At 42.9% G+C, this 57,671-nt stretch carries 53 protein-coding genes (1 of these 53 running past the window's edge); 21 read left to right on the top strand and 32 right to left on the bottom strand.

Annotated features, from left to right (window positions below; translation table 11 throughout):
• From ABIN22_RS21960 to ABIN22_RS21925, 8 genes are all read right to left on the bottom strand, one after another.
• Nucleotides 1-2,498, bottom strand: the 5' end (the start) of a protein-coding gene (locus ABIN22_RS21960; RefSeq protein ID WP_346911247.1) for an Ig-like domain-containing protein. 6,058 nt of this gene lie to the left of the window's left edge; only the first 2,498 of its 8,556 coding nucleotides appear in the window; its start codon is at nucleotides 2,496-2,498; its stop codon lies beyond the left edge, outside the window.
• Complete coding sequence (locus tag ABIN22_RS21955; protein ID WP_346911245.1) at nucleotides 2,495-2,944, bottom strand: hypothetical protein; 450 nt, start codon at nucleotides 2,942-2,944, stop codon at nucleotides 2,495-2,497. The genes ABIN22_RS21960 and ABIN22_RS21955 overlap by 4 nt, the downstream gene beginning before the upstream one ends.
• Nucleotides 2,945-2,947: 3 nt before the next feature.
• Complete coding sequence (locus ABIN22_RS21950; protein WP_346911243.1) at nucleotides 2,948-3,490, bottom strand: hypothetical protein; 543 nt, start codon at nucleotides 3,488-3,490, stop codon at nucleotides 2,948-2,950.
• A complete protein-coding gene (locus ABIN22_RS21945) occupies nucleotides 3,465-5,222 on the bottom strand; it encodes a serine/threonine-protein kinase (RefSeq protein WP_109732763.1) in 1,758 nt (585 codons plus the stop codon). Before ABIN22_RS21945 ends, ABIN22_RS21950 begins: the two co-directional genes overlap by 26 nt.
• 11 nt (nucleotides 5,223-5,233) lie before the next feature.
• On the bottom strand, nucleotides 5,234-6,016 hold the full coding sequence (locus ABIN22_RS21940) for a PP2C family protein-serine/threonine phosphatase (protein ID WP_118622172.1): 783 nt from the start codon (nucleotides 6,014-6,016) through the stop codon (nucleotides 5,234-5,236).
• Nucleotides 6,017-6,082: 66 nt separating this feature from the next.
• Nucleotides 6,083-7,783, bottom strand: coding sequence for a trypsin-like peptidase domain-containing protein (locus tag ABIN22_RS21935; RefSeq protein WP_243099453.1), 1,701 nt, complete (start codon nucleotides 7,781-7,783; stop codon nucleotides 6,083-6,085).
• Between the two features lie 173 nt (nucleotides 7,784-7,956).
• Complete coding sequence (locus ABIN22_RS21930) at nucleotides 7,957-9,210, bottom strand: Mbeg1-like protein (RefSeq protein ID WP_346911240.1); 1,254 nt, start codon at nucleotides 9,208-9,210, stop codon at nucleotides 7,957-7,959.
• A complete protein-coding gene (locus tag ABIN22_RS21925; RefSeq protein WP_346911238.1) occupies nucleotides 9,207-9,929 on the bottom strand; it encodes a hypothetical protein in 723 nt (240 codons plus the stop codon). The genes ABIN22_RS21930 and ABIN22_RS21925 overlap by 4 nt, the downstream gene beginning before the upstream one ends.
• 661 nt (nucleotides 9,930-10,590) lie before the next feature.
• On the opposite strand from ABIN22_RS21925, the gene ABIN22_RS21920 reads away from it, so the two are divergent.
• The 6 genes from ABIN22_RS21920 (at nucleotide 10,591) to ABIN22_RS21895 (ending at nucleotide 15,590) form a co-directional block, all read left to right on the top strand.
• Complete coding sequence (locus ABIN22_RS21920; RefSeq protein WP_346911236.1) at nucleotides 10,591-11,475, top strand: Rpn family recombination-promoting nuclease/putative transposase; 885 nt, start codon at nucleotides 10,591-10,593, stop codon at nucleotides 11,473-11,475.
• Between the two features lie 491 nt (nucleotides 11,476-11,966).
• Nucleotides 11,967-12,863: an Rpn family recombination-promoting nuclease/putative transposase gene (locus ABIN22_RS21915; RefSeq protein ID WP_346911234.1), complete on the top strand. Its 897-nt coding sequence runs from the start codon at nucleotides 11,967-11,969 to the stop codon at nucleotides 12,861-12,863.
• A gap of 277 nt (nucleotides 12,864-13,140) precedes the next feature.
• The gene (locus tag ABIN22_RS21910; RefSeq protein ID WP_346911232.1) at nucleotides 13,141-13,665 is read left to right on the top strand and encodes a histidine phosphatase family protein; all 525 of its coding nucleotides are present in this window, start codon (nucleotides 13,141-13,143) and stop codon (nucleotides 13,663-13,665) included.
• A gap of 16 nt (nucleotides 13,666-13,681) precedes the next feature.
• Entirely contained in the window at nucleotides 13,682-14,029 is a 348-nt protein-coding gene (locus tag ABIN22_RS21905; protein WP_346911230.1) for a hypothetical protein, read from the top strand.
• Complete coding sequence (locus ABIN22_RS21900; RefSeq protein WP_346911228.1) at nucleotides 14,026-14,919, top strand: GNAT family N-acetyltransferase; 894 nt, start codon at nucleotides 14,026-14,028, stop codon at nucleotides 14,917-14,919. The genes ABIN22_RS21905 and ABIN22_RS21900 overlap by 4 nt, the downstream gene beginning before the upstream one ends.
• Before the next feature lie 20 nt (nucleotides 14,920-14,939).
• Nucleotides 14,940-15,590 (top strand): uridine kinase family protein, encoded by a 651-nt coding sequence (locus tag ABIN22_RS21895; RefSeq protein ID WP_346911226.1) that lies wholly within the window; start codon nucleotides 14,940-14,942, stop codon nucleotides 15,588-15,590.
• Here the strand turns inward: ABIN22_RS21895 and ABIN22_RS21890 are convergent.
• Nucleotides 15,556-17,007: a GntR family transcriptional regulator gene (locus ABIN22_RS21890; protein ID WP_346911224.1), complete on the bottom strand. Its 1,452-nt coding sequence runs from the start codon at nucleotides 17,005-17,007 to the stop codon at nucleotides 15,556-15,558. The genes ABIN22_RS21895 and ABIN22_RS21890 overlap by 35 nt on opposite strands.
• 214 nt (nucleotides 17,008-17,221) lie before the next feature.
• Here ABIN22_RS21890 and ABIN22_RS21885 point away from each other — a divergent pair, with 214 nt between their 5' ends.
• Nucleotides 17,222-18,898 carry a methyl-accepting chemotaxis protein gene (locus ABIN22_RS21885; RefSeq protein ID WP_346911222.1) on the top strand — a complete coding sequence of 559 codons (1,677 nt, stop codon included), beginning with the start codon at nucleotides 17,222-17,224 and terminating at the stop codon, nucleotides 18,896-18,898.
• A gap of 147 nt (nucleotides 18,899-19,045) precedes the next feature.
• On the opposite strand, the gene ABIN22_RS21880 is transcribed toward ABIN22_RS21885, so the two are convergent.
• A complete protein-coding gene (locus ABIN22_RS21880; protein WP_346911220.1) occupies nucleotides 19,046-20,494 on the bottom strand; it encodes a sensor domain-containing diguanylate cyclase in 1,449 nt (482 codons plus the stop codon).
• 255 nt (nucleotides 20,495-20,749) lie between these two features.
• Between ABIN22_RS21880 and ABIN22_RS21875 the strand changes: the two genes are divergently transcribed.
• From ABIN22_RS21875 to ABIN22_RS21860, 4 genes are read left to right on the top strand one after another with little or no spacing between them, the layout of a single operon-like run.
• On the top strand, nucleotides 20,750-21,226 hold the full coding sequence (locus tag ABIN22_RS21875; protein ID WP_346911218.1) for a GNAT family N-acetyltransferase: 477 nt from the start codon (nucleotides 20,750-20,752) through the stop codon (nucleotides 21,224-21,226).
• Nucleotides 21,216-21,566 carry a DUF2200 domain-containing protein gene (locus ABIN22_RS21870; protein WP_109733856.1) on the top strand — a complete coding sequence of 117 codons (351 nt, stop codon included), beginning with the start codon at nucleotides 21,216-21,218 and terminating at the stop codon, nucleotides 21,564-21,566. Before ABIN22_RS21875 ends, ABIN22_RS21870 begins: the two co-directional genes overlap by 11 nt.
• A gap of 32 nt (nucleotides 21,567-21,598) precedes the next feature.
• The gene (locus ABIN22_RS21865) at nucleotides 21,599-22,126 is read left to right on the top strand and encodes a GNAT family N-acetyltransferase (protein ID WP_346911216.1); all 528 of its coding nucleotides are present in this window, start codon (nucleotides 21,599-21,601) and stop codon (nucleotides 22,124-22,126) included.
• Nucleotides 22,126-22,578: a GNAT family N-acetyltransferase gene (locus tag ABIN22_RS21860; RefSeq protein WP_346911214.1), complete on the top strand. Its 453-nt coding sequence runs from the start codon at nucleotides 22,126-22,128 to the stop codon at nucleotides 22,576-22,578. Before ABIN22_RS21865 ends, ABIN22_RS21860 begins: the two co-directional genes overlap by 1 nt.
• 121 nt (nucleotides 22,579-22,699) lie before the next feature.
• Here the strand turns inward: ABIN22_RS21860 and ABIN22_RS21855 are convergent, their stop codons facing one another.
• The 3 genes from ABIN22_RS21855 to ABIN22_RS21845 all read right to left on the bottom strand — a co-directional run bounded on the left by ABIN22_RS21855 (nucleotide 22,700) and on the right by ABIN22_RS21845 (nucleotide 25,599).
• Nucleotides 22,700-23,392: a hypothetical protein gene (locus ABIN22_RS21855; RefSeq protein ID WP_346911212.1), complete on the bottom strand. Its 693-nt coding sequence runs from the start codon at nucleotides 23,390-23,392 to the stop codon at nucleotides 22,700-22,702.
• A gap of 1 nt (nucleotide 23,393) precedes the next feature.
• Entirely contained in the window at nucleotides 23,394-24,116 is a 723-nt protein-coding gene (locus ABIN22_RS21850) for a DUF5058 family protein (RefSeq protein WP_346911210.1), read from the bottom strand.
• 61 nt (nucleotides 24,117-24,177) lie between these two features.
• A complete protein-coding gene (locus tag ABIN22_RS21845) occupies nucleotides 24,178-25,599 on the bottom strand; it encodes a M20 family metallopeptidase (protein ID WP_346911208.1) in 1,422 nt (473 codons plus the stop codon).
• Nucleotides 25,600-25,839: 240 nt separating this feature from the next.
• On the opposite strand from ABIN22_RS21845, the gene ABIN22_RS21840 reads away from it, so the two are divergent.
• Nucleotides 25,840-26,754: a LysR family transcriptional regulator gene (locus ABIN22_RS21840; protein WP_181368868.1), complete on the top strand. Its 915-nt coding sequence runs from the start codon at nucleotides 25,840-25,842 to the stop codon at nucleotides 26,752-26,754.
• Nucleotides 26,755-26,811: 57 nt separating this feature from the next.
• On the opposite strand, the gene ABIN22_RS21835 is transcribed toward ABIN22_RS21840, so the two are convergent.
• From ABIN22_RS21835 to ABIN22_RS21815, 5 genes are all read right to left on the bottom strand, one after another.
• The gene (locus ABIN22_RS21835; RefSeq protein ID WP_118621964.1) at nucleotides 26,812-27,900 is read right to left on the bottom strand and encodes a sugar kinase; all 1,089 of its coding nucleotides are present in this window, start codon (nucleotides 27,898-27,900) and stop codon (nucleotides 26,812-26,814) included.
• 37 nt (nucleotides 27,901-27,937) lie between these two features.
• Nucleotides 27,938-29,683, bottom strand: coding sequence for a dihydroxy-acid dehydratase (gene ilvD / locus ABIN22_RS21830; RefSeq protein ID WP_346911205.1), 1,746 nt, complete (start codon nucleotides 29,681-29,683; stop codon nucleotides 27,938-27,940).
• Nucleotides 29,684-29,753: 70 nt separating this feature from the next.
• Nucleotides 29,754-31,127, bottom strand: coding sequence for a GntP family permease (locus ABIN22_RS21825; RefSeq protein WP_118621968.1), 1,374 nt, complete (start codon nucleotides 31,125-31,127; stop codon nucleotides 29,754-29,756).
• 287 nt (nucleotides 31,128-31,414) lie between these two features.
• Nucleotides 31,415-32,116, bottom strand: coding sequence for a FadR/GntR family transcriptional regulator (locus tag ABIN22_RS21820; RefSeq protein ID WP_346911203.1), 702 nt, complete (start codon nucleotides 32,114-32,116; stop codon nucleotides 31,415-31,417).
• Nucleotides 32,117-32,146: 30 nt separating this feature from the next.
• A complete protein-coding gene (locus ABIN22_RS21815) occupies nucleotides 32,147-32,926 on the bottom strand; it encodes a Uma2 family endonuclease (protein WP_118621972.1) in 780 nt (259 codons plus the stop codon).
• A 232-nt stretch (nucleotides 32,927-33,158) separates the two neighbouring features.
• On the opposite strand from ABIN22_RS21815, the gene ABIN22_RS21810 reads away from it, so the two are divergent.
• The 6 genes from ABIN22_RS21810 (at nucleotide 33,159) to ABIN22_RS21785 (ending at nucleotide 38,944) form a co-directional block, all read left to right on the top strand.
• On the top strand, nucleotides 33,159-33,332 hold the full coding sequence (locus ABIN22_RS21810; RefSeq protein WP_181368869.1) for a hypothetical protein: 174 nt from the start codon (nucleotides 33,159-33,161) through the stop codon (nucleotides 33,330-33,332).
• Between the two features lie 20 nt (nucleotides 33,333-33,352).
• Nucleotides 33,353-34,990: a peptide ABC transporter substrate-binding protein gene (locus ABIN22_RS21805; RefSeq protein ID WP_109733868.1), complete on the top strand. Its 1,638-nt coding sequence runs from the start codon at nucleotides 33,353-33,355 to the stop codon at nucleotides 34,988-34,990.
• Between the two features lie 78 nt (nucleotides 34,991-35,068).
• A complete protein-coding gene (locus ABIN22_RS21800) occupies nucleotides 35,069-35,989 on the top strand; it encodes an ABC transporter permease (RefSeq protein WP_109733869.1) in 921 nt (306 codons plus the stop codon).
• A 9-nt stretch (nucleotides 35,990-35,998) separates the two neighbouring features.
• Complete coding sequence (locus tag ABIN22_RS21795) at nucleotides 35,999-36,922, top strand: ABC transporter permease (RefSeq protein WP_109733870.1); 924 nt, start codon at nucleotides 35,999-36,001, stop codon at nucleotides 36,920-36,922.
• 14 nt (nucleotides 36,923-36,936) lie between these two features.
• Nucleotides 36,937-37,989 (top strand): ABC transporter ATP-binding protein, encoded by a 1,053-nt coding sequence (locus ABIN22_RS21790; RefSeq protein ID WP_109733871.1) that lies wholly within the window; start codon nucleotides 36,937-36,939, stop codon nucleotides 37,987-37,989.
• Nucleotides 37,982-38,944, top strand: coding sequence for an ABC transporter ATP-binding protein (locus tag ABIN22_RS21785; protein ID WP_109733872.1), 963 nt, complete (start codon nucleotides 37,982-37,984; stop codon nucleotides 38,942-38,944). The genes ABIN22_RS21790 and ABIN22_RS21785 overlap by 8 nt, the downstream gene beginning before the upstream one ends.
• A 64-nt stretch (nucleotides 38,945-39,008) precedes the next feature.
• Here ABIN22_RS21785 and ABIN22_RS21780 read toward each other — a convergent pair whose 3' ends face one another.
• The 4 genes from ABIN22_RS21780 to ABIN22_RS21765 form a co-directional block, all read right to left on the bottom strand.
• Nucleotides 39,009-40,079 carry a M24 family metallopeptidase gene (locus ABIN22_RS21780; RefSeq protein ID WP_346911199.1) on the bottom strand — a complete coding sequence of 357 codons (1,071 nt, stop codon included), beginning with the start codon at nucleotides 40,077-40,079 and terminating at the stop codon, nucleotides 39,009-39,011.
• A gap of 29 nt (nucleotides 40,080-40,108) precedes the next feature.
• Nucleotides 40,109-41,356, bottom strand: a complete 1,248-nt coding sequence (locus ABIN22_RS21775) for an aminopeptidase P N-terminal domain-containing protein (protein ID WP_118621976.1) — start codon at nucleotides 41,354-41,356, stop codon at nucleotides 40,109-40,111.
• 31 nt (nucleotides 41,357-41,387) lie between these two features.
• Nucleotides 41,388-43,703 (bottom strand): beta-L-arabinofuranosidase domain-containing protein, encoded by a 2,316-nt coding sequence (locus ABIN22_RS21770; RefSeq protein ID WP_346911197.1) that lies wholly within the window; start codon nucleotides 43,701-43,703, stop codon nucleotides 41,388-41,390.
• Between the two features lie 133 nt (nucleotides 43,704-43,836).
• Entirely contained in the window at nucleotides 43,837-44,448 is a 612-nt protein-coding gene (locus tag ABIN22_RS21765) for a nucleoside recognition domain-containing protein (protein ID WP_109733876.1), read from the bottom strand.
• Nucleotides 44,449-44,545: 97 nt separating this feature from the next.
• On the opposite strand from ABIN22_RS21765, the gene ABIN22_RS21760 reads away from it, so the two are divergent.
• Entirely contained in the window at nucleotides 44,546-45,622 is a 1,077-nt protein-coding gene (locus tag ABIN22_RS21760) for a GGDEF domain-containing protein (RefSeq protein WP_346911194.1), read from the top strand.
• Here ABIN22_RS21760 and ABIN22_RS21755 read toward each other — a convergent pair.
• Nucleotides 45,619-47,370: a DUF885 domain-containing protein gene (locus tag ABIN22_RS21755; protein WP_109733878.1), complete on the bottom strand. Its 1,752-nt coding sequence runs from the start codon at nucleotides 47,368-47,370 to the stop codon at nucleotides 45,619-45,621. The genes ABIN22_RS21760 and ABIN22_RS21755 overlap by 4 nt on opposite strands.
• 147 nt (nucleotides 47,371-47,517) lie before the next feature.
• On the opposite strand from ABIN22_RS21755, the gene ABIN22_RS21750 reads away from it, so the two are divergent.
• Nucleotides 47,518-48,054, top strand: coding sequence for a spore maturation protein (locus ABIN22_RS21750; RefSeq protein WP_109733898.1), 537 nt, complete (start codon nucleotides 47,518-47,520; stop codon nucleotides 48,052-48,054).
• A gap of 128 nt (nucleotides 48,055-48,182) precedes the next feature.
• Nucleotides 48,183-48,839 carry an ABC transporter ATP-binding protein gene (locus ABIN22_RS21745; protein ID WP_346911259.1) on the top strand — a complete coding sequence of 219 codons (657 nt, stop codon included), beginning with the start codon at nucleotides 48,183-48,185 and terminating at the stop codon, nucleotides 48,837-48,839.
• 661 nt (nucleotides 48,840-49,500) lie between these two features.
• Here the strand turns inward: ABIN22_RS21745 and rsmI are convergent.
• The 9 genes from rsmI to ABIN22_RS21700 all read right to left on the bottom strand — a co-directional run.
• Nucleotides 49,501-50,349 (bottom strand): 16S rRNA (cytidine(1402)-2'-O)-methyltransferase, encoded by an 849-nt coding sequence (rsmI, locus tag ABIN22_RS21740; protein WP_346911192.1) that lies wholly within the window; start codon nucleotides 50,347-50,349, stop codon nucleotides 49,501-49,503.
• Nucleotides 50,350-50,398: 49 nt separating this feature from the next.
• Nucleotides 50,399-51,112: a tRNA1(Val) (adenine(37)-N6)-methyltransferase gene (locus ABIN22_RS21735; RefSeq protein WP_109733881.1), complete on the bottom strand. Its 714-nt coding sequence runs from the start codon at nucleotides 51,110-51,112 to the stop codon at nucleotides 50,399-50,401.
• The gene (locus tag ABIN22_RS21730) at nucleotides 51,102-52,007 is read right to left on the bottom strand and encodes a PSP1 domain-containing protein (protein WP_109733882.1); all 906 of its coding nucleotides are present in this window, start codon (nucleotides 52,005-52,007) and stop codon (nucleotides 51,102-51,104) included. Before ABIN22_RS21730 ends, ABIN22_RS21735 begins: the two co-directional genes overlap by 11 nt.
• A 4-nt stretch (nucleotides 52,008-52,011) precedes the next feature.
• Entirely contained in the window at nucleotides 52,012-53,007 is a 996-nt protein-coding gene (holB, locus tag ABIN22_RS21725; protein ID WP_346911189.1) for a DNA polymerase III subunit delta', read from the bottom strand.
• A gap of 175 nt (nucleotides 53,008-53,182) precedes the next feature.
• A complete protein-coding gene (locus ABIN22_RS21720; protein ID WP_346911187.1) occupies nucleotides 53,183-54,145 on the bottom strand; it encodes a LysM peptidoglycan-binding domain-containing protein in 963 nt (320 codons plus the stop codon).
• 41 nt (nucleotides 54,146-54,186) lie between these two features.
• A complete protein-coding gene (locus tag ABIN22_RS21715) occupies nucleotides 54,187-54,411 on the bottom strand; it encodes a holin (RefSeq protein WP_118621988.1) in 225 nt (74 codons plus the stop codon).
• Nucleotides 54,389-54,715 (bottom strand): hypothetical protein, encoded by a 327-nt coding sequence (locus tag ABIN22_RS21710; RefSeq protein WP_346911185.1) that lies wholly within the window; start codon nucleotides 54,713-54,715, stop codon nucleotides 54,389-54,391. The genes ABIN22_RS21715 and ABIN22_RS21710 overlap by 23 nt, the downstream gene beginning before the upstream one ends.
• A 38-nt stretch (nucleotides 54,716-54,753) precedes the next feature.
• Complete coding sequence (locus ABIN22_RS21705; protein ID WP_346911183.1) at nucleotides 54,754-56,685, bottom strand: DUF859 family phage minor structural protein; 1,932 nt, start codon at nucleotides 56,683-56,685, stop codon at nucleotides 54,754-54,756.
• Nucleotides 56,686-56,688: 3 nt separating this feature from the next.
• A partial coding sequence (locus ABIN22_RS21700; RefSeq protein ID WP_346911181.1) for a hypothetical protein occupies nucleotides 56,689-57,671 on the bottom strand: 983 nt, incomplete at its 5' end.

Here is a 57,671-nt window from a genome sequence, read left to right as displayed (position 1 = left end):
ACTTTATCGACAGCTTTTACTAAAACAATATAATATCCTGCCTGACTTGCCGGTACCTCGATTTTTAAACCTGTCATACCCTGCCATACTGTTTCGGATGCTGCCGCATTATGAACCTTTTCGATTACATTATCCCCAGATTGGATTTCCAGAAGAGAATATGCATATTCCTGCACGCCGCTTCCTGCTCCATCAGAGACTGTTATGTTTTCTGTATGGGCGCTATTTGTAAAGTTTGTAAATACGGTTTCCCCCTCAAGTACAGAACTGAGTCCCGCCGTTCCCAGATTCTTAAACTCCACTGTCGGGATTTGATTATCAATTTTTACTGCACCTTCTGGTATCTTGTTATTTTGATCTTTTTCCTTACCGGATGTCGTTCTTGTATTTAACTGGTCCTGTAAAGATAAATAAATTTCATTTTGTGCATCTGTTATGGTTCCTTCTGCAACACTGTCCGGTTTTATCTTCAGTATATGGTTTGGAACTTCTGTTCCTGAATTCTTAATATGTATCTTGTTATAAAAAGTTGGATCTGTTATCTTAAATGCAGCTTTTCCTGAAGCACTGATCCAAATGACTCCACCCGCCTCAAACACATGATCGCTGTTGTCAGCATCCAGTTCCAGCCGGTTCCAAAGTTGTTCATCACTTACGGTCTCTTGCGTAATTCTGAGGGGTGCACTATACGTTTCTATGTTGGCGCTGTCAATCGATACCTCATAATTTCCTGCCTGAGCTTTTGTTACTTCTGGCTGGATTGCACTGTCGTAATCTTTTACATAGAAAGAGGTTCCATTCAATACAATCTTCGCATAATCTGTCAGGGTCAGCGTATCACCTTCAAGCAGACCTTGTTCAGTATTGTCTGTAATCTGTCCATTCTTACCGGCCAGTTCTATGCTAATAGCGTGTTCCTTTTCCGCCTTCTCAACCGCCGCTTTAATCTCATCCAAAGTGCTGCCATAAGGAACTTCTACGTATTTATCATCCTGTTGTCCAATTTTAATAAATACCGGTCTTCTTTTGATTTCTACCTGATTTCCGTTCTCAAGAGAAACCTCTTTCTCTGACTTATCAAGGGTTAATGTATAGTTTCCATAAGCCTCGGATGTAATCTCTGTAATTGTACACTCGTTGTACTTGCCTGCGTCAGCCTTTGTCTGGTCTTTCCCAAGTACCACATCTGCTGTCGCTTTAATTACAAGTTCTTCTCCTGCAAGTATCTCATTCTTTTCGTTACTTGTCAGTTTTCCTGTAAGGTCCGGTATTTGAGCTGTCCCATCGTATACTTTATCTGAAGACTGCCATACAAAATCTGACAGTGTAACCGTTCCCAAATCTTTAGGCTTTACCGTGATTTTACATGTTGCTGTGGATGCGGCATATTGACTGCTCGCTTCAACAGATACAGTAATTACAGTCTCTCCGGCACCTTTTATCTCCACCTCGCCTGTAGTTCCATCTACTGCAGCAACCTGAGCTTCGCTGGATTCATAGGTAATCACATTTCTATCTTTCAATGAATCCTGAACCACAGCTACATTAACGTCACTGTCGCCGTAAGTCACTTCTATTTTGGATTTTTCAAGTTGTACCGGATAATCTTTCAGATAATTTCCCGCAGTATTAACATCATTTTCCACATAGAAGCTGGCCTCTGATCCTGAATAGTGTGCGCAAAATGTCTGATTTCCGATAAATTCTCCCGCGTTGACTATAATAGATGCTTTTCCTTCTGTAATCTCTTCTGAACCTATTTCATTTGACGTATCAATGGAGTCCTTATAGAAGGTTACAGTACCGTCTGCATCTACCGGCAACTCGGCCTCTAATTTAACAGACGGAACTCCTATCCCACTATCCGGTGATGCAGTAAGCGTCATCGCTGGTATCTCACACACGGTAATCTTCTTTGTCCCCGACACTTCGTTTCCCGATACAGTGATTTCTGCTTCTCCCTTTGAGATTCCTTTAACCACACCTGTTGACTCGTCTACTTCTGCAATTGCAGGTTTCGATGATGACCATGTGTAGATAACATTCTCTACTCGGTTACTAACATCCAACTTACGTATCTCATCTTTTACAATTTTTACGTCATCGGATGGACTAATTTGAATCGGTTCCATAGGTGACAAAATAATCTCTACTTCATCACCCTCTACCGTTTTACGTTCCCCGGGATTATATTTCCCTTTTGTAGCTTTAAATTGATATTCAGCAGTATCATCAAGACCTGTGAAGACTACTTTTCCATCACTATCTGTCGTTTCCGTCTGAGAAACTTTTTCTGAATCACCGACATAAATCTCTACCTGTACATCCGGTAAAAACTTTGACGACTTGGCATCTTTGACTATGAACGTAATATCTGTAGTTCCGTTACCTTCCGCACTCGCTACCAATGTTACATTCGGCAGCACGCTGGTAAGAGGTAACAAAAGCGCCAGCAAAAACGCACAAATCCTTTCTCTTAGTTTACTTTTTCCCTTCATTTCCTGCTGTCTCCCTTTCCTTTTTTATTTTCTATCAGTATCGCTGTAAATATCTTCCCGTTTAAAAGAAAATGTGAATACAGACTTAAGACCAGCAGAAATACGAACATTACTGCTGCTATCTGGTTTGCACTGTTTGTGCACACCAGAAATATGGTCGCTGCAAGTGAAATTATAAATACAATATCTGCTATGACTGCCGGTTTATTGCTGAAAAACTTCAGCACATTTGGTTTACGGAATGTTCTCCTGAAAAAGATGATATAGCTGATCACTCCTCCCAGAATCCCCAGCCAAAACAGCACACCGGCTGCATATCCCAGCGGATTCATATTCCCTTCTGAATCAAAGGCTACAAGCACCATCCATACAGAAGCCGCTGAGATCAGGAATTGTATGTATACGAGCATAAATGCCTTCTTTCTGTTTCTTTTCCTTCTCCTCATTCTTTACAAAACCTCCTCCGTATGTACCCACATGGTTTCTTTTATGATTTTGAACGGCCCCGGCAATGTAACCTCCGGCTCTGCCGCCTGCTTCTGTAAATTCTGTGACAGCACAGTCGTTTCTTCTGACTGGTACAGAAGCGTGGTCTCCTGAGATCCGTCCCCTCCCAGAGGTTCCGTAATCTGCCCTGGCTGTGCTCCCGCATGAACTGACTCCTGATGCACCCCAGTGCTGCCTTGCACCCTTGCTTCTGCCTGTACATTCAGATTCGGGGCAGTCACCGGATAGCTTATTCTCTCTTCAGGACTCAATGACGACGGTGTGTGCGAAACCATGTCCTGTCTGAGTTTTCCTGTCTTTGCATTGATCTCTTCCATCTTTTGAATGGTCTTTTTTGCCCCGCGTCCCGTCTTCATGTCTATGATTCCACGGATATTGAACCTGAAAAACAGGACACATGATACTGCGAAAAAAATGCAGGCAAGGATCAGACATACAGTAAACCCGGTATGGTAAATATTAATCATTTTCTCCAGTTCCTGCATCCTTTGTCCCTCCTGTTTTACTATTTATATCCGTCCCCCGGTCTGTGTACGCAATGTTCACCTGTGTTCTTGCCCAGTCAATATTTCCCAGTATTTTTTCCTTCAGATTTTCGATATCTGTCCGGTCACTTTCATTCAGAACGATAATATCTGTCTCCAGTCTGGACTGTGTTTTGTCCAACTGTGCTGTAAGTTCCTCGCTGGTAACACCCGCGGCCTTAAAGCTCAATGGATTCTGCCCGATCTGATAAACCACTTCGTTGTACATAACAAGGGCAGTCTTCACATTATCCATTTCAACAAGGTTCCCGCTGACAAGCTCCGTTAAATCTTTCCAGTAATCTTTATAAGTCGTTGTACTGTCCCCGGCTTTGTTGCTGCTGTGCAGATTGGCATAGTACCCTGCAATCCTTCCGAGCCTTTTTGCACGCTCAACCTTATTACTATCGAGTGTATCGCTGGCTGAAGCGATATCAAACCATGCCTGAGACATCTGCTGGTTTCCGCTTCCCTCATAATAGTAATAATAGGCAAGGCCCATCTGGAAGGCAAAATCGTCATACGCTTCCTTATCCGCTTCCAGATAACTTTCACATGTCCGGTTTCCGCTTCCTTTATACCCAAGGATTTCTGTCATTTTTGCGGCCTCATCCTGTGTAAAATTATCGTCGTCCAGAAATGCTTTGTTCAGCAGATCTATATACCCCTGAGCCTCCCCCGGATTCAGATAAATCGCACTTTTATAATTTTCAATCCGTTCCTCTATCGTTCCGGCAGACACCGCATTTTTTAAATACTGGGTATAACTGCTCTTCGTCGTTGATGTTTCTGCCACTTTGAATCCCACGCATACAGCAAGGGATACGACGGTCAGTATAGAAGTAGCCAGAAACGTCCGCCATTTCCGGTTCTGTTTTACTTTATATTCATGGTCCAGTTCCCCATAATGTTCCAGAGCGTACATCAGCTCGGCACAGGACTGGTAACGGTCATTCGGATTTTTCTGCGTACACTTCAGAATAATCTCTTCCAGCCCGGATGAAAGATTCGGGTTCCACTGGCGGATCGGATACATTTCGTAGGGCGGCATGCACGGGTTATGTCCTGTTATCAGGTGGTACAATGTCGCCCCCAGACAATAGATATCCGTCCTCGCATCTGTCTGCCCCTGCCCGCCGAACTGCTCCGGGGCCGCGTACCCCTGTGTTCCGAGACAGGTTGTATCCGCAAGACTGGCTGATTTATATTCTCTTGCGGTACCAAAATCAATAATCATGATATTCCCGTCCGGCTTCAGCATTACGTTCGATGGCTTCATGTCCCTGTATATGATCGGCGGGACTCTGGAGTGCAGATATCCCAGAACATCACAGATCTGTTTTGCCCACTCGATGACTTTTTCCTGCGGCTGCGCCCCTTCCCTGTTCAGGGCTTCACTCAGAGGCTTCCCTTCTATATAATCCATGACAATCAGGAATGTATCCTCACAGTCAATCACGTCGATGATACTGGGCAGGTTCGGATGGTTCAGTCTTTTTAAAATATCCGTCTCGGCAATCAGATTCTGTTTAACTACCTCGTAATTTGATACTCCGTCTTTTCGTATCTCTTTGATCGCCCAGGGTTTGTTCGCCCGCTCATTCATGGCAAGGTAGACAATGCTCATTCCACCCTGGCCGATCTTATTTAATATTTTGTATTTTCCATCTACGATGGAGCCTATCTCAAGCATCTCTCATTCCTCTAATCCGTTTTTATAATTACTACGGAAATGTTATCGCTTTCTTTTCTCTGCTTATTCAGTTCTGTACAGTAGATTGCAGCATCCCGCATCGATTTTTCATCCGTAAGTAACCGCGGGTTTAATATTTTTACAAATTCTTCATCTGTAATGAGATGGCGGAATCCGTCAGAACAGAGGATGAAAACTTCGTCCTTCTGATACTCTCCCTGATAAAAATCGGGAATCACAACCTGGCTGGCTCCCACGCACTGCAGCAGCACATTCCTTTGAGGATGGTTCCTCGCCTCCTCCGGTGTCATGCGCCCCTCGTCCATTTCCCGCTGGACATATGTCTGGTCCCTGGTAATCTGGTGCAGGCTTTCATTCAAAATATAAATCCGTGAATCTCCCACATTGACAATATAATACTGATGGTCTATCAGCAGCAGGGCCACCAGTGTCGTCCCGCACGGCGCATGAAATCCGGCGCCATAATCTGCAATCCTGTGGTTTACCTGATCAATCAGTTCATTCCAGCTCTTTTGCAGAGAATTGTAATTAATTTCCTTTGCCTGCCTTTCTTCATATAAAATAAAAGGCAGCTCTTTTTCAAACCACTCAGAAAATGCCCTAATCAGAGCAGCACTGGCGACCTCACCCTTTGCAAGGCCGCCCATTCCATCACAGATGACGGAGAGAAGTACCTCCCCGTAATCTGTAGATGCCTGCTTGATTAAGACAGAATCTTGATTGGTATCTTTTTTTATTCCTACATCGCTGTGTGCAATACTTAAAAACCCCATCTAAAGTCTCCTGCCGTATCTGTTCATAAGCTTGAACAGGTACCTTCTGCTTTACTCTTATTTTGCCTATGATAAATGAAATTCAAATTCTTCATCTGATAATTTTAAAACAGACTGATCAGATAATAAGGTTTCCTTATGAGGGCTCAATTGAATCCCGTTTACAAATGTAAAGTTTGTAGCACCCTGGTCGGTTACATAATAATCGGCGCCTTTTTTCACTATCTCACAATGAACACGGCTTACAGAAGTATTATCTGATATACAGTAATTCACCTTTCTTCTTTCTTTTCCGAGCTTAAAGTTCTGTACATTGACTGCAATCTTCTCTCCGTTCTTTTTGCGGATCAGATATGCACTGCCGGCATTGCTCAGCAGTGTTGTCTCTCCTGCCCCTGCGTCGAGCAGCGTCGTTTCCCCTGCCCCTTCCGGCATTGTCTGAGGCTGTGGTGAAGGGCCGGGCTTCGCAAAACTGTCTACTGCACCATATCCGTCATTGCCGTTCATATTTGAAGGAATCGGTCCTGGATTCGGCCTTGGCCCAGATGCCGGTCCCGGGTTCGGAACCTGTGAAGACTTCTTCTTTTTGCCTGACATCACGACTGCCACAATGATAATAACAACCAGTAGTACGACTGCGGCAACAATGAAGATAATCATCATCATGTTCGGACCTGATTTTTCCTCAAGATTCGTAATTGCATCGTTCAGGTCATCTGTTGCGCCCTGAATCGCAGCCGCCTCTGCGGAATCGTTTGCCAATACTGCTTCTGCTGCCCCGATGCTGTCGTTGAGGGCGCTTACAGTTTCTTCTGTATAGTTCTCTACGTCTACAGCTTTCGCTTCATCCACTGCTGACTGGAGTTCGGCTAGGATGGCGGTGTTGTCAGGTTTCTTTTCCTCTTCTGTTTCTTCTGCCACTTCTCCCGAAGTCTCTGTTGAATCTGTTATATTACCATCAGAAATGCCTCCAGCAGGACCTGTTACATATGGTATGCCGAATGTATCCAGTCCTTTTTTTATGTAATTGATCTGAATAGAATAATTTTTCTTTCCTGCAATAAATGTATTGAGGCCGACTACATTATCATCTTTATCTAAGAGAGGGCCTCCGGAATTTCCAAGGTTCAGCGGCGCTGTATGTTCAATAATATCCACATTGCCTGTAACCGTCAGTTTGGATATCGCTCCTTCAACTGTTGAAACATCATCTTTTGTATTGTAATTTTTTGTGCTGACTGAGTCTGCCGGAAATCCCATTGCATAAACAGTATCTTTAGTCTGTATAGCATCACTGTCTCCAAGTGCAACCGGCTTTCTGTCATAAATCTTTTCCGCAAGCTTTACAGCCGCGAAATCCATATCGGAACTGTTTACACTGTCATGCATAGTTGCAGCGACCTTCATATCACGGTTTACATAAAGATATAATTTGATATGGCTGTCAGTTGCCTGCATATCAGGAATACCGCTTATTTCCCTGAGATCATTGAGTTCGTCCTGATCAAATACTGTAACAACATGCTTATTTGTCAGTACATATTCATCATTAATCAGGAAACATGTTCCGCCCTTATATGGATGGTAAGTTCCGTTATCATCCTCGATTCCGAGTGTCATTAGCATGATACTGTCCCTCGGATCATCCGTCGCAGTCAGATTATTCGTTTCATCCTCTGCCATTACCGGAAGTGTCATCATCAGCATCATACACAGTGCAACTGCTAATGTTAAAATCCGTCTTGCCTTTTCTCTTAATGTTTTCATAAACTAGCCCTCCTACATGGTTTTTGGGAAATCTCCCATTCTTAATGAACCATTCCTTATCTTATGGTGAATCTCCCGATATGATATGATTATGCTTATCGTATATTTGGCAACCACAAGTTACAATATGTGGCAGCTTTTGTGGACACACTTTTTTCACATATTTTCCATTTTTAGGTATAATTATCCACAATTTTAACTTCATAAGACCGGTAACACTGTGTACAATCCCTTCCGGTCTGGCAGTAAATATCCATTTTCCGTGCATCCTGTTCAATACTGTTTGTTAACCCCCACAGCTTTAACTTTACATATCCGGCCGCAATGGAATCAAAAGCCAGCTCTCTCTGGATCTTTTCCACTCCCTCTTTGATCTCTTTTAAACCGGAACTGATTTCTGCCAGTTCTTCGATCTCCCGGTCCACTGCATATATATTCACCTCGAACTGTGCCTGACGGCCTCCTGAAGAAAGGATATCTGTCCACTGCTTCCACAGGTTTTCAAATCCATCTTTGATGGCGTCAATTGTATTGAATAAAACAGCGGCTGCTCCACCCGTAATCAAAAATAGGGAATAGTCGAGTGCCTCTGACAACGGGTCTGCCAAAGAGGCAAACCAGTCTTTTTTCCCATATACGGCATTTCCATTTTCATCAAATTTCACAACATTGTATGTGTCATGACGCCAGAGCATGGACTCCAACAGCCCCTTGCCTTTCGGTGTATCCGCCTCTATTGTCCGGAAATCAGATCCCGGAACCCGGTTGAGAAGGCCGCCGCACCAGCTCCACTGATAGTGAGTGATTATCCCCTTTGACTTCCCAATATCATTCGCGTGTGCAATTAAATACTGCTTTGAAAAACCAGGGCCGTCCAGATTTACACACTGGCTGATTTTATTCCTCATCCCGTCCGGCGCCGTGATCGCTGCATGTTCTGCCAGATTTCCTCCCAGTGAATGGCCTGTCAGTCCAAAATTGTCATACTGACCGCCGTACTTCCTGTAAATATCCTCCATATACTTTTGTGCCGTTGCCTGCTGTGGCGTCAGTATACTATTTGCCAGTCCAATATCCGACTGAATCCAGTCCTTCTGGATGTCATCCCAGCTTTCAGATTCACTTCCCCTGAAGGCAACCAGTGCATCGCCGTCCCCACTGTCCAGCAGGCAGGCATACATACCACTGCTGCTCTGGTTATCCCGTATATCGCGAATCTTCCAGTTTCCACACTCCTGACTGACCGGGTTTTCGTTTATCCTGTCAAGAAGCTTCTGGATCGTGTCTTTCCTGTCCCCTTCCGCCGCCTCCAGCTCCATATCCAGCAGTTCCCTTACCGTATACTGTCCGGAATCCACTGCATCGCGGTCAAAATCTATGTATGCAATCTGCGATGCTATAATCATCTGAATATCCCGGTAACTCATAAATAATCACCTGCCATTTCACGAAACTGTGTTTCACTCACCTGAATCACCCCGTTTTCAAAAGGCAGTGTGACAGGCTCCGTATGTTCCAGTACCTCGTCAAATTCATAATCCACTTTTGCGGTTTCCGTCAGATAAGCTTGTACTTGTTTTAGCACCTTTTCGTTGGTTATATAGAGCTTTAAATTTCCGCTCATACATTCCAGTCCGGCAAATGTATTTGCAAGTGCCTGATAAGCCTGCGCTATATTTTTTTCTGCCGGATAGTAAATAAGGTACACTGCGAAACGGTTCTTTGTTTTTATGGACATAAAATCCTGCATACTCATGTCTGCCTGAACCGAATCAATGGATTTACTAACCGCCTGTACCTTTACCTGAAGGTACCCTGTAAGGCCGCCCAGATTCCTTTCTATCTGCTCTTCCGCCGCACGGCACACCCTCGACGCCACATATTCGTCTGTAATAAAAGAACCGTCAACCGCCGCCTTAGCCTCAAACAAGATATCCGGGTGTTCGGTGGAAAATGCCAGCACTTCATAATAATCACTCATGCTTTCCTGCCCCAGATACTTTTCGATTTCAAACTCTTCATGGTACTTCTCATTCAGCATTTGAACTGCCTGTGCTTCCTGCTCCTTCCTATTTGGAACACACGCTGTCAGATCTACTGCTGCAATACTCATTACAACCACCCCCGCTATTATGCTCTTTAACATCTTCATAACTTTTCTTACCTCTGCTTTTTCTATGCCCGAAGGGCATGTGTTACAGTAACCTTGAATGTTACTGTTCACAGGCAAGCCTGTAAGCAGTAACGCGCCTGCTCATTTAAAGTCGCCTGAGGCGAGGAGCAGGCTTATTGGCTACTTTACGTTCTTCCTCCCAGCCTATCAGCGTAGTGATAGTCTGGGGAGTGAACAGTAACCCTTGAATCTACTATAAATAATGTTTGATAAAATTTGATTGACTTCTGATAAATGACCCGTTTTACTGATAAACGGCAGATGTGAATGGAGATGAGGAGATTATTGGGGCATTCATAAAAAAGCGGGCTGATTTAAAAAAGTAATTCTAACTCCTATTTCGTCATATTGCCTAATTGCTCTTTTCCTTATCCCATGCTATACTCTCATCAGAAACTTCGAAAGGTATTCACCTTTCATTTTTCGATCGGCAGTTCGCCGGTTTACCCCAATTAATTACTTATTAGAACCGCAGAAAACAATGAATCTTCTACATTTTTAAGGTACTTCTGTCTTTTACATATCCATATATCATGATATGATAATAATAAATCAGAATAACTCCTTACATGTGTACCATTCGTTTTCTGCACAGGAAAGGAGATTTCATTTTATGACCAAAGACAACTTTATTATGTTACCCACTGTAGACTTTTGTTTCAAGGAACTGATGCAGAACCCCAAAGTCAGGAAAGGCTTTATTTCAGCATTGCTGGACCTGTCCCCGAACGAAGTAGAAGACACCGTCCTTCTGCCCACACTGCTTTCGAGGGACTCCGCTGATGACAAATTAGGAATCATGGATGTAAGGGTACTGCTTAAAGACGGGACGCAGATGAACATGGAAATGCAGGTCAAATACTTTGAATACTGGGATGAACGCGCCTTGTTCTACTTAAGTAAGATGTTTGACAGCCAGATCCGTAAAGGTGAGTCCTATGAAAAGCTGCAGAAGTGTATCCATGTAAGTATTTTAGACTTCATCCATTTTCCGAATGACAACAAGTGTTACCGCAGGATTCATTTCCGGGATGATCAGACATCACAACTGTATTCCGATAAAATGGAACTTCAGATACTGGAGCTGAAAAAACTGCCTCCTGAGGTTAAGACCGGAGAAGATGTTCTTGCATGGATGAGGTTCTTCAGCAGCAAAAGCAAGGAGGAATTTCAGAATATGGCTAAAACAAACGAATATCTCGATGAAGCATACAATACATTGCTCAATCTGAGTGCTGACGAGAAGAAACGGCTAGAATATGAAGCAAGGGAAAAGGCATTGAAGGATTATAATACCCAGATCAGCAGCGCTGAAAAGAGGGGACTCAAAGCCGGGGAGGAAATCGGACGCAAAGCTGGCGAAGAGATTGGAATACGAAAGGGCAAAGAGTTAGGAAAAGAGTTAGGAGTTCAAGAGGCCCGTCAGGTTTTTAAACTATATATGCAGGGCAAGTCTCCTGAAGAAATTTCTAGTCTCTGTAATATCAGTATCGACAAAGTGAGGCAAATATTGGAGTAGTCTCTATCATTTTCAAACACAAACGTTTCCGAAATCAAAAAACTTTTGATCATCAGATTAACACGCTTCGGATATCATAGTAATTTATAGTTGCCAGCTGCCCTCTGGCCTTGGTAAGAGGATAGCTGGTTTTTATTATTTTCTGTTAAATCATATTCACGCGCTTAGCAGGAATGAGAAAAATGCAACTCCAATTTCGTCATATTGCCTAATTGCTCTTTCCCTTATCTCATGATATACTCTCACCAAGAAACTTCGAAAGGTATTCACCTTTCATTTTTCGATCGGCAGTTCGCCGGTTTACCCCAATTAATTACTTATTAGAACCGCAGAAAACAATGAATCTTCTACATTTTTAAGGTACTTCTGTCTTTTACATATCCATATATCATGATATGATAATAATAAATCAGAATAACTCCTTACATGTGTACCATTCGTTTTCTGCACAGGAAAGGAGATTTCATTTTATGACCAAAGACAACTTTATTATGTTACCCACTGTAGACTTTTGTTTCAAGGAACTGATGCAGAACCCCAAAGTCAGGAAAGGATTCATTTCGGCTTTGCTGGACCTGTCTCCGGACGAAGTGGAAGACACCGTCCTTCTGCCCACACTGCTGCCGAGAGACTCGGCTGATGATAAGCTGGGAATTATGGATGTACGGGTATTACTTAAGGACGGGACGCAGATGAACATGGAAATGCAGGTCAAATACTTTGAATACTGGGATGAACGCGCCTTGTTCTACTTAAGTAAGATGTTTGACAGCCAGATCCGTAAAGGTGAGTCCTATGAAAAGCTGCAGAAGTGTATCCATGTAAGTATTTTAGACTTCATCCATTTTCCGAATGACAACAAGTGTTACCGCAGGATTCATTTCCGGGATGATCAGACATCACAACTGTATTCCGATAAAATGGAACTTCAGATACTGGAGCTGAAAAAACTGCCTCCTGAGGTTAAGACCGGAGAAGATGTTCTTGCATGGATGAGGTTCTTCAGCAGCAAAAGCAAGGAGGAATTTCAGAATATGGCTAAAACAAACGAATATCTCGATGAAGCATACAATACATTGCTCAATCTGAGTGCTGACGAGAAGAAACGGCTAGAATATGAAGCAAGGGAAAAGGCATTGAAGGATTATAATACCCAGATCAGCAGCGCTGAAAAGAGGGGACTTAAAGCCGGGGAAGAGATTGGGCGCAAGGCCGGGGAGGAAATTGGACGCAAGGCCGGCGAAGAGATTGGAATACGAAAGGGCAAAGAGTTAGGAGTAGAGGAGGCCCGTCAGGTTTTTAAACTATATATGCAGGGCAAGTCTCCCGAAGAAATTGCCGGCCTCTGTAATATCAGTATTGACAAAGTGAAGCAAATATTAGAATAGTTTCTACTTTTTTCGAACGCAGACGTCCCTAAAATCAAAAAACATTTGGGCATCTAATGATTACGTTTTAAATCTCATAGTCGTTTATAATTGCCAGCTGCCCTCTGGCCTTGGTAAGAGGATAGCTGGTTTTTATTAGTAAGCGTTAATGCCGCAATATTGAATATATCTTACTATCCTTTTAGATTTATGCATGATATAATTTATCTGGTTAGACTCGTTATGAACATCATAATAAAATTCAAGTAAAAACTAAAATTAAACAGGAGATATCTTTATGAAGCTATATGTTGCCCGTCACGGTCAGACTTCCTGGAATGCACAAAATAAAGTATGTGGAGTTACTGATATAGGACTAAACAAAAAGGGAATAGTGCAAGCGGAAAAATTAGCAGACACAGTGGGAAATTATAATATTGATATTATTTTATCGTCCCCGTTAAAAAGAGCCGTGGAAACAAGTAAGATTATAGGCCGAAAAAATAATATTGCAATTCAGATAGAGGACCTTCTTGTTGAGCAAAATTATGGCATTTATGAGGGTGTAGACAGAAATGATCCTCGTTTTCTAAATAATAAAAGAGATTTTGCATATAGATATCCTGAAGGCGAATCTATGTTGCAGGTGGCATACAGAATATATGGAGTAATTGATAAAATAAAGGAAGAACAATACGGAAAAAATGTTCTTATCATTAGTCATGGCGGAGTATGCCGCATTATCAGAACATATTTTAAAGATATGACAAATGATGATTTTTTCAATTACAGATTAGAAAATGGTACGCTAGAAGAATTCTAGTGAATGGAGGAATCTCATGGAATGGTTTGGATTAGTGGCCCTTTGCCTTGTATTTTGTTATTCTTCATATCCCGGCAAAGTTAAACGGCTTGAAGCAGCGGTAAAAAGATTAGAGAAAAGGCAAAAAGGAGAAAATTATATGTCAAAATTAATCAGTGAATTAGTCAGTAAAGATTGCAAAATAAAATCTGATGATGCCCTGCAATTAGTAGGAAATACGGAATTGAATTGTTTTGTATTAGATGCAGATGATGAATGGATCAAAGTCCGCTTTGTAGATAGGAAGAAAAATCAAATCATAAAGCTGCTCAGGATAGAAAATATTAGTGAGGTCGAAATAATAGATGAGCAGGGGAGTTTATGATGGAACATTTCATTAAAGACTATTTTAATGATGATGCAAAGAGAACGCTTCTAAATTCTCTTACGCGGGAAATATATGGCTTTGATTTCACAGACTGGTATAACAATGGTTACTATACCGGAGAATATATACCTTATTCCATAGAAATTGATGGAAAGATTATTTCTAATGCTTCGGCCAATATTATGAAATTTTCTCAAATTAATTTAGATGGTGAATACAAAGAAAGAACCTATATACAGATTGGTACGGTTATGACTTTGCCCGAGTATCGCAGAATGGGTTTTGCCGGGAGATTAATCAAAGAAATTATTAAGGATTACCGTGACAATTGTGATGGAATATATCTGTTTGCAAATCTCAGCGCTCTCAATTTTTACGAAGATCTTGGATTCTGGAAAAGCATGCATTATAAAGTATCTGTTAAAAAAAATATTGTAATAGAAAAAAAAGATGCCGATTTCATAGAAATCAGGAAGAATAAAGAAAAAAGAGAGAACTATTTAGCTATGGTCAAGCTTACTACCTGTAACAGCTCTTTTGAACAGACGAATAAGTTTGGTCTTCAAATGTTCTATACTGGCGATTTCCAGAATGTATATTATTCAAAAAGTCTTAATTGTTTCGCATGCTATGAGTGTAATGAAAAGACATTGTATCTTAACAGTATAATTGCAGATAAAGAGACTTCTGTTAGAGATGTATTAGCGAAAATTCCAGATACATTTGATAGAGTTATCATTGGTTTTACACCTAAGAAATTTGATTTAGATATATTTGATTTAGAAGAATATGACGGTGCTGACAATTATCGTCTTTTCTGCATGGGAAATATATTAAAAGAAATCGAAGAGAATAAACTTTATTTCCCCGAATATTCTCATGCATAGCGAAAAGTAAAGGAGTGCCTATGAACCCAATATTAACTACACTTCCATCACTTGAAATAAAATCGTGGTCGGAAGAAACACTGTCCGTTCTGGCTGCAAAAATATTAAATCGCATGCCCAGACCTTTGATACTTATTGATGGGGCTGCCGGCTCAGGAAAGACAACCTTAGCGAAAAAGCTTGCTGAATTGCTGTATGCAGATCTGGTTCATACAGATGATGTAAGCTGGTGTGCAGACCCGGTCCACTGGGACGATGAGATGCTTGCGGGCATCGTGAACCCCTGGCTCTATGGGAAGAAAGTTTCTTATAAGCCTGCCAGCTGGATCAAGGAAAACCGTCCCGGTTACATCAATGCCGATCCTGACAGGGCGCTCATCATAGAGGGCATGGGCGCGTGCAGAAAATCGATGCGCGCAGCTGGGGCATATTCCATTTGGGTCGACACAGAGCCCGGGATCGCCCGGAACCGTGTTGTACAGAGAGATGTTGCGAATGGAGAAAATGGCGGTACCGTCGAGTCTGTCACAAAATTCGCTGACTGGTGGGATTCCCTGATGCTTCCTTTATTATTGGAGGAGGAAGCGTGGAAACATGTGGATGTAATCGTGGATGGGTCGAGGTCTGACTATCCCGCTATATTTCAGAAGGAACTTTATCCGCATTCTTAAAGCAAATCAAAGTATATAAACGGGCATCCAAAAATATGGCCCGGAAAGTCCGCTGAATAGAAGCGGCTGCGCTTTCACGGTCTCCTTTTCTAAGAGATTCACAGGCAAAAGCGAATTGTTCAAATCCCTCCTGCGCCAGAGACACACATTCCTCAATTATCACATATGGCCGGTCCAGATAATGCCCCCAAATCAAGGCATCATCAAACTGCTCAAGTATGTTTTCCAGACACTTAAACGGCATATGTGCCTTTAGGAAGGCCGTGATGATATGTATAATACCGGAACTTCTCTGCCTCAGCGGACTCAGTTCCCACTCAGATGCCGTATCTGCAAGCTGAGAATCATCCAGCATGGAAAAAGCGGCAGCGGAAAGTTTTCTGGTACAGACAGCCAGGATTTGCAGGACATTTAAAAAAAGTGTCAGATTCTTCTCGATGATATTTTGTTCTATACGGATAGGTGCCAGTTCTTCCGAAGTCCGCAGTACAGAACCTTTTTTTTCAATGGTATGGATGAATCCGATGTCACTTAGCAGAGACATTGCCTTGGACGCCGTTGATTTAGAAATCTTGTAAGTACGCATAATTTCAGGTTCTGAAGGAAAATAGGTACGATTACTGAACTCGCCTAGCTGAGCACGCCGATACAGGCTTTGAGCAACGGCTGCATAAAGTGGAGATCGGTTTTTCCCCCTGAACCATTGGTAATCAACCAGTTCCTCTGGTATTGGTACAATTCTCTGTAATTCATCTAAATATATTTTAGCCTGGTGTCCCGCATTTTTATACATCTCCTCCAGTCTGGCAATTAAAGCTTCTCTCTCTTTTCGTTCAGCCATCTCCTGCATAACTGACAGATTCTGTTCCATAAAATCTGTCGATACAGTAAAAGGATTTTCTAATTGGGACTGCATGACATAAGGAAACCTCGCATAATGCTCCATGTCAGTCTGAAGGTCAAGTACAGTCTGGTTATTGTAGGGAAGAAGCATCTCTGTAAAAAAAGCTGCTATATTCCGGTTATTAGTAATCTGGCTGCCTGCAGGGTCTGCCGCGTCCACAAAAGCACTTAAATCGCTGCAGCGCATCGCCCCTCCGGCGTAAAGGGAGGGCATGAGTAATTCCAGACCACTGTAAATATCTAAAATACTTTCTCGTCTTTGCATCAATGACTGGATGTAGCCTTTTTCACTTTCGTCAAAGCAGACTGTAGCGCGCTTACCGGCAGAGGTACATATCACACCTTCATCCTTCAGCATACGGATTACCTTTCTTACAGTGGTAATTCCAACCTGATACCGCTGGCAAAGCTCACTCTGGCTGGGAAATGCCTCTCCACAACGGAGAACACCGCTGTATATCTGTGTCAAAATGGATTGATAGAGCACTTTATAAAGCCGGCTTTCCTGTTCCACGATATACCTCCTCATAAATATGCTGTTGTTCACGTTGTGGACAACAGCATAAACTATTTTTAGTATACCATAAATAAATTTAAAACACTTGATAATTTGATAGAAGGCGAATATAATAAAACCTATAGCCTATTCGAGGAAGACGTGGTGCCGGCACTATTGTAAAATTCAGCGTATAGGGGGGCATGTAATCTGTAAAGAGGAGAACTATAAAATGTTGAAAAATGTAAAAATCAGAACACGAATGCTGCTTTCATACGCTGTTATCATTATTCTCGGTCTTAGCGCCAGTGTGGCCGCTCTTATTATGATGAATCAAATCAGTGGCAGTCTGACAACCTTTTATGATAATAACTATACTGCTACGGTTAAAGCCTGGACAGCTAAGCAAAAGATGCAGTATGCAAGGGCCGACATTCTGAAGGCCATTCTGGAGACAGATGATAATGATATGCAGACGGCACTGGACAATGCATCTGCCGCACTCACCGATATGCGGGCTGCTTTTCCAGTCATCCGTGAACGTTTCAAAGGAGATATGGCGCTAATGGATGAAGTAGAATCTGTTTTAGCTAAGGCTATCGTTTATCGGGATCAGGTCTTCGATCTTGTAGAGGAAAAGAAAAATGATGAAGCATTTGCCCTGATGAAGGCCAGCTATATACCATTGCTGAATCAAATATCGGACACACTTGATGAAATTTCAAGCCAGGCTGAAAGTAACGCAAAGGGAAAAGTAGATCAGGGACAGCACTTAAAGAACATTTTAATGTTGGTTGTTGTTGTAATTATTGTACTTAATATCACTCTGGCAGTTTTATTGGCACTTCATATATCTAATGGAATCCGCAGACCGGTAGAAGAACTCCGGAACACGGCGGAAAAACTGGCATCAGGCAATTTAGATGTATCCATAGACTATCAGGCCGGGGACGAACTCGGCAATTTGTCTGATAGTATACGTTCTTTAATACATATTTTCCGGGGAATTATCAGCGACATGGGCTATGGCCTTAATGCTTTAGGTAATGGTGATTTCACAGTTAATTCTAAAGCCAGAGAGCTTTATGTGGGCGATTTCCAGAAACTAAAAGTTTCTATGGACAATATTATTGACAAGCTGAGCCTGATGATAGTACAAATCAATCAGTCTTCAGAGCAGATCTTTGCCGGCAGTGATCAGGTTTCTTTTGGTGCACAGACAGTTGCCCAGGGGGCAACAGAACAGGCTTCTGCTGTAGAGGAATTGGCTTCTTCCATTAATGAGATATCATCCCAGATCAGTGCGAATGCACAAAATGCACGGTATGGCAGTGAACTGGCCGAAGCCGCTGGAATAAAAATTGTAGATATCAACCGAGAAATGCATGAGCTGATTACTGCAATGGGAGATATCAGCGACAAATCCGCCAAAATAGAGAAAGTACTTAAAATTATTGAAGACATTGCTTTCCAGACCAACATTTTAGCACTGAATGCTGCTGTGGAGGCGGCACATGCCGACAACAACGGAAAAGGATTTGCGGTTGTAGCCAGCGAGGTACGAAAACTGGCTCAAAAATCGGCAGAGGCTTCTAAGCATACAGCTGTCCTGATAACAGGGACTATTCAGGCTGTGAGCCTGGGGTCCAAACAGGTGGCAGAAACCGCACACACCCTCGCAGACGTTGTTGAAAGTGTCAGGCAGGTTGTCACTGGAATTGAGAATATTTCCAAAGCATCCAGTGAACAGGCAGTTTCAATAGCCCAAGTGACACAAAGTGTTAATCAGATATCAGATGTAGTACAGAACAATTCGGCCACCGCTGAGGAAAGCGCTGCTGCAAGCGAGGAGCTTTCTGCACAGGCACATATTTTGACCAATCTGGTAAGTCAGTTTAAACTGAAGTAACCGGGGAAATCAATGTGGCTGGACAAGTGAAGCCAAAACAAATCATAAATCCAAACCACCCCCTTTGGATAATTTACTCCATAAGGGGGCGGGATACCTAAAACTTTTCTTTAAATTTTCTTTTTCCAGCTTGTTTTTCACCTAAGATTACAAGATATTATCATTATGAAAATGATAATGTTTAGATACTGCTTTCTTGCGGTAAAAATCCATTTTATCTTTATACATCAATTCATCTGCTTCACCTATTTTACTATCTAAATCCTTTGCTTCATCTGTCCAGATATAACCAACAGCACCTTTACAATCGGCACTTAACAAAATATATTGTTTCAAATTTGCCACCTGGTTTTCAAATGCATCCTGTCCTATCCCACTAACTAATGCAACAAATTCATCCCCGCCCAGACGGTAAATACTTCCTGTAGGAAATGCTTTCTTCAACATTTCCGCACCCTCAATCAGTACTCCGTCTCCAAACTTATGCCCCATGTAATCATTGATGTCTTTTAATCCATTTATATCCATATAAACCACACCTATAGATGTGATGCCATCGTTTTGGCAAAGTTTCTCTATGTCCTGCAAATATTTATTGCGATTAAAAGAGCCTGTCAATTCATCATAAAAACTATGATAAATAAGTTTTTTATTTAATTCTGATTTCTCAATAGAAATACTAATAAAATAACTTAATGTTTCCATCATAGAGGTATTCATCAAAAATTCTACATTAGAATTATCGGCGCCAATAAACCCAACAAGCTGATCATGCATTATGACCGGGGATAATACCATGCTATGGATCCCCTGCGTATGTAGTACCTCAAAAGTGTATGGGCTTTCTTCCTTCAAGGCATTTACATCAGGAATCACAATACTCTTTCCTATGACAAATTCCTCAAGCCACGGTTCAAGCAGCCTGATATCCATATACTGGCAGTAGTCCATCTGGGGGGCTATACCTGTTCGGCACCATTCATATATACAGCTCATTTTTGTTTCATTGATCTCGAACATATATGCACGCTCTGCTTCCAAAAACGTACCAACAATACACAATATATCATCCATGTATTCTGCCATATCCATACAGCCATACATCCGCTTAAGACATTCCATAGTCTGTATTTCCTTACGCAATATATGTTGAGATTTCCTATGCTCTTCTTCTGCTTTGGTTCGTGCATTTACTAAATCATTAACATCTGTGTATACAACATATATAACAGGTACTCCGTCAATTACTTCATCTGTAAAAGTACCTATGAATCGAATCCAAATAAATGACCCATCTTTACGCGGCATTTTACAAACGGCGTCATATCCCATCTGGTTCTTAGCTAATGCATCTTTTACAGCTTTCCCAATTGCTTGATATTCTTCAGGAGCATTGGAAAAATAAAGGCGTACACTTCCATGAAAGTTTCGGTCATACTCTTCTTTTGTATAGCCTGTTTGGTCGTAGAAAAAACGATTTGCCCAGATGACCTGAAAATCATCATTCAGCAAATGTTTGCTGACGCTAATATGCAGTGAGGTCATCAACATATTATATTCATTACTTATAGTTGACAAATTAAATGAATTTTCCATATATATCTCCTTATATGATCCAAAATCGCCTCTATCACTTCTATTTTGCTATAAGCAACATTTTCTTCCTCGTTTTAGCTATAGGTTATTATAGTCACATTTTATTAAATTATCAAGTGTTTTAGGGTTTTTATACCCTCATTACAGTGCATTTTTTAATATATGTTACTATTCTTTTAGATTTATGCATGATATAATTTTACTAATCAGACTCACTATACGAAAGAAGCAAGACAAGCATTGGAGGACAAAGAAATGTTAATCAGAGAATATCTCCCTTCGGATTGCATGGAAATAACAGAACTTTTTTACAATACAGTTCACATAGTTAATAGCAAAGATTATACGAAAGAACAAGTAAATGTCTGGGCGCCCGGACAGGCAGATCTAGAAAACTGGAACCAGTCACTTCAGGATCATTATAGTATTGTTGCAGTTGAAGGAGAAACCATTGTCGGCTTCGGAGATATTGATAACACAGGTTACCTTGACCGTCTATATGTGCATGCAGATTACCAGAGAAAAGGGATTGCCACCGCCCTGTGCAATCAGTTGGAACAGGCTGTCCAAGGGAAAATTGTCACCCATGCTTCTATTACTGCAAGACCTTTTTTTGAAAACAGAGGATATAAAGTTATAAAAGAACAGCAGGTAGAACGGCAGGGAATTTATCTTACAAATTTTGTTATGGAAAAAACAGATAAAGGAGTACACAGCTATTATGGAAAATAAAAAAGTCTTTGCAATGAAGTTTTCTGACATATACCCTCTGCTTGTTGCAAAAGCAGAGCGGAAAAACCGCACAAAACAGGAAGTAAATGAGATTATCTGCTGGCTTACAGGTTATACAGAAAAAGAATTACAGTCCCAGCTTGATAAAGAAGCTGATTACAGTACTTTTTTCAACGAGGCACCGCAAATAAACCCTAATTGTAAGCAGATCAAAGGAACAATATGCGGCTATAGAGTCGAAGATATTGAAGATCCATTGATGCAGAAAATCAGATATCTGGATAAACTCATTGATGAATTAGCTAAAGGAAAGGCAATGGAAAAGATTTTAAGAAAATAAAAAACAGCATTTAAAACGAATAGGAGATAAATATGGATTGTATCATCAGAGAATGGAAAATCGAAGATAAACATAAACTTTCTGAATTGTTGAATAATAAAAAAATTCAGAACAATTTGCGTGATGGATTACCCTATCCGTATACCGCAGATGACGCAGAAGAATATATTGTATCCATGCTTTCTGCAGATAAGACTAAAACATTCGCATTTGCGATTACAGTAAACGATATAGCAATTGGCAGTATCGGAGTATTTCGATGCGGCAATATTCATTCCCGGACTGCCGAAATGGGTTATTATGTAGGTGAACCATATTGGGGAAAAGGATTCGCAACGAGCGCAGTAAAGCAAACTTGCAAATATATATTTGACAATACTGACATTATCCGGATTTTTGCCGAACCATTTGCCTACAATACTGCTTCCTGCCATGTACTGGAAAAGGCGGGTTTTCAGTTTGAAGGAACACTACATAGCAATGCAGTTAAAAACGGGAAAATAATAGACATGAAAATGTATGCTTTAGTGAAATTTAATAGCTGTGAAGGAGATAACTAATGATTATAAAAAAAGTTACGGGCAGCAAAAAAGAATATATTGATTTGTTGCTGTTAGCTGACGAGCAGGAAAGTATGATCGATAAATATCTGGAAAAAGGGGAAATGTTTGTTTTAGACGATAATGGTATAAAAGCCGAATGCGTAATAACCAAAGAAGACGATGGCGTTTATGAGCTGAAGAATATTGCTGTGTTGCCTGATCATCAGCGGAATGGTTACGGAAAAGACCTGATTGAATATATTATTACTCATTATACAGACTTAAGTGTCCTGTATGCCGGAACAGGGGACTGCCCTTCTTCCCTTTCCTTCTACCATAGCTGCGGGTTTACAGAATCACACAGGGTAAAGAATTTTTTTACTGATAACTATGACCATCCTATATACGAAGATGGAATACAGCTGGTTGATATGGTTTATTTGAAAAGAGAGCGAATTAATATAAAATAAGCGGCAGTCGCCAAGGTCATGTAAACATGACTTTGGCTCGTTGCTCGCGGGAATAACACAGTTCATAAAAAGGCAGCCCAAAGTGAAATCTATCCACCGTTTTATCACACCCGCAGACGTGTTATGACTCGGTTTCCTCTTCTGTCCCGGTTTTTTTTCTGTCCATGATTAGTTTCATCCCACCAATTGATAATAAGATTACTGCAACCATTACGATACTCTGAAGCTGGCCGTAACTGGAGCCCAGAACGATGGCAAATACGATGGCCAGACCAAATGGGAGGACAGCCGCCTTGAAGTTTTTTAACAATACCGGCAGTACCATCGGTCCAAGAAGTGCAGGGAACATGTTGTCAAATGCCGGTGAAATCACAGGGTTGGACAGCAGCGGCACTACCAAAGGTGCCAAAAACAGCATCCCTGCAAATACTATAATTGTAGTTACGAAAGCCGAGGTTGCAACTGCTATAATAGAGACTACCCGTCCTTTCTCACTCCCTTCTTCACACTCCATTACACGCATGGCGTTCAGTGCTGCAGGGAGCTTCATATTCTGCACATTTCCTGTCGAGGATGCCAGATATACCGCGCCCGGTCCGATTATAGGAGCCATAGCCAGCTTTTCACATAAACCTGTGATGCCAAAAATAACTCCGATCGGGGCTGAAACGGTGAGAACCTGCTTCCAGTCGAGGGAAATTCCGAATATGAGAGTAATTCCCAGAGGGACAGATATAAACAGAATCCCAACCACCAGAGTTGTTAAAATACCCAGCCTGTGAATTTTATTATTAAATTGTTCGCCGCTCTGCATATCAGATACCTCCTATCACATTTGTAACGATACAGGCCGATGCCATTCCTGCCACCATGCTGATCGCAAAAGAAAATTCTTTCAGTGGTTTCCACTTTTTGGATGCTTTTTCCAGCAGGAACATGGAGCCGGCAGAAACTATAATGGTTACTATTGCTGTAACATTTTTATAATCAACGATGTACGGTGCGGAGAATGTAGCCATCATTCCAAGAAACATAATAGAAGTCATCATCGTTGTAAACGCCATGTTTTTACTGCTTAGTGACTGCATCTTCTTGTCATATTTTTTCAGGATCAGTACCGCCAGGCTTGACAGCATGATTCCCAGAGTTACGGCCCACATAATCATGACATATGTATCCGGTGTGAAATTACCACTTGATAAACTATCGTACCCGGCCGCCGTAACTGCCATATTGGCCGACATTGTCTCATAGGTTGCCGAACCGATGACACTGAGCCTGAGCCACGGGAAAAAGCGGCCCAGCGCAGGCATCAGTATAACGTAACTGATCAGAATCGGCAGAGACGGTACAATAGAGAAAACCGCGCTGCTTTTTATGATCTTTTTTCTGTCTGCTTTATCAATTCCAATCTCCCCTGAGCGTCTCCATGCGGCCCGTAGAAACAGTGCGGACTGGATCATGACAAATATAATCACGATACCGCATAAAACTGCCATCCATCCACTGTTTGATATAAAAGAATAACTATCACCCATTATTTTCCTCCTGATTGAGCCTTTCAGGCCTGACTGTATGCCATCCGGCCCATTACTATTTTTACTGTTCTTTTAATATCGCAGGTTTCTGGCCTGCAGGTATCATACTCTCATAGCTTCTTCCGCCCATTGTTTCTACCAGATCAGCCTTTGCTTTTTCAACGATATCCGGGTTTTCAAGAAGATTCACTGCTGTAGCCGCCAGCACCTGTGCCGCGAAAAACATTCCCTTATGGGCAATGGAACTCTTTCCCTGGGCAACAGCCTGCCATGTATGCAGTGCTGTACCTAATGCAAAACAGGCAGAACTGAAACATGCCGTAGGAATGCATTGGCTGACATCCCCCACATCATTGGATCCCTGCTTCAGGCCTACCGGGGGAAGAATCAGTTTTGATACCGGCTGTCCAAGCACCGCTTCTGCTTTTTCTCCCAGAAACTTCTGTGCCGTTCCTTTGATTCTCCGGATTTCGTCCGCATCTGCAAGTTCTCTGTATTTTTTTGCATAATCCATATCCTCTCCGGTATATGGAATATTAGAAAATTCATTCATATTCTTAAGAACCAGTTCGTTCAGTGTCTTATTCGGGATGAGGTCTGCATAGGCAGAACATATTTCGATATCTACATCCGTCTCTGTCATCATGGCAGCCCCCCGGGCAACTTTATTGACCCTTTCCACAAGACTGACCGTGTCTGTATTTCTTGGGGCCCTGATAGCGTACAGTACTTCTGCCTTTGCCTGCACGACATTAGGCGCATCCCCCTCGGTATTTGTAATGGCATAGTGAAGCCTGCAGTCCGTCGGGATATGTTCTCTCAAATAATTGCAGCCTACATTCATCAGCTCGACTGCATCCAGAGCACTTCTTCCCAGATGCGGCGAAGTTGCCGCATGGGCGCTTATCCCCTTGAAGGTATACTTAACCCGGGCATTCGCCAGAGATGACATAGAGCATACGTGCATCGTATATGGGTGCCATGTCAGGCAGATATCACACCCGTCGAATGCATGTCCCTTCAGCATGAATGCCTTTCCTGCTTCACCCTCCTCAGCCGGACATCCAAAATACAGGACTGTACCCCCAAGCCCGGCTTTTTCTATATAGTCTTTTACCGCAACCGCTGCCTGTACTGACCCCGTCCCCAGAAGCTGGTGCCCACAGCCGTGGCCGCAGCTGCCTGCTGTTTCTTCCTCTTTTTTCATGATATCGGCTTTCTGTGACAGCAGCGGAAGGGCATCATACTCTCCAAGAAAAGCTATGACCGGTTTACCGGAACCACAACTGGCCTTAAAGGCCGTCGGAATCCCGGCGATTCCTTCTGTAATCTCAAATCCTTCTTCCCGAAGCTTCTCCATCTGCAGCCGGCTTGACTTTTTTTCCTGAAAGGCCGGTTCCGCAAATTCCCATATCTTATCGCTGATCTCAGCAAAGATATCCTTTTTTTCCTCAATCAGGCTGCTCAAAAGTTCTTTATTCACAAAAATATCTCCTTCTCAATTGTTTTTTCAAATACTCCTGCATGGGTTTATTGCAATAAAATCTTCGCTGACTTATAATAAATGCATGAACCAGCCGGCCGGCTTTTTGCAGGTATTTCAATGCTTAATTCTATTTTATTGTGTCTTCTGCCAGAATACCAATATTTATCCGGCATGGGGGTATGCACTTTGGTTATCCCGCCCCCTGTTTATTAAACCTGTTTCGGAAAAGGAGAATTTATGAATATTCAACAGATCGAATACGCTGTGGAAGCATCCAGAACCTTATCGTTTTCGGCCGCTGCTGAGAATCTTTTCGTATCCCAGCCCAATATCAGCCGTGCCGTTTCTTCTCTTGAGGCAGAGCTCGGTTACCAGATTTTTTCGCGTACCAACCAGGGGATCGTACTCACAGAAGAAGGAGAATATTTTATCCAGCATGCAGAGATTATTGCCGAACAACTCCGGCAGATTAAAGGAAGCCGGCTCGATAAAAACTCCAGCCGGCTGAACATTATTTCCTCTTTTAACCACACTTCATTGTCAGAGGCGTTTATCAAATTATGCAAAGAATATGAAAACTGCAAAAGACTCGATCTTTCTCTTGCATCAGGCAATGTAAAGACTGTGATTAACGAGGTTTACCTGAACAAGGCCCAGATCGGCATAACTGCATTTGATGATAAGGCAATGGGACTTTACAGAGAACTTATGGGGGCTAAAGATATCACGATGACCTTGTTAAAAAGACTTCCCATGAACATCAATCTTCGAAAAGGCCATCCCGCACTGGAGGCAGGCATTGAAAATGTGTCTCTGAATTCATTGAAAAAATACGTACATATTTCCTACGATTTTAATAGAAGAGATGAATATCCAAGCCTGTTTTATATGGATCTGATCGACACCTGCAAAAATATTTCTGTGCATGATAAAGAAACTCGGCGAAAGCTCGTTTCATCCACAAATGCATTCAGCGTAGGATGTGTACAGCACCCCCAGGCTGCGGATAACGAAAACTGGGTCAGTATCCCGATCGCTGACATCCGCTGCAATATCGTATATATAAAAAAGAAAAACACAAAGCTGGGTGAAGAAGCACTTCGGTACATAGAATTAGTTCAAAATGAGCTCGACTACACCAAAAGTGTATAGCCGGCCGTATCAAATACAACAGGCTATACTTTAAAATTTCCAGTAATATTTCGCAGACTAACGCTTTATATCATAATTCATGTTCATCAGATTCTGGATTACGGAGACATCATCCGTGATATTCCCATCCCCGCGGATTGTATGCTTAATTGCGCTGCTCGCAACTGCAAAGTTCACCATATCTTCCGGCTCATATCCGTTCATCATGGCATAAATCAATCCGCTGGCAAATGCATCACCCCCGCCGACGCGGTCCAGAATATGAAACGAAAACAATTTGCTCTCATATGTCTGCCCGCAGTACCACATATATGCCTTTAAGCTGTTCTCGCTTCCACTGTATGCATAACGTACATGGCGGGCAATACATTTAAGGTTTGGATAGCGCTCAGCAAACACCTGAAAGACTGCCTCCTGCTGCCAAAAATCTGGCTGAAAGGGAATCTCATCCTTGACGTCTCCTTTTTCATGATTGCTCTCATCTATCCACAGGTGGTACGGCTCAATCCCGAGCAGAACATCCACATAAGGCAGACAGTCAGTGCAGAAATCTCTGGCTTCCTCCCATGACCACAGAGTACTGCGGAAGTTACCGTCATAGCTGACGGTAATTCCTTTTTTCTTTGCTGTTTTTAAACAGTCTGACACAAGTTTCCTGCAGTTTTCACCGAGGGCAGAGGTAATACCACTTAAATGAAGCCACGTAAAACCATCCAGCAATGCATCTAAATCAATTTCACTGAAATCATATTCTGTAATGGCACTGTTTTTCCGGTCATAGGTTACTTTACTTGGACGGATCCCATACCCATTTTCCAAATAATATGTACCCAGCCGGTGTGTCGGTGTCTCCTCAGGTGTGCTTAAAATCATGGGGGTACAGTTGACATCATTGCTTCTCAGCATTCTGACCGCACTTTTTCCGAGGCTGTTGTTGGGAACTACAGAGAAAAAAGTACTGTCTATACCAAGATTTGCAAGGGCCAGGGCGATATTTGCCTCACTTCCCCCATAACTTGCTTCGAAGTTTGCCGCCATTCGGATTTTCCCATAATCAGGAGGTGTCAGACGCAGCAAAATCTCACCGATCGTGATAAACCTGTGGCGGTTTTCCCTTTCTCCGGTTAATGAATTATTGTATTCCATAGGACTTCCTCCTCTGCGGTCTTTCCGCTTTTTTCTCTTAATATTCCAGATATGCACCTTTCATCGGACTTGCCGCATGCTCACTGAACATACGGAGTACTCCCTTTTTGTACTTCGGTCCGCGCGGTTTCCAGTTTTCACGGCGCTGCTTTAATACAGCATCTATTTCCGCCATACTCTTTGGTACGCCCGCGATTCCTACGATATTCAGCTTCCGTCCGGCTATATCGATTTCAATCAGATCTCCTTCTTCTACAAGTGCAATCGGGCCTCCGTCGACCGCTTCCGGGCTGCAGTGTCCGATCACCGGTCCCGTGGAGGCGCCGGAGAACCGCCCGTCTGTAATCAGTGCAATGCTTTTTCCGAGTTCTTTGTCACTGCTGATAGCCTCCGATGTGTAGAACATTTCCGGCATTCCGCTTCCCTTTGGCCCTTCGTAGCGGATAAAAACAGCGTCTCCTTTTTGAACTTTATGCTTAAGAACTGCATCCAGACATTCCTCTTCACTGTCAAATGGCCTTGCCTTTAAAACAGCTGTAAACATTTCTTTCGGACACGCTGTATGCTTGATGACAGCACCCTCCGGTGCCAGATTGCCTCTTAAGACAGCAATACTGCCATCCGTACCAAGCGCTTCATTATAAGGACGGATTATGTCCTCCTTTTTCAGTGATACCTGATAACGCCGGTTAAAGTCAGCGAGCCATTTCCCGCATCTCTCATAGAACCCGTTTTTCTTTAATTCATTGAGATTTTCACCCAATGTTTTTCCTGTAACAGTCATCACATCCAAATGCAGATGTTCCTGAATCTCTTCCATGATAGCCGGCACCCCTCCTGCATAGTAGAAGACCTCTGCCGGCCATCGCCCTGCCGGGCGCACATCCAGAAGATAGCGGGCATTTCTGTGAAGACGGTCGAAAGTATCGCCTGTAATCTCAATTCCAAATTCATGGGCAATGGCAGGGATATGCAGAAGACAGTTCGTGCTCCCGGAAACAGCCGCATGGACGAGAATCGCATTTTCAAAGCTCTCCATTGTGACAATATCGCTGGGACGCATGTCCGGCATAGATGCAAGCCGCACCGCCTGTTCGCCTGCTTCTCTTGCAAAAGCCAGAAGGTCCGGGCTGGATGCCGGCATAAGCGCACTCCCCGGCAGTGCCAGTCCCAGAGCCTCTGCCATAATCTGCATGGTAGAAGCCGTTCCAATAAACGAACAGGCCCCGCAGCCGGGGCAGGCATTGCATTTTGCCCAGTCTAGTTTTTCTTTATCGATCTCACCTCTCTGGTACTTTGCACTGTACATTCCAAGCTGTTCCAGAGTCAGCATTTCCGGTCCGGCATTCATCGTACCTCCCGGAACTACCACAGACGGGATGTTTACTCTTGCCAGTCCCATCAGATTTCCGGGCATCCCCTTATCGCAGCTTGCCAGATAAACACCGGCATCGAAAGGCGTGGCGTTGGCATGGATTTCAATCATATTGGCGATCATCTCACGGCTTACCAGACTATAGTTGATACCATCCGTCCCCTGACTCTCCCCGTCACAAATATCCGTGCAGTAATACCGGGCGCCGAATCCTCCGGCTTTTGCAACACCTTTTTGCACTTCTTCCACCAGCGTGTCCAGATGTCCGCTTCCCGGGTGGCTGTCCCCAAAGGTGCTCTCTATCATCACCTGTGTCTTTTCTAAATCTTCCGGCTTCCATCCGGTCCCGATCCTGAGAGGGTCAAGTTCCGGTGCCAGTTTCCGCATTTCCTGACTTTTCAATTTCATAATAATCTCCTCATCTTTCTATATAATTTATTTTAACTCATATAATTTTTTGACAGACTGCTTCTCATGTTTATGCCACTACAAACCAGACAATTGTAGCTCCAATAATTCCCACAGCCCCTACTAAAGTCTCCATGACAGTCCATGTTTTCAGATTTGTTTTTTCATCCACCTCAAAAAGTGACTTGGAGAGCCAGAATCCCGAATCGTTCACATGACTGAATGCCGTCGCTCCGGCCGCAACCGCAATTGTAATAGTTGCAAGCTGAATCTGGGACAATTCCGCAATCGCGGGCATTGATGCCATAATCCCCGCTGCCATAGTCATAGAAACGGTTGCCGAACCGACAGAAATTCTTACAACTGCCGCCACTAAAAATGCGACAATCACCAACGGCAGCGGCAGGCCCCCGACAAAGTTCCCGAACACTTCACCAATGCCTGAATTTTGCAGAATAAACCTTAACATACCGCCGCCTGAAATCAAAAGAATGATGTTGCCGCAGGAATGCAGGGAGTTTGTCATAACAGAAGTAATATCTTTTATGCTGAACCCTCCACGGATTCCGAGAAAATACATCCCGCAGATTGTTGACAAAAGCAGCGCAATAACAGGTGTCCCTAAGAACTCTAATACGGGCTGGGCGGGTGCCAGTAACGGTATAATGGATGAAAGTGTATTTAAAATAATCAGGAATAACGGAAGCAGGATGATACAGACAATCAGTATAAAACTCGGCGGTTTTACGTTTTCTTTCTTCTTTTCCTGCGCCTCCCTTTCATTTTCAAGGTAAGAACTCGGAACAGCACAGTCAAACTTCCTGCCTGCAAATTTTCCGAATATGGGGCCTGCAATAATCATTGCCGGTATTCCCACAATAATGCCTAAAATAATGACATAACTTAACTCCACATTGAGCATCTCCGCCACCAGAACCGGACCCGGTGTCGGGGGGACAAATGCATGGCCGATTGCCAGACCCGCTAATAACGGGATCGAATAATGGAAGACCGACTTCTGCGTCTTACGTGCGATACCAAATGCAACGGGAATCAAAATCAATAATCCTGATTCAAAAAATACCGGCATTCCCACAATCAGCCCGGTAACTCCGAGTGCCCACGAAGCCTTTTCCTCGCCGAATTTATTCAGGAGCGTGTCCGCAATTACCTCCACTCCGCCGGATACCTGCAGGATCGCACCGAACATAGAACCCAGGCCAATTAAAATAGCTATTGTCTGGAGCGTGGTCCCGACACCTTCTGCAAGCGTATCCGTAATCATTGTAAATGGCATACCAACCGCCAAACCAATAATCAATGCTGAAGTCATTATTGCGATAAACGGCTGAATCTTTACTTTAATAATCAGAAAAAGCAGCACAGCAAAGCCAATCAATGCACCTATAATCAATCTTTCTGAAGATGCTGTAAATTCAATCATAATGTTTCCTCCCAAACTCATTCTATACCCGAAATATGCGCATACCAACACACCGGCACATTCCTTATTTCTCTTTGCTCTATAACATATGACGTCTTATGTTTTTGTAATTTCATTATAATATTTAACTTAAAAACCGCAATACATCTGATGTATTTATTCCTATTTCCACTTAACGCACAAAAACAAGCGGGCATACGTAACAATATTCCCGCTTGTTCTGTACATTTTTCCTATATGTTTTTACTAAATGTCATTCCAACCCCAAATACATCTGATGTATTTTCCTAATTCCGTTCCTCCAGCAGTTTCATGATTGCCTGACGGTTATAAGTCAGATGCGTAATCATCGCACACTTTGCGCCTACAGAGTCTCTGTTCATAATAGCTTCTGTAATCGCCCGGTGTGTTTTTATTGTCTCCTCCATCAAAAGGCGGTGGGTGACGTTCGCAAAAGTCAGCACTGCCGTATTAATAACCGGAACCAGAAGCTCGACCACCTGATTCTTACTGCATCTTGCAATGCAGGTATGGAATTCTATATCTTTGTTAATATGTTCTGTTCCACTCACATAGAGTCTTTCGGTTTCTTCACACAGCTGTTTTAACGTTTTTAATTCCCCGTCCGTGGCATTCTTACAGGCAAGTCCGGCGATTTCCGGTTCTATCATCAAACGAACTTCAAAAAGCTGCAGGGCAAGCTCATACTTATCCTCTATCTGGTCCAAACCAAGTGGGTCTTCCCGCTGGGAGATCGTGCTAATCACATATGTACCGGCTCCCTGCCTCACTTCCAGAATACCTCTTGATACAAGCCCTTTCACCGCCTCACGGATGGTGCTCCTGCCTACACCAAACATCCCGGCAAGTTCAAATTCATTCGGTAACCTCTGTCCGACATTTACCGGTTCATTTAAAATGTACTGCATTAACCTGTCTTCAATCTGGTCGCCTAAAGGCTTTTTGTTAGATCTGTCAAAATTATACATATATCTGCTGCTCCGTTCTCGCTTCCCACATCATTTCCTTTCATAAAGGAACCTGATATGTTCATACACTTCCTGAAAATCAATAACGCATTCCCCGTCCCATATCTGCACCGGTATCTTCGCATCAAAACCATAAATAACAGGATATTCCTCATGTTCAAAATCATATACGATTACCTTTTTATTGATCGGGTCAATCATCCAGTACTCCCTTACCCCGGCATTCATATACTTATTCAGCTTAGTGACCATGTCTTTTTTTCTGGTGGATTTGGAAAGTACTTCAATTACAAAATCAGGCGCGCCATAAACACATCTGTTAATGATCTTATCCCTGTCACATACGATAATAACATCCGGCTGGACCATCGTCTTATCGTCGCAGTCCAGCTGGATATCCAGCGGTGAAATCATCGGAAGACATGTCCCTTTATTATCCATGACATGACCAAGCAGTTTTGCATAAATAAATCCGGCAATCAACTGGTGCGGGGAGGTGGGAGCGGTCATGTTGTAGAAAACTCCGTCGATAAGTTCCACCCTGATGTCATCTGGAATCTCATAATAATCCTCCAGAGTATATTCCCCCTGCTGTTTCATAGCATAAGTGCTCTGTGCCTCACGGATATATGCATCCCCTGAACTGCCCAGCAGTCTCTCTAACGCCTGAAGCGTCTCATAACGCGGGGAGGACGTGGCACCGTTAAAAACCTTCTGTACAGTCCCGAGCGGGACACCTGATAATTCTGAAATCTGGGCATATGTATAACCCAGTTCCTTCTTTCGTTCCTTCATTTCCTGAATCGTCATAGACATACATCCTTTCTTTGAATAAAAAGCGGCTTGTGGATGGACTTATATTGTTTATCTGATTATTTTTAATATAACATCTAACACTCCAAAAAACAACCGCATTTTTATATTTATATCCGCAAAATATCCATATTTTAATCTTTTCCCATAATATGCTATACAGATATGTGCAAAACAATTTCATGTTATTATAAAAATTCAATATCTGGCATAAAACGAGGATAAGACTATGGAAATACAAGTGGAAATTCTCTTTTCTGTTGTCACTAATTATGATATAATATATCCATTATCCGGAGTTCCAAAAATCATTCAGGATATATATCTTTACGGTAGAACCAGGGAATTATATGGAAAATATAAGGACCTGTTAAGTGCTACACCCAAGCTTATAAAAGTATAGGCAGAAAGAGAGGAGATCTTATGAAAAAGAGAGTTTTAGCAGCACTGCTTGCTGCGACAATGGCAATCGGCATGTTAGCCGGCTGCTCAACACCAAAGACAAACAAGCAGGAGGATTCCAGTTCTGAGTCTGGAGAAAAGGTATTTCGTTATTCCTCAAGAACAGAGCCAACGACTCTGGACCCGTCAAAGACTAACTGTATCCCTGATTGTGAGATTCAGCATGCCATTACGGAGGGCCTCGTTAGAAATACTGGCGGCGAGGTAACACCAGGTGTTGCATCAGACTGGACCGTTTCTGATGATGGTCTTGTTTACACATTCAACCTGAATCCAGATGCAAAGTGGAGTGATGGAGAGCAGATCAAAGCAGGTGATTTCGTATATAGCTGGCAGAGACTGCTGGATCCCGACACAGCCGCGCCGTATGCATTCATTGGTGAGTACATTAAGAATGGTCTTGCAGTTGAGACTGGTAAGATGGAGCCTTCTGAACTTGGAGTTGCTGCTGTGGATGATGTGACATTTGAAGTAACGCTGGAACATCCGACAGCATATTTCCTGAGTATGATCGGCGCACAGCCACAGTTCGCGCCTCTTCGTCAGGATATCGTTGAAAAGTACGGCGCAGAATTCGCTGCTGATGCCGAGAAGAATATTTACTCAGGTCCTTACGTACTGACAAGTGCCAAGAACCAGAAATGGATATTTGAGCCAAATGAAAATTACTGGGACAAAGATTCTATTAAACTTGACCGTGCAGAGCTGAGCTATGTACAGAATCAGGAGACGGCCCTTGCAATGTACGAGTCAGGAGACCTGGATTATTCTGAGATTCCTTCCGCAGCAGTACCAACCTATGAAGGCAAGGATAATACATTCCGTAATGGTAATGTAGATTATTACTACTTCAACTGCGATGAATCAACGGGTTCCCCGATAGCAAATAAGAACTTCCGTCTGGCACTGAACTATGCACTGGACAGAAATTCATTTAACACATTGGCTAACAACGGTGTACATGTACCAAGTAACGCTCTTGTATTCAGCGGATTATCAGGAGCTAATAGCACGTACGGCGAAGAATCCAATCTGGAATCCTATCCTCTTGATGGCGATAAAGATAAAGCAAAAGAGTATTTAGCCACTGCATTAACAGAGCTTGGCAAATCAAACGCATCTGACATTACAGTTACAATTACAACAACAGATGCTGATTCTGCTAAGAAGCAGGCTGAGGTTTGCCAGGAAATGTGGAGCGATGTCCTTGGTATCAATGTTGAAATCAATCAGGTTACATACGCAGAAACATTAAAGCGTCAGCAGAGCGGCGATTATGAGATCGCATGGGGCGGCTGGGGAAGTGATTACGATGATCCATACAGCTACCTTGAGCTTTTCAAATCAGACAGTTCCTACAACTACAGCCGCTTCAAAAATGACAAAGTGGATGAACTTCTGGCTGCTTCCCAGACAGAGACAGATGCAGCCGCACGTATGGATCTGCTTCATGAAGCAGAGCAGATTATCATAGACGAGGCAGCATTCCTGCCTCAGGCAGAGAGAGATGTTCATTACCTTCTTGATGAAGATGTAAAGAACGTTAAGTTCTTCTACTGCAGTGTTAATATTGATTGGGTATATGCAGATATTCAGTAATCGCATACCATTATAAAATTTTATCGCTGCCCGGGGATACCGGGCGGCGAATTTATTCGTATACAAGGAGGATTACGCATGCGGAAGTACATATTAAAGCGTGTGATAGCTGCAGTCCTGACGATGTGGGTGCTGATTACCGCCGTCTTTTTTCTGATTCGTCTGATGCCCGGAGACCCATTTCAGAATCCAAAGATGACCGCTGAGGTGCGGGCAAATCTGGAGAGCTATTACGGATTTGATAAGCCACTTATTGTACAGTACGGTACATATATGAAGAATCTGTTTCAGGGTGATTTGGGCTATTCGATGAAATTTACTAACAAAACAGTTAACACGATTATTGGTGAGACATTCCCATTCTCCGCGGACCTGGGAATCCGCGCACTTGTGCTGGCGTTGTCAATGGGACTCGTGCTTGGAATTATTTCGGCAAGAAACAGAGGAAATAAGCTGGATTTTGTCTGTGTTATCATAGCGGTTCTGGGAACCAGTATCCCCGACTTTATTATGGGAGCTATACTACAGTATGGATTTGGTATTAAGTGGGGGCTCTTGCCTGTAGCACAGTATAACGGCATAAAATATACGATTTTGCCTGCGTGTGCGCTGGCGTTTTACACATTGGCCTCGGTTTCCCGTATCATGAGGGCAAGTATGCTGGAGGTTTCCCAGCAGGATTATATTAAGACGGCCCGCTCAAAGGGTGTGTCTGAATTGAGAATCACATGTAAGCATCAAATACGAAATGCAATCATGCCTGTTATGACTGTAATGGGACCAACGGTAGCATCAGTGCTTACCGGAACCTTTGTTATCGAAGCTATTTTCGCCATTCCCGGAATGGGAAAATATTACGTAGAAAGTGTGTCAAACAACGACTATTCTATGGTATTGGGTATGACGATTTTCTACGGTGTATTTTTGATTTTGTGTAATCTGGTTGTAGATATTCTGTACGGCGTGGCAGATCCGCGTGTACGCATTGGCGAAAGGTAGGTGAGAGAAATGGCAGAATTAAATAAAGAAGCTTTTATAATACGCGGGAAAGACACCACCCGCATGGAAAACATCAGCAGGCCATCCCTCTCCTTCTGGCAGGATGCATGGAGACGCCTTCGGAAGAACCGGAGTGCATTTATCGGACTTTGCATTGTTGTGCTTTATGCATTGCTGGCTATTTTCGCACCGATGTTCAGCCAGTACACACAATCCCAGATGGATATCAATGCAAGAAGCGCATTTATCTCCAGCGCTCATTGGCTCGGGACAGACTCTACAGGACGCGACCTTTGGGTGCGTATCTGGATGGGAGCGCGTGTATCTCTTAGTATCGGCCTGATTGCAGCAGTTGTAAATATGTGTGTAGGTGCTGTAATCGGCGGACTTTGCGGATATTACGGCGGTAAGCTGGATATGATTGTGATGCGTATTGTAGACCTTTTATACGGAATTCCCAGTCTAATTATCACCATCCTTGTTATGATGGTACTTGGTAAAGGTATTACACCGCTGATCGTAGCCATGTGTGTCGTTGGATGGATTGGGACATGCCGCTTTGTACGTGGCGAGGTATATCGTATTAAGGAGCAGGATTTTGTCCTTGCTGCCAGAGTACTCGGTGTACCGGACTTTAAGATTATTATTAAGCATATGATTCCAAATATTCTTGGAATGCTCGTAACAAACCTGTGTATGGCAATCCCGGGAGCTATTTTCCAGGAAGCCTTTCTAAGTTACATCGGACTTGGTATTACACCGCCTGACTGTAGCTGGGGAGTTATCTGCAAAGAAGGAATTCAGTACCTGCGCTATTCACCGCATCAGGTGCTGATACCGGCATTTTTTGTATGTACGACCATGCTGGCTTTGAACCTTCTCGGTAACGGCCTGCGTGACGCAGTCGACCCAAGACTGCGCGGAACAGAATAGGAGGAGTCGTAGAAATGACCGAACGAGAAAAGATACTAGAACTGAAAAATGTAGTATATTCCTTCCATACATACGGCGGCGAAGTAAAAGCTGTGCGTGACGTAAGCTTTGAAGTAAGGAAGGGAGAGATACTTGGAATTGTGGGTGAGTCTGGCTGCGGAAAAAGTGTTACAGCCCAGTGCATTATGAGACTGAACCCGGAACCGCCGGGATTTTTCGAGGGCGGCGAGGTACTTGTTCACGGTAAAGATGTTTTGAAAATGACAAAGAAAGAGCTGCGTAAGCTCCGGGGGCAGGATATCGGGTTTGTATTCCAGGATCCTATGACATCCCTGAATCCAACCATGAAGATTGGCGCACAGATTGAAGAAGTATTTTTAGGGCGCACTGATGTGACAAAGAAAGAAGTGAAGGAAAAAGCCCTTGAGATTATGAAGCTGGTTGGTATTTCAGATGTAGAGAAGCGATATAAACAGTACCCCCACGAATTGTCAGGTGGTATGAAGCAGCGTGTTATGATTGCCATTGCCCTTGTGAGCCGCCCGGACATTGTTATCTGCGATGAGCCAACTACTTCTCTGGATGTAACCATTGAGGCACAGATCCTTGATCTGCTTCTTGAACTGAGAGAAAAACTTGGAACGTCGATTATTATTATTACACATGACCTGGGCGTTATCGCACGTATGTGTGACCGGGTGGTAGTTATGTATGGCGGCAAGGTTGTCGAAAAAGGTACCGTACAGGAAATATTTTATGATACAGCTCATCCATACACAAAGGGCCTGATGGGCTCCATTGCGAAGCTGGATACAGCAAAAGGAGCAAAACTGACCCCTATCGATGGTACACCCCCTGATTTATTCTTCCCCCCGAAGGGATGTCCATTTGCAGCCCGTTGCGAATACGCTATGGATGTATGTAAAGACAATCCGCCAGGCTGCTACCATATAACAGATGAGCATATTACAAATTGCTGGCTCCAGCATGAATTTGCTCCTGATACGGACATGAAGAAAGCAAACGCAGCAATACTTGAGGAAGGAGAGGTGAAGACGGATGAATAATAATGAAAAACAGCCTCTCGTGCAGGTAAGGGATGTATGTAAGTACTTTAAAGTCGGGAAAAAGGCTTATCTAAAGGCAGTAGACCATGTTTCCTTTGATGTCTTTAAAGGTGAGACAGTAGGTGTCGTTGGAGAGTCTGGCTGTGGTAAATCCACCCTTGGCCGCTGTATGATTCGTCTCTACGAGCCTACAGCCGGGGAAGTGATTTACGATGGCAAAGATATTACAAAGCTTTCCAAAGAGGAGCAGAAGCAGTTCTGCCAAAAAGTACAGATGATCTTCCAGAACCCCTATGCGTCGCTTAATTCCCGTATGACAGTTAAGGAGATCGTAGGAGAAGGTTTAAAGCAGCATGGAACACCCAGAAAAGAACTGGAGGAGCGTGTAAAAACGCTTCTTGAAACGGTAGGCCTTAATAAGGATCATATGTCCCGTTTCCCTCATGAGTTCTCGGGCGGACAGAGACAACGTATCGGTATTGCCAGAGCCCTTTCCGTAGAGCCGGACTTTATTATCTGTGACGAGCCGATTTCAGCCCTTGACGTGTCTGTACAGGCACAGGTTATTAACATGCTGAAGGAGCTTCAGGAGAAACGTGGACTGACCTACATGTTCATTGCCCACGATTTGAGTGTAGTAAAATATATTTCAGACCGCGTAGTTGTTATGTATCTGGGAACAGTGGTCGAGACTGCTGAGACGGAGGAGCTTTACGGCAACACTATGCATCCTTACACAAAAGCGCTGATTTCCGCCATTCCAGAGGCAGATCCTGATAGGGCAAAAGCGAGCCAGCGTATTCCGATTAAGGGCGAGATTCCAAGTCCTATTAACCCGCCGGAGTGCTGCCGGTTCGTGGAGCGGTGCCAATATGCAACAGAACGTTGTCACAAAGAGCAGCCTGAACTTCGCGAAATGACTCCGGGACATTATGTAGCATGCCATCTTGTGTAATCTGATGGTACCATCTTTGACGTAAAAATCCGTGGAATGCATGAAAGCTTTCCACGGATTATTTTTATAGTTCAATTAATTCTTTTGTCGCACTAATGAGGTTCTCATATCCATCTTCTGTAATCAGTACCTGATCTTCGATCCGGACTCCGCCCCAGCCCGGGATATATAGTCCGGGTTCAACTGTCACAACGTTTCCTTTTTCAAGTACTGCTGTAGAATTCGAACCCAGGAACGGAATCTCATGTACGAATACACCTACTCCATGTCCGATGCCGCCATAGTTATACTGCTCGTACTCTGTTCCTCTGATGGCTTTTAAAGATGCTTCATAGGTTTCTTTTCCAGTTGTTCCAGGTCTTAAGATGGCTTCAAAGTCTTCCACCATCTGCTGCTCCAGTACATAAACCTCTCTCTGCTTTGCTGTTGCCTTCCCTAATACAACTGTTCTTGTCATATCTGATAAATAGCCTTTGTACTGGCAGCCGTAATCCATCAATACAAAGTCTCCATATTCCAGTGCTTTTGAAGAAGGAATCCCATGCAGTAAAGAAGTTCTTGCCCCTGAAATCAGAATTCCACCGTAAGGTTTTGTATCAGCACCTTCCATCACCATATAGTGTGATAATTTCGATGCCAGTTCTTTTTCTGTTACACCAACGCGAATATCTTTGATGATTTTCTCAAATGCCCTGGAAGCAATGTCACAGGATATACGCAGACATGCAATTTCTTCTTCTGATTTAATTGCACGGAATGTTTCTATCACATCTACGGTAGGAACGAGTTCTGCCTTTGCCTTATCTTCCATTTCTTTATAGTCCTGATAGGTTACCTTATCTGATTCAAACCCCACATTTTTAATATGCTCTGTGCTTATAATATTACCCAGAGCATCACCAATGGTTTTCCCGGGAGTACGCCAATTATAAATCTGATAATCCGGGCATTCCTCAGCAGCCTGTTCTGTATATCTTGGATCGGTTATAAAATATTTTTTGTTTTTAGTAATAACAAGGTATGAATCATCCCCTGTGTATCCACTGATGTATCTTACGTTTGCAGGACTGCTTATGTAAAATGCCTCCAGGTTTTCTTTTTCCATATACGTTAATAATTTCTGTACGTTGTTCATCTTTGCTCCTCCTATGTGGCATTACCACACTATTTCATGATTTCTTCAATATCCTGCCATCTTCTCGGTATATTTGCGGATAAATTTACACAGCCGTCTTCTGTAACCAGACAATTATCTTCCAGCCTGAAACCAATTCCCCATTCTTCATGATAGATACCCACATCAATGCAGAATACCATGCCCGGTTCTGTCAGCCTGCCTTTTACATCAACCACGTCATGCACATCAAACCCAATATGATGTGCACCGCCATGCCACATATAAGTGTCGATGTCATCCGCATTATCCAAAACTCCTGCTTCCATTAGCTGCCGGCAGTTATAGCTTTTTATCATCTTATCAATATCCATAGCTGGAATACCTGGTTTTACCGTTCTGAACATATACTCTGAAGTATTGTATGCACACTCGTATAACAGCTTTTGTTTGTCTGAATATTTCCCATTACAGGGCCATCCGCGGGAAACATCCGTAGTCACATGGTCATAGTTGACTCCCACGTCATTTAAAACCATATCTCCATCACACACCTGCCCCATATAACTATAATAATGAATACAGAAATTGTTCTTTCCACCGGAAATAATCGAAGGAAATCCTGGCTCTAAAAGTCCATGCTGCGCTAATACAAAATCATAATATGCTTTATACTGGTATTCATACATCCCTGGTTTTGAATGTTCCATCATTGCAAGGATACCTTCTCTTGTGATTTCCTCTGCCTTCTTCAGCGCTTCAATTTCGCAAGGTTTTTTGATCGTTCTTAAGGTCTTTAAGATTGCTCTTGCACTGTCAATTTTAATGTCCGGATATGTTTCTTCAATATAAGATTGAATGCTCCGGGCCGGATATCTGACATTTCCACCAATGGTGCTTTCATCAATATCCAAATAGACAGTATCCACCTGTCTTTGCGAAAGTGTCTGCTCTAACATTGGCTGAAATGCTTCCAAAAAGGCGTAGTCTGCAACACCTGAGACTGCTTCTGCCTCTGGCATTGTCAATCTCCTTCCAGTCCATCTTTCTTTCATCTTATCTGGTGGGAGAAGAAACAAGGTTTCTTTTATGTCACCTGTTTCTGTGACCTGTCCCCAAAGAATGCTTTCCTTTTGTTCCACTCCTGTCAAATAAACAAAATTTCTGTTTGCAAAGAATGGGTAATCTTCATCATTCGTTTTTCGAAGCTCCTCCCCACTAAAAATAAGTACCATTGAGGATGGTTTCAAATTTCGGTATAATGCAGATCTGTTTTCCTTATAGAATTTTGCGTCCATGACTGCCTCCTATATTCTGACTTAAGTAATACTAATACTCCATGACGAAATATACCTGATAAGATTGTTCGTCAATTTGATAAAGTGGTATAAACGAATATCCCTGACAGTGAAAAACCAACTCTTCACCATCCCTTTTCCACAATGTTTCTAATGGTTTGTCCCCTTTCTTTACATGGATATGCTCCAGCTCATCCGTAACTGCTGCCAGTACATAAGGGCCATAAAAAAGCGTCGTTAATTCCGGAACATCTGGCGTCGTCCTAATATGCAGTCCACAGGGATACTCCAGTTCCAATCCCACAGTTCCCTGTTCAAAACAAAGATCTGACACAATATATCCCTCTTGCTCTTCTGCCACTTGTATCTCCTGGTTTACTTTTAGTTTCACTTCACCCTGACACCAGTCTGGTTTGCGAAGTTTTACTCTTTTTATTATAGGCCTCGCAGATTCCTTTGACAAGCGGGAAATCTCCAATACAATCTTTTCCGGATGATTACTTTCACCGTACTGTACAATTTCATATCCACCCTTTTCCCATAAGATTTTAGATGGAATAAACTGATTGATATAAAGGGTCTCATCCCCATAAAAATAAGCACTGTCTAAATATTTAGAATGACTTTCCATTCCGGTTCCATGACAGCAGGAATTTTCAAAAAGGAACTCCCTTTTCGCCCCGGCCTTTAACGGGAAAAAATAGGTACTTTCACCTGTTTTTTTCTTGTCCAGACCCGGCACGATATGATTGAGCACCGTTCGTTCATAGTAATCCATATAATCTGCCCTTGGTTCATATTCATAGAGCATTTTCGTCAGTTTCAGCATATTATAGGAGGCACAGCTTTCTGCCGTACTGTCTGTAAGCAATCCCCCAATCCGGTTTCTGGCATGAAACATCTCTGCTTCCCCAACGCCACCAATGGAATACGAATGGAAACGTGTTACAACGTCCCAAAAGAATGCAGCCCTTTCATAATCAGGGGCCTCTTTCGTCGCATCAAAACGCTTCAGCATTCCAATGATTTGCGGAATGTGTTGGTTGGCGTGTATACCACTTAAGGCATCGATATGATTTTCTAATGGCAGTAACAGCTTTTCATTATCAAACAGACGTGCTGTTTCTATATATTCTGTTTTCCCTGTATATTCGTATAGCCAGATCAGGCTTTCATTAATTCCCCCAAACTCTCCTGCTATATAAATGCTCCACATCTTTTCCAGTTGTTCCGGGTGTAGTTTTTTTAATCGCGCTGTAATCCAGTCTCCTAATCCTTCTGCCACCTTCAGTGCGGTTTCGTTCCGGGTAAAACGATAGCTGTCTATGAGTCCTGCTAAAATTTTGTGCATGGTATAATAAGGCGCCCAGATTTTGGGATATGTAACATATTGCTCCAATAAATCAAACTGTTCCTGAGAATATGCACTTAAAAATCCTTTCTGGTATCCTTCTAACCGGCCAAAAGCTTCCTGACATTTTTGCAGTTCCTCTACCAGATAGTCTGCTTTTTCCTTAAAACACTCTTCACCTGTACTATGGTAAGCCAGTGCCAATGCAGTCAAAAAATGCCCTGTCGTATGCCCTCTTAACAAACCCTCTGGAGAATCCCATCCCCTCATTGGTTTTGCCTGTCTGACAGGAAGTCCTGCTGCCTCCCGGAAACTATAGAGAAACTGGTCTAAATCTTGCTTTTTTAAATACGCATGCATGTTCTGTTGTGCCTCATAATAAGGCGAACCTTCCAATAGTATCAGATTCCCTGCATCTTCTGTATCACTGATACTGATGGCCTTCTTTTCTTTATTGCAAATGTCTGCCTTGGATTCCTCAAGAACCTGAACTTCCAGTGTAACAGCTTCTTTCGTGTCCTTAACTTTTCCAGAAAAAAAGTATGTACCACCATACTCAAATAAATGCATCCGGTTCTCATCCCATTGGACTTCTTTTACAATCGTGTCTCCATCCTCCGTATCCACCACAGTGTACGCTGGAAGCATATATTCCTTTCCTTTGTTCACCTTTACTTTCAATGGATATACCTTTTGAATGGTGTCTTTCTTCACTTCTTCCAATACTGTAATATCATAGACTTGTGTTTTGCAGACCTCCCCATATGTAAATGTTGCCGTTAATTCAATTTTCCGGTTCCCCATTCCATATGCAGGTCTTCTTACGGTTCCATCCGGCTGCAAAATACCTTCATGAGAAGATTCCCATGTAATGACGCTCCCATTCTTCCCCTTAGTTGGAAGATCGAGGTTAAATTCTACGGTATTCAAATTTCCCAGATAAATGGCATGAATGTCTTCTTCAATCACATTTTGTTTTTCTGTCGTTGTCATCATGATAATCTATTCCTTTTGTTTAAGCGCGTGTCCGATTTTTCTTCATCATAACACATTACTTAGCATCAAACCAGAGTGTGTTTGATAAATCATGTATACGGATAATGTCCCGCTTAGAGTTCGGAGGACCCTTTCAGGCCCTCCGCCTTTTCGCCTTCATCTTGCAATAGACCATAGCCACCATCGTGCTCGCCGCCGTCGCCAGTATCCCCGCGCCGACGATCCCCGCCGGGTTCACAGATCCGTACTGACTCCTATAAGCTATCACATTCACTGGTATCAATTGCAGCGATGAGATATTCATGATTAGAAACGTGCACATCTCATCCGAAGCCACTCCCGGTTTTACTGTATTAATCCCCTTCTGCCGCCTCTCCTTTTCGAGTTCTGCAAGTGCACTCATGCCCTGCAGCCCGGCCGGTGTCGCCGCCCAGCCCAGCCCAAGGAAATTGGCAATAAAGTTTGTTGTTATATACTCATTCGCCTTATGTCCTTCTGGTATATCCGGAAACAGAAACCGGATCAGCGGTCTCATTTTTTTCGATGCCATTTCTATAATTCCCGCTCTTGTCGCGATCTCCATCATCCCTACCCAGAATGACATAACACCCATCATAGTAATACACAATGTTACAGCCTCTTTCGCAGAATCCAGAGCGGCATTGGTGATATCCGGCATTTTGCCGTTAAAAGCGCCGAATACGACTCCTATTATGATCATGGCTGCCCACAAATAATTCAGCATTTCTTCCTCCTTTGATTTTTTTAAGATTAATGTAATATTTCTGTGATTTTTATGTTACAATAGACTCAAAATAACTTCATGATTCGAGGTACCTGTTATGATTCCATATAGTAATTTTTATGTTGAAAATTATCATACATATTATGAAGACATTGCTGATAAAAATTTAAAGTCCCTGCGTCTTATATCCATGCTGGGGACAATTGCAGGAATTCCTCTGATTGTTATTTCACTGGTAATTGAAGAATTTCTAACCGCTACGGGAGCATACATTACGCTATTTCTTGCATCCTTAATTTTGAATATACTTACTAAAACATTTCTAAAGAAACATATACATGCCATTCCTATTGCTTTTTATATCACATATTCGGTCATTATGTCTGCCGCAGTTTATCTCGGCACTATAGCACAGCCTGATATGAACGCTGTCACATTTATTGTGTTTTTGGTCGTTCTGCCTCTATTTATGATCGATCTTCCGTCACGAATGTGTTTCTTTATGAGTGTGTTTTCCCTTATATTCTGTATTATGACGAGATACTTTAAAGTTCCGTATGTTGCATCTTACGATATCATTAATACCGTTATATTTTTCCTGATCAGTATCCTGACTTCTCATCAGTCTAACTACCTGAATATGAAGCAGGTTATGTCCAATAATATTCTGGCAATCCAGAGAGATACAGACAAGATGACCGGTCTGTGGAACCGTGGTTTCTGTGAAAGAAAGATCACGGCATTTACTGCACAGAATGGTTCGAAAGGTGCCCTCCTTGTCATTGATATTGATAATTTTAAGCTGGTCAATGATTCCAAAGGGCATGACTGTGGTGACCGGGTGCTCAAGGAGATTGCATCTGCACTGAAGCATTCCTTTCGTTCAACGGATATTATCGGACGGCTCGGCGGGGATGAGTTTATCGTCTTTCTTCCTGACTGCATTGATCCGGAGATCATCCGGCAGCGCATTTCCAGATTTCTTGAAGATGTCGGTAATATCAATGACTCTGCCGGAGAAGAAATTCCGCATATAAGCGCAAGCGTCGGAGTCGCCTTTTTCCCGGAGGACGGCAGTTCTTTTAAGGAACTGTTCAAGCACGGTGATGAAGCTCTTTATTTATCTAAGCAAAACGGAAAGAACCAGTATGCGTTCTACCATATTTTACATTAATGGTTCGTCAGTTTCCCCATATATTCTTCCACGAGTGTAAATGGTGCAGGCCCGACAGAGAGCACCGCCTCGTGGAATTCTTTTTGTGAAAAATCATTGCCCTTTTGTTTTGCCCATTCCTTCTTCAATTCCAGAAATTCCACATATCCGATATAGTATTTTAGATAGTTTCCCGGTGAGCCGATGATCAGTTCATAAATCCGTTCAATCACTTTACTGTCTTTGATTCCATAGTTTTTAAAAAAGGCAATGGTGTCAATCTTACTCCATCCTTCATAATGGATTCCCATATCGGCAAGTGCATATAATCCGAGAATAATCGAACTGTTTTTCTGCAGCAGTGTGGCCTGCTCCTTACTCAGCGAAGAAAGATAATAACTGCACATCTCTGCATAGGTTGCCCATCCCTCTACATATCCGCCAAAGTTGAAGATACTCCTTAATGGGTCCGGGTCTGTTCCTGCATAGTAAACAGTCTGGTACAGGTGTCCCGGGTACCCCTCGTGGGCAAGAGTTGTATATAATGTAAGGTTATTACTCATCTGTGACTGATTGACATAAATCACATTTTCTTTCGTGTTATCGATTGCCGGTATCATATAGAAAGCCGGGCTTAAATGTTCTTCCATTGCTTTCGGGACATATTTTACCTGAGTCACAGTCTCAGGAGGCTCCGGGAATGACTTCCCTGTCTTCGATTCCAGTTCATTCAGAATCGTAACCGGGTTGTTATCCTCCATAGCAGCCGTTTCTTTCGCTTCATTCCCTGCAATCTGGAGAACTTCTTCCATAGCCTCCAGATCTGATATGATCTGCCGTCTTGTCAGATCTTCCAGCTCCGGTACTGTCCTGCCCGACCCGGTCGCTTCTTCCACAATCTGCTCATAATAGTTTTTTCCATCAGGCAGGTGGCAGAGTCCCTCTTCATTTTTTCCGGTTCCCTTAAGGCTCTGCACTGCCGAAACCAGTCGGCTGTATGCCGGCAGGACATAGCTCTGAAGCATCTGGGCATTTTTCTTAATATAACTGCTCTGCTGTGCACTTGAAATATTCAGTTCCTTGAGGCGGTCCACAAAAGTAGAAATCAGATAATTACTCTCCCCCATTTCCATAAAGGCTGTGCACTGGGCAATAACCGTGTCAGCCGCATAATCCGCCATAAACAATCCGGCTTTTGATTTTTCCTTCTCAAATGCAATCAGAGAATCGAAATAATCGGGAGTGGTCTGCATGAGTTCCAGATATGTATCAATATCTTCCTCACTGTAGAACTGATATTCCGACAGCAGTACCGGAAGCTGCGTCTGGATTCCGCTGACCAGTCCCAGAGGCTCCTCATATAAAAGATAATTTGCATTTTTCTGGGCCATTTGTAGATAATAATCCAGAACATCATAAGTCAGTTGGTTTTCCACAGACAGGCTGTCATAAGAAAACTGGTTCAAAGCAGCTTTCAGGTTCTCGTAAGAAGCCGCAGCAGCTTTTGAATCTGCCGAAAAGCTTCCGAATGTTACCGGGGCCTCCCTGATCCCGTACTTTTCCGGGTCCTTCAGGGAATAATGGAGGCTGATCGAATTCGAGGAAACCTCCTGGCAGAATACTTCATTTGTAAATGACTGGAATGTTTTATTCTGATTGGCGCCGGACTTCTGGCTGCACCCCGTGAACAGCAATGTACCTGCTATGCTGATAGTAAGACAAACGGCAAGAAGCCGCTTCTTTATATGTCTGGGAAATAGAGATGGCATAAGAACTCCCCTGATATCTTTGCTTTATTTTATGAAAAAAAGAAAGACGATATGCTAAACGAAGTCATTTCCTGTATTTTCTATACATTGATTTTCAGAAAAAGGCATATAAATAAAGCAATAGTAAATAACCGGCCGAGGTATTTCATGCAGTTTTTTCTTTATATCACAGACTTTATCGTTCCCTTTATCATACTCGCCATCGTCACCTATGGAGTCCTGATGAAAACGAACGTATACGATAATTTCATCAAAGGAGCCAAAAGCGGGTTCTTCACAGTCATAAAGATCATGCCCACCCTGATCGGCCTCATGGTCGCCGTCGGCATCCTGCGCGCCTCCGGTTTCCTCGACTTCCTCTCCTCCCTGATCGGCCATTTTACCGCGTACATAGGCTTCCCCGGAGAGCTCGTCCCCCTTACCATTGTAAAAATGTTCTCCTCCTCCGCGGCAACAGGGCTGCTTCTCGACATCTTTAAAGAATACGGCACCGACTCCCGCCTTGGACTCATCGCCTCCATCTCAATGGCATGCACAGAAACCATATTTTACACCATGAGCGTATACTTCATGACCGCCAAAATAAAAAAATCACGCTACACCCTGCCCGGTGCACTGCTCGCAACCTTCGCAGGACTCGTCGCAAGTGTGCTCCTCGCGGGGATGATGTTCAAAGGGGTCTGACCCTTTTGAGCTCCGTTTTTCGAATTTTCAGATACAATTCAGAAAATGAACTGCAAAAGGGTCTGACCCCTTTGCATTGCCATATGGGATGTGCTAAAATTGTGTTAAGAAAAAGCGGAGGTGTTTCTATGGCCAGTGTGACTTTGAAGAATTTAAATAAAACTTATCCCAACGGATTTATTTCCGTTAAAAATGTTTCTCTTGAAATTGGAGATGGTGAATTTGTAACATTCCACGGTCCAAGCGGCTGTGGTAAATCTACGATACTCCGCATGATAGGCGGACTGGAGGATATCACTACCGGGGAAATTTATCTGGGAAAGGAACTGCTTAATGACATCCTCCCCAGAGACAGGAGCCTTGCAATGGCTTTTCAGAATTATGTACTGTATTCTCATTTTAACGTTTACGATAACATGGCATTGGGGCTCAGACTGCGCAACCTCCCCCGCGGAGTCATTGATACCCGCGTTAAAATAGCTGCCGATTTCTTCGGTATTTCGGGCATCATTGACAAGAAAATCCGGTCTATTTCTGAATCGGAAAAACAAAAAGTTGCCCTGGGACGGGCTATTGTATGCCATCCAAAAGTCTTGCTTGTTGATGAGGATTTCGCAAGGCAGAATGAACAGCGCCGTCAGGAAATGATCGCAGATATCAAGAAAATCAATAAAGATTTGGGGATAACCGTGCTCTATGTGACAAATAATTATGATGAAGCAATTACACTCGGAACAAAAATTGTTTTTATGAAAGAAGGGGAAATTACAGAAGTACGTCAGTAAAATAGTTTTTTTAAAGCTGCCGTATATTAAATTTTTTATACAGAATATTGGTACTATCTGATCTGCATTGTATCATGTCCTGTTGAGAGTTTATTGTATGCGGCAGCTGTTTTTATGTACTTTTATTTTTGTAGATTTGCATTTAAGTGGCTATTTAAAAAAATATCTATGCTTTCATTCAAATATTTTTCTTTAAATGAAAAGACGTATTGCAGCTTATGCAATACGCCCTAACATGAGTTCAATCCAAGTCCTATATTATAATTCCGGATTCTTAAATGTCTTTCCTGTCTGAACATGATGTCTCTCCCCGCTGCCTTACATGATACTGATCTCTGATGTCAAAACTGTTGCCTTATCTGATGCCTGTCCCAGATGTCCTGCCTGTTGTCATATCCTTGATGTCTGTCCCAGATGTCCTGCCTGTTGTCTATCCTCGATGTCTTACCTGATGTCATATTCCTGAGATCTTACCTGACGTCAGCACTGATGTCATATCCGAAATTTTGCAAAAAGGTGCCGCGATATCCGCGACACCGTTGTCAGCTTGGTTCACTTTGAACTTGGTTTTTATTTTATACTCACTCGTTCAAAACGTCAATGTGATATTTTTCTAAAATAATCTTAGAATATCAACAAATTTTTAACAATCTTACTAATTTTATTCCACCCTGCCTTCGAGGTAATTATAAATTTCCCTCTTCTGCACACCACGGTCTTTTGCCACCTTTTTCATGGCATCTTTTTTACTGAGGCCTTGTGACAGATATACATCCATGTGTTCTTGAACGCTCATCTCTTCCCACTTTTCACGCTCTTCCCGCACGGCATCTTCTCGATTCCTGCCCTCAATAACAAGCACACATTCCCCCTTAGGTTCATTATTTTCATAATAAACCGCTGCCTCTTCAAGGGTCGTTGCAAATGCCGTTTCATGACGCTTCGTCAGCTCCCTGCACACAGTTACCCTCCGGTTTCCTAAATGCTCCAGAAGCAGCTTCAGAGTCTTCACAAGCCTGTGAGGAGCTTCATACAAGATCATCGTCCTGAATTCTCTCTCCAGCTCCTCCAACACCCAGGCCCGCTCCTTCTTTTCCGTCGGAAGGAATGCTTCAAATGCAAATCTCCGAGTGGATAAGCCGGATAAAGTGAGCGCCGTAATGCAGGCCGCCGCACCGGGAAGTGATGTCACTGGAATTCCTGCCTCATAACACATCTTAACCAGTTCCTCCCCCGGATCAGATATCCCGGGCGTCCCGGCGTCAGTTATCAAAGCAATATCCATCCCATCCTGCAGCTTTTCCACAAGCTTTTTTCCCTTATCAAACTTGTTATACTCATGATAACTCGTCATAGGCGTCTGGATTTCAAAATGATTCAGCAGCTTAATACTGTTGCGGGTATCCTCCGCAGCTATCAAATCCACCTCTTTCAGCGTGCGTATCACACGGAACGTCATATCCTCAAGATTTCCGATGGGAGTCGCACATAAGTATAAAGTTCCTGACATAAACCCTCCTTAGAGGACGTAATCTTTTTCAGGTTTACTACGTCCCAAATTAACTTTTGCCCTGTACCTTTTTGTACATGATTACCGGCGGTTCTACTGTCACCCGGGATTTACCGCCTTTTATCCCCTCTATCATCACCATTGTTGGTTCTTTATCCACATAAGGGTGAATAAACTGCAGCCGTTTTGGTTCTATTTTATACTGATTCATCTTCACCATGATCTCTGCAAGCCGGAATGGCTTATGTATCATGTAAAATCTGCCCTTACTTTCCCGCAGCATTTTCCCGCTCTCTCGCAAAATATCATCGAGTGTACATAAAATTTCATGCCGGGCTATTGCTTTTGCATCCTGTGGGTTTTTAAGTCCGTGCTGATCCAGCATATATGGTGGATTTGTTACGATTACATCAAAAAAGGCCGGCCCCAGTATCTCAGCCGCCTCTTTTATATCTCCTGTTACGATATCGATCTTATCTTCAAGCCGGTTGTGAATCACACTCCGCCTTGCCATGTCTGCGCTCTCAGCCTGTATCTCCAGCCCTGTAAAATGGCTGCCGGATGTCTTGGCCGCCATCAGGATTGGCAGGATACCAGTCCCGGTTCCTAAATCTAGCACAGTCTCATCCTTTTTTACTCTGATAAAATCAGAAAGCAGCACTGCATCAATCCCGAAACAAAAACGTTCCGGGTTCTGGATGATCTCGTACCCGTCCAGCTGCAGGTCATCGAGCCGCTCCCCGGGATATAATTTAGTTGTCATCTAATTTCGATGCTCCTTCACCTTTCTCAAGTTCTGCAAGCTTCTTCATCTCTTCCCTGGATACTTTGGCCTTCCTGCGCCTTGGCTTGAATTTCAGTTCCTCCGCTTTATATTCCCGGATCTCCTTCTCATCATTCTCCAAAGTTACAATTACCTTGACCAGCTTTCTTAACACGCTCAGTGAATGTACGGTTCCGGTAAGCCCCTCAGCTGTTGTGACGGTATCTCCAAGGGACGGGAGCTGACTGTTAAGCTCCTCGTAAGTCTCTTCCTCATTCGTCAGACAGCACATCAGGCGCCCGCATACACCGGAAATCTTCGTCGGATTCAAGGACAGGTTCTGTTCCTTCGCCATCTTAATCGAAACTGCTGCAAATTCGGAAAGATAGGTGTTACAGCAAAGGGGCCTTCCGCAGATGCCGATTCCCCCGCGGATCTTAGTCTCATCCCTCACACCAATCTGCCTCAGTTCAATCCTTGTACGGAAAACCGCTGCCAAATCCTTTACCAGTTCTCTGAAATCGATTCTTCCGTCAGCCGTAAAATAAAACAATACCTTATTATTATCAAATGTATATTCTGCATCTATCAGCTTCATCTCAAGCCCATGCTTACGGATTTTCTCGAGGCAGATCTTGAAAGCCTCTTTTTCTTTTTCCCGGTTCTTCTCCTCCACTTTGCTGTCCTGTTCAGTAGCTACTCTGATCACAGACTTCAGCGGCTGAACCACCTCTTCATCCTTTACTTCCTTAGGCCCTGCAACGACACGTCCAAACTCAACGCCGCGCGCAGTCTCTACGATTACATTATCACCCTGCCTGATGTCGAACTTCCCCGGCGCAAAGAAATAAATCTTCCCGGCCGTACGGAATCTCACACCTATTACTTTAGTCATCCTATTAGTTCTCCTTTATTGTCAGTAAAAGCAATTCCATCGTCAGCTCAAAGTTTACATTTGCCTTAAGCCTTGACTTTGCTTTCTCAAGTGCATCTAAAATAATCTCAATCCCTTCATAGGAACTCTTATTTGCACGATCCTTGATATACTTCAGCTGGTCTGAAAAAACCACCCTGTCCACATTGCGTGTTGCCTTATAGATCAGCACGTCACGGTACCATATCGCGATCACATCCAGATAATCCGAAATCTCCAGCTTGTAGGACATACATCTCTTCACGGCATCGATCAGTTCATTCAGATCCATCTCGTTAATATTTCGCAGCAGATGAACTGCCTCTTCCTTGATCTCATTAAAATGTTCGGACGTAGCAAGCATAATGGCTTTGCCCATATTACCCTGCGCAAATGCCACACAAACATCCGCCTTATAATCTGGTATCTCCATCTGCTCCATCAGATACTTCTTCACAAGCTGGTCCTTAATGTTACGCAGCTTAAGCATTACACATCTGGACCGTATCGTCGGCAGCAATATCTCAGCATTCTCCGTCAGCAGCATGATCACGGCATACTCCGGCGGTTCCTCAATTGTCTTCAGGAGCGCATTCTGGGCCTGAACAGTCATCATATCCGCATCGGCAATGATATATATCTTGTATCTGCTGCTGTAAGGCTTGATCACAATATCATTATTCACCTGTTCCCGGATATCATCAATACTGATGGTACTCGGCTTCTCGTGTGTCACCTTGATAATGTCAGGCTGGTTATTATTAACCGTCTGCTTACAGGACTGGCACTTGCCGCACGCATCCCCGTCTTCTTCCCTGTCCTGACACTGCAGGCTCATAGCAAACAGGCTGGCAAGCAGTTTCTTGCCGGACCCCTTTTCCCCATTTAGGATATATGCATGGGAAACCTTGTCCGTCTTCACTGCATTCCCTATATATTGTATAATATTCTTATGTCCCACTACATCTTTAAATCCGCTCATAAAATCACCTGCTGCCTCTTCTATTTTCCCTTTGTAAGTTACTTTTCGTATATTGTACTACAGGTATCTTACAAAGTTGTGAACTACTCATTAAGTATATCATAATTTTTCGTGAAGATATAGTCCATAAATGCGGGTTTTCTTTGATATTTTCTTACTGCCCGGAGATGGATATTCAACTGATTCTTATAATCTGTCCCGGAAAAATCAGATCCGGATTGCTGATACCATTAATCTGGGAGAGTCGCTGATAGCTTGTACCATACTTGGATGCAATGCCTGACAATGTGTCACCATTTTGAACAGTGTATGACTTTGATGAAGCCACCACACCGTTTATTTTAAGAATCTGGCCCGGGTAAATTAAATCTGGATTGGCTATGTTATTGATCTTTGCAAGCTGCTGATACGTCGTTCCATATCTCGCCGCAATCTGGCTCAATGTTTCACCTCGTTGTACAGTATGCGTCCTTTCTTCAGTACCTGTCCCATTTTGCGGTTTAAATTCTGGTTTCCCATCCGGTTTGGTGCCGTGCTGCTGGGTCTTTAGTCCTCCACTAATTTCATTTGGAAAATCCCTGTAGCACTCATTCATATCTGTGTTTCCACTAATTCCTGCTACCCGTCCGGTACTGCTGTACTGCCACATATCTTTATCCTTGCCGGTATAATCACAAGTACTGTTATACTGCGCAATCCACTTGGTAAACCGGTCCAGCCCGGGCAGATAGTGATTCCACCAGTTCAAATTTGCGTAAATACCACACCAGTATCCGGCTGACTCTATCATATCCCCAAACCGTTTCGCACGCTCCACCGCCCCTGCCTGTGTCCCCGGCTCCTCCAGATCCAGATAAACAGGATATGACAGCTTGTACCCCTTTATCAGTCTCAGCACATGTTGTGCCTCACTTTCCGCCTGTGCCATGCTGACTGCATAACTGTACAAATATGCCCCAAACGGTATGCCCAGCCTTGTGCATTCATCCGCGTTGCGTTTCCAGTATTTATCATCCTGAGATTCCATATTATCTCCGTATCCACACTGGATAATTACACCATCTATACCTGCACTTTTTACCTGCTCCCAGTTAATCTCTCCCTGCGCATAACTTACATCAATTACTAATCTTTTCATATATACGTCCTTTCCATCTGATATCTTCTAAATAGAAGAAACTACAAGGCCTCTTCCTCAGTCCCGGTGTTTAATTCCGGTAATCCGGCAAGAGATGTCAATACTGACGCAACACCCGCTAATGCGGCTGTCCCGATTACCGTTAACCAATCTACCTGTACAATTGTAACTGCTGCCGGAAGCATGGCAGCTGCAGTCTGGGCCATTGTCTTTACTGCCCGCACAGCTGCTTTCTTCATCCATTCAATCCAATTTCTGTTTTTCATTATTATTCATCTTCTTTCTTATATGTAATTCCTGTATTTCGTCATACATTTTAGTAATCATTCCATTGCCGCCTAATTCATGGTAGGCCATATACATGTCACAGAAGTTCTGGTATGCATAAGATGGTATATAGCCAATGTCCATGTACTTATCATGGTATTCCATCATCTGTACACGCAGGAGGAGCATTGTCCCCCTGCTGTTTGCGTCACGTTCCTTCTTTTGTCTTTTAAGAAGCCAGACAATGTAGCCCAACAGAAATGGCAGAGAGATTGTATATGTCCGCATTATTATTTCACTCAATCAATGTTCCCCCTCCTAGTTCAATTTTTTATATACTTTTATATAAATATTTCTATTACTTCATTAACAAATATTTTAAGAGATGTATTACCACTATACTTTGATTGAAATTTTATTTGAGAACCATTATGCTGAAAATCTATGTTGTAAATTATCGTCTGATAATTGAATACTGGAACATTTATGTGGCCTCCATTTGGTATCACAGCTGAAAAAAAACCAGTAGCAATATTGTTACAGTATCCTTTTATAATATACAGGAGTGCTCCTGAATCAACCGGATATGTGGCAACCGAGGAGTTATTGGCAACAACATTTACTAATGATGACAAACTTTTTGACTTCTTGGCTGCTATTTTGTTATCGAGCACATACCCCTGATAAGCCGACAAAGCCTGCCCTGTTGTATATAATGGTGAAGTGAGTGCATTAATAAGTTTGACGTGCCCATAGCTTTCCGTAGTCCCTACCCCATAACCTGTTCCAGTACTCGCATGGCTGGTCTGTGCTTTTCCAGTAATATCTATATTAAGTTGCGAAATCTTATCAAAAAGATTGTATTCACTCCCATTCCCATGAATAATAACAGACTTAAAAAATTCTGCAATCATCCCCACCTCAAAAGCATCCTTTTCACTTACCTTTCCTACTGCGGCACCCTTACCAGTACTTCGAAAATCCATCAATGTAAACCCGCTACTGATATCTACAATAGCCTCTGACGTCGTGAAATAATCTGTGACCCTCAGCCTCAGCGTATATGATGAATCTATACTCAGCACATTATCAGCCACATAAGTGCTGTTATAGGAATACACACTTCCTTTTAGCAAAGATACCCATGTTGTTTCACCATTTTTCTGCAGGTCCACTGCATAGCTTTTCGTATTCTTATTCCCAACAGCCGAGACATTAAAATTCATTGAGATACTCAAGGAAGTCCCCTGATCGTCAAAAACTCCGGCTGTGGTAGATCTGACAGCGGTAAATGACGCAATTGCCGGATTTGCATACGCCACTACATTTACTGTCTGTGTTTTCACGGCAGTATGCCCCCTGCTATCTGTTACTGTAACCTTTACAGGGAGACTTCCCGGAGAAGTAATATAACCTGTGACGACACTGCTGCCTGAAAATGAAGAGCCCGCAACTTCCGTTTTATATGATACGATTGTACTTCCCTGTATACCGCTTGCGGATATGGCAATATTAAGCCTGCTCTTATTCTGCACATAAGCGCCAAATTGGGCATTTATTCCGGTTGCTGCCTCTGTAATCCCTATGCTGCTGATAGATGGAACCATACTGGCAGGCACAGTCGCTGTAAAATTAATATATTTTGTTCCCACAAGTGTTGAACCATTATATGTGCTGCATGTAATCTGGCCCGTTCCACTGGCAGCATTCGGTATTTGTGCTGCCAGTGAATTGGGCAGTGTCCAGCTTGCTGATCCGCCGGCACCAGTCGCAATTGTTCCTGCTGCGCTGCCAAAGCTGTATGTTAAAGTGTGTGTAAATGCACTACTGGCCCTTGGCAGATTTATCGTAATTGCACTTCCTATCGCCTGACTTGCTGGTGAAAGTGACGGCACAGTCGCTCTCGGTATCGTACTTAGTGTTGCCTTCCCAGAAGCTGAAAGAGTTCCCGGTGACACGCCATCTCCAAAATATATAGTACCTGACAGGTTAATTGATTTTGTACCATCTGCATTATGCGTTACCGTAAAGCTTCTTCGTGCAACCTCTTTCCATTGGTTCTGAGGAATTGTCCAGTTAAATGTAAAATTCACATTTCCCGTTGACAGTGAATCTACCTTGATAATCCAATACGCATTTCCGTCTAAATTGTACCCATAATATTGATAGTCTGTCCGTCTAAAATCCAGCGCAACTGTGACATAACTTGTATTATTAGCAACATTTACATTTGTCTCGCTGATTAACCGTATCCTTGTTTCATAATTTGCCATGTTTTACCTCACTTTTCCAAATGACAGATTCCCATTCGTGCGTGGTGTGAATGCAAAATTCCCAAGTACCAGCGACGAAAGAATTTCTGCATCGTTGATATACATACGACGGTTACTGATGTATGCAACTTCATTTCCATTTTCCAGAAATGATATCCTGTCATTAATCATCTTCAACGTCAGCGGATTACCTTCCACCCCGATAATAATAGCTCCGTCAATAAACCGTATATATTTTTTTATCTCGTTGAATTCAGAATCTGTACCAGTAGACAGTTCATTTAAATTTTCAGTAAGCTGATTGAAATCAAATACAAAGGAATCTTTAGTCTGTTCAAATTTTGTATTTACCTCTCCTATCAGGCTGTCAACATCCTCCTTGAGATAAGTTTTCTCGCCGACCTCAGACAGAACTTTATCAGATGCCTTGTCAATTTCAGCATATGCACTCTGATAGATTGTCTCGATTGCACTTGACTGATCATTCACAATCTCCCATGCCCCTGCCGAATTATTATAATGTTTCATCAAGGGAGGTTCAATGGATGTATCACACCATAATTTTGTCTTATCTTCCGGCTCTGTAGAACTGATAACAGCGGCATCCTCTCCCCTTATTTTTGACCAGGAGTATTTCGCAGGATCTGTACTGTCTGCCACTATGAAGTCCGTGTACTGCCCGATATACAGCTTATTGGCACTGTCCGACACAGAAAAGCCACTCTTACCATCCGCACTGTTGGCATATGCTATATGAAGATAAGGCGTCTTACCATCTGCACCGGCCTTTCCGGGTGTCCCCTGAGCTCCATCCGCACCTTTAATCTTACTCCACGAATAGGCTTCAGGATTTGTGCTGTCTGTCACCACATTATCAACATACATTCCAATGTAAGTACGGTTACTGTCTGACACGGAAAAATCAGTCTTTCCATCCGCACTGTTGGCATATGCTATATGTGTATAGCTGCTCTTACCGTCTGCAC

Source organism: Faecalicatena orotica (genome assembly GCF_905197545.1).
Classification (GTDB): Bacteria; Bacillota; Clostridia; order Lachnospirales; family Lachnospiraceae; genus Faecalicatena_A; species Faecalicatena_A orotica.
The sequence above is the reverse complement of the archived record's forward strand: the minus strand, read 5'-3'. Positions and strand labels throughout refer to the sequence as shown.

Coding starts and splice junctions, on each gene's coding strand:
- ABIN22_RS21955 (WP_346911245.1), bottom strand. CDS start 2,944: ATGAGGAGAAGGAAAAGAAACAGAAAGAAGGCATTTATGCTCGTATAC.
- ABIN22_RS21950 (WP_346911243.1), bottom strand. CDS start 3,490: ATGCAGGAACTGGAGAAAATGATTAATATTTACCATACCGGGTTTACT.
- ABIN22_RS21945 (WP_109732763.1), bottom strand. CDS start 5,222: ATGCTTGAGATAGGCTCCATCGTAGATGGAAAATACAAAATATTAAAT.
- ABIN22_RS21940 (WP_118622172.1), bottom strand. CDS start 6,016: ATGGGGTTTTTAAGTATTGCACACAGCGATGTAGGAATAAAAAAAGAT.
- ABIN22_RS21935 (WP_243099453.1), bottom strand. CDS start 7,783: ATGAAAACATTAAGAGAAAAGGCAAGACGGATTTTAACATTAGCAGTT.
- ABIN22_RS21930 (WP_346911240.1), bottom strand. CDS start 9,210: ATGAGTTACCGGGATATTCAGATGATTATAGCATCGCAGATTGCATAC.
- ABIN22_RS21925 (WP_346911238.1), bottom strand. CDS start 9,929: ATGTTAAAGAGCATAATAGCGGGGGTGGTTGTAATGAGTATTGCAGCA.
- ABIN22_RS21920 (WP_346911236.1), top strand. CDS start 10,591: ATGTTACCCACTGTAGACTTTTGTTTCAAGGAACTGATGCAGAACCCC.
- ABIN22_RS21915 (WP_346911234.1), top strand. CDS start 11,967: ATGTTACCCACTGTAGACTTTTGTTTCAAGGAACTGATGCAGAACCCC.
- ABIN22_RS21910 (WP_346911232.1), top strand. CDS start 13,141: ATGAAGCTATATGTTGCCCGTCACGGTCAGACTTCCTGGAATGCACAA.
- ABIN22_RS21905 (WP_346911230.1), top strand. CDS start 13,682: ATGGAATGGTTTGGATTAGTGGCCCTTTGCCTTGTATTTTGTTATTCT.
- ABIN22_RS21900 (WP_346911228.1), top strand. CDS start 14,026: ATGATGGAACATTTCATTAAAGACTATTTTAATGATGATGCAAAGAGA.
- ABIN22_RS21895 (WP_346911226.1), top strand. CDS start 14,940: ATGAACCCAATATTAACTACACTTCCATCACTTGAAATAAAATCGTGG.
- ABIN22_RS21885 (WP_346911222.1), top strand. CDS start 17,222: ATGTTGAAAAATGTAAAAATCAGAACACGAATGCTGCTTTCATACGCT.
- ABIN22_RS21880 (WP_346911220.1), bottom strand. CDS start 20,494: ATGGAAAATTCATTTAATTTGTCAACTATAAGTAATGAATATAATATG.
- ABIN22_RS21875 (WP_346911218.1), top strand. CDS start 20,750: ATGTTAATCAGAGAATATCTCCCTTCGGATTGCATGGAAATAACAGAA.
- ABIN22_RS21870 (WP_109733856.1), top strand. CDS start 21,216: ATGGAAAATAAAAAAGTCTTTGCAATGAAGTTTTCTGACATATACCCT.
- ABIN22_RS21865 (WP_346911216.1), top strand. CDS start 21,599: ATGGATTGTATCATCAGAGAATGGAAAATCGAAGATAAACATAAACTT.
- ABIN22_RS21860 (WP_346911214.1), top strand. CDS start 22,126: ATGATTATAAAAAAAGTTACGGGCAGCAAAAAAGAATATATTGATTTG.
- ABIN22_RS21855 (WP_346911212.1), bottom strand. CDS start 23,392: ATGCAGAGCGGCGAACAATTTAATAATAAAATTCACAGGCTGGGTATT.
- ABIN22_RS21850 (WP_346911210.1), bottom strand. CDS start 24,116: ATGGGTGATAGTTATTCTTTTATATCAAACAGTGGATGGATGGCAGTT.
- ABIN22_RS21840 (WP_181368868.1), top strand. CDS start 25,840: ATGAATATTCAACAGATCGAATACGCTGTGGAAGCATCCAGAACCTTA.
- ABIN22_RS21835 (WP_118621964.1), bottom strand. CDS start 27,900: ATGGAATACAATAATTCATTAACCGGAGAAAGGGAAAACCGCCACAGG.
- ilvD (WP_346911205.1), bottom strand. CDS start 29,683: ATGAAATTGAAAAGTCAGGAAATGCGGAAACTGGCACCGGAACTTGAC.
- ABIN22_RS21825 (WP_118621968.1), bottom strand. CDS start 31,127: ATGATTGAATTTACAGCATCTTCAGAAAGATTGATTATAGGTGCATTG.
- ABIN22_RS21820 (WP_346911203.1), bottom strand. CDS start 32,116: ATGTATAATTTTGACAGATCTAACAAAAAGCCTTTAGGCGACCAGATT.
- ABIN22_RS21815 (WP_118621972.1), bottom strand. CDS start 32,926: ATGACGATTCAGGAAATGAAGGAACGAAAGAAGGAACTGGGTTATACA.
- ABIN22_RS21810 (WP_181368869.1), top strand. CDS start 33,159: ATGGAAATACAAGTGGAAATTCTCTTTTCTGTTGTCACTAATTATGAT.
- ABIN22_RS21805 (WP_109733868.1), top strand. CDS start 33,353: ATGAAAAAGAGAGTTTTAGCAGCACTGCTTGCTGCGACAATGGCAATC.
- ABIN22_RS21800 (WP_109733869.1), top strand. CDS start 35,069: ATGCGGAAGTACATATTAAAGCGTGTGATAGCTGCAGTCCTGACGATG.
- ABIN22_RS21795 (WP_109733870.1), top strand. CDS start 35,999: ATGGCAGAATTAAATAAAGAAGCTTTTATAATACGCGGGAAAGACACC.
- ABIN22_RS21790 (WP_109733871.1), top strand. CDS start 36,937: ATGACCGAACGAGAAAAGATACTAGAACTGAAAAATGTAGTATATTCC.
- ABIN22_RS21785 (WP_109733872.1), top strand. CDS start 37,982: ATGAATAATAATGAAAAACAGCCTCTCGTGCAGGTAAGGGATGTATGT.
- ABIN22_RS21780 (WP_346911199.1), bottom strand. CDS start 40,079: ATGAACAACGTACAGAAATTATTAACGTATATGGAAAAAGAAAACCTG.
- ABIN22_RS21775 (WP_118621976.1), bottom strand. CDS start 41,356: ATGGACGCAAAATTCTATAAGGAAAACAGATCTGCATTATACCGAAAT.
- ABIN22_RS21770 (WP_346911197.1), bottom strand. CDS start 43,703: ATGATGACAACGACAGAAAAACAAAATGTGATTGAAGAAGACATTCAT.
- ABIN22_RS21765 (WP_109733876.1), bottom strand. CDS start 44,448: ATGCTGAATTATTTGTGGGCAGCCATGATCATAATAGGAGTCGTATTC.
- ABIN22_RS21760 (WP_346911194.1), top strand. CDS start 44,546: ATGATTCCATATAGTAATTTTTATGTTGAAAATTATCATACATATTAT.
- ABIN22_RS21755 (WP_109733878.1), bottom strand. CDS start 47,370: ATGCCATCTCTATTTCCCAGACATATAAAGAAGCGGCTTCTTGCCGTT.
- ABIN22_RS21750 (WP_109733898.1), top strand. CDS start 47,518: ATGCAGTTTTTTCTTTATATCACAGACTTTATCGTTCCCTTTATCATA.
- ABIN22_RS21745 (WP_346911259.1), top strand. CDS start 48,183: ATGGCCAGTGTGACTTTGAAGAATTTAAATAAAACTTATCCCAACGGA.
- rsmI (WP_346911192.1), bottom strand. CDS start 50,349: ATGTCAGGAACTTTATACTTATGTGCGACTCCCATCGGAAATCTTGAG.
- ABIN22_RS21735 (WP_109733881.1), bottom strand. CDS start 51,112: ATGACAACTAAATTATATCCCGGGGAGCGGCTCGATGACCTGCAGCTG.
- ABIN22_RS21730 (WP_109733882.1), bottom strand. CDS start 52,007: ATGACTAAAGTAATAGGTGTGAGATTCCGTACGGCCGGGAAGATTTAT.
- holB (WP_346911189.1), bottom strand. CDS start 53,007: ATGAGCGGATTTAAAGATGTAGTGGGACATAAGAATATTATACAATAT.
- ABIN22_RS21720 (WP_346911187.1), bottom strand. CDS start 54,145: ATGAAAAGATTAGTAATTGATGTAAGTTATGCGCAGGGAGAGATTAAC.
- ABIN22_RS21715 (WP_118621988.1), bottom strand. CDS start 54,411: ATGAAAAACAGAAATTGGATTGAATGGATGAAGAAAGCAGCTGTGCGG.
- ABIN22_RS21705 (WP_346911183.1), bottom strand. CDS start 56,685: ATGGCAAATTATGAAACAAGGATACGGTTAATCAGCGAGACAAATGTA.